The 57,671-nt window shown below is 45.2% G+C and carries 46 protein-coding genes and 1 pseudogene (2 of these 47 cut by a window edge); 18 read left to right on the forward strand and 29 right to left on the reverse strand.

From position 1 onward, the window contains the following. From L1D22_RS11610 to nirB, 3 genes are all read right to left on the reverse strand, one after another. Positions 1-379, reverse strand: the 5' portion of a protein-coding gene (locus L1D22_RS11610; RefSeq protein ID WP_239829896.1) for a NarK family nitrate/nitrite MFS transporter. It extends 1,091 nt beyond the left edge of the window; only the first 379 of its 1,470 coding nucleotides appear in the window; it begins with the start codon at positions 377-379; its stop codon lies off the left edge, out of view. A gap of 198 nt (positions 380-577) precedes the next feature. Beyond that, the gene (nirD, locus tag L1D22_RS11615) at positions 578-922 is read right to left on the reverse strand and encodes a nitrite reductase small subunit NirD (RefSeq protein ID WP_061031137.1); all 345 of its coding nucleotides are present in this window, start codon (positions 920-922) and stop codon (positions 578-580) included. Between the two features lie 128 nt (positions 923-1,050). After that, the gene (gene nirB / locus L1D22_RS11620) at positions 1,051-3,633 is read right to left on the reverse strand and encodes a nitrite reductase large subunit NirB (RefSeq protein WP_239829897.1); all 2,583 of its coding nucleotides are present in this window, start codon (positions 3,631-3,633) and stop codon (positions 1,051-1,053) included. Positions 3,634-4,135: 502 nt separating this feature from the next. Here nirB and L1D22_RS11625 point away from each other — a divergent pair. Beyond that, on the forward strand, positions 4,136-6,718 hold the full coding sequence (locus tag L1D22_RS11625; RefSeq protein WP_239829998.1) for a nitrate reductase: 2,583 nt from the start codon (positions 4,136-4,138) through the stop codon (positions 6,716-6,718). A gap of 762 nt (positions 6,719-7,480) precedes the next feature. On the opposite strand, the gene L1D22_RS11630 is transcribed toward L1D22_RS11625, so the two are convergent. After that, positions 7,481-9,502 (reverse strand): FAD-dependent oxidoreductase, encoded by a 2,022-nt coding sequence (locus tag L1D22_RS11630; RefSeq protein WP_239829898.1) that lies wholly within the window; start codon positions 9,500-9,502, stop codon positions 7,481-7,483. A gap of 154 nt (positions 9,503-9,656) precedes the next feature. Continuing rightward, the gene (locus L1D22_RS11635) at positions 9,657-10,685 is read right to left on the reverse strand and encodes an AraC family transcriptional regulator (RefSeq protein ID WP_239829899.1); all 1,029 of its coding nucleotides are present in this window, start codon (positions 10,683-10,685) and stop codon (positions 9,657-9,659) included. 237 nt (positions 10,686-10,922) lie between these two features. On the opposite strand from L1D22_RS11635, the gene L1D22_RS11640 reads away from it, so the two are divergent. From L1D22_RS11640 to L1D22_RS11655, 4 genes and pseudogenes are all read left to right on the forward strand, one after another. Beyond that, the gene (locus L1D22_RS11640; RefSeq protein WP_239829900.1) at positions 10,923-12,230 is read left to right on the forward strand and encodes an acetyl-CoA hydrolase/transferase C-terminal domain-containing protein; all 1,308 of its coding nucleotides are present in this window, start codon (positions 10,923-10,925) and stop codon (positions 12,228-12,230) included. Positions 12,231-12,239: 9 nt separating this feature from the next. After that, on the forward strand, positions 12,240-14,393 hold the full coding sequence (fadB, locus tag L1D22_RS11645) for a fatty acid oxidation complex subunit alpha FadB (RefSeq protein WP_239829901.1): 2,154 nt from the start codon (positions 12,240-12,242) through the stop codon (positions 14,391-14,393). 15 nt (positions 14,394-14,408) lie between these two features. Continuing rightward, entirely contained in the window at positions 14,409-15,569 is a 1,161-nt protein-coding gene (gene fadA / locus L1D22_RS11650; protein ID WP_239829902.1) for an acetyl-CoA C-acyltransferase FadA, read from the forward strand. Between the two features lie 230 nt (positions 15,570-15,799). Beyond that, positions 15,800-16,210, forward strand: a pseudogene (locus L1D22_RS11655) (hypothetical protein); the annotation flags it as partial. Here the strand turns inward: L1D22_RS11655 and L1D22_RS11660 are convergent. The 4 genes from L1D22_RS11660 to L1D22_RS11675 form a co-directional block, all read right to left on the reverse strand. Then, the gene (locus L1D22_RS11660) at positions 16,177-16,317 is read right to left on the reverse strand and encodes a hypothetical protein (protein WP_239829903.1); all 141 of its coding nucleotides are present in this window, start codon (positions 16,315-16,317) and stop codon (positions 16,177-16,179) included. The pseudogene L1D22_RS11655 and the gene L1D22_RS11660 sit on opposite strands and share 34 nt — an antisense overlap. 298 nt (positions 16,318-16,615) lie before the next feature. After that, complete coding sequence (locus tag L1D22_RS11665) at positions 16,616-17,611, reverse strand: linear amide C-N hydrolase (protein ID WP_239829904.1); 996 nt, start codon at positions 17,609-17,611, stop codon at positions 16,616-16,618. Positions 17,612-17,790: 179 nt separating this feature from the next. Then, positions 17,791-18,903 carry a linear amide C-N hydrolase gene (locus L1D22_RS11670; RefSeq protein WP_239829905.1) on the reverse strand — a complete coding sequence of 371 codons (1,113 nt, stop codon included), beginning with the start codon at positions 18,901-18,903 and terminating at the stop codon, positions 17,791-17,793. Positions 18,904-18,942: 39 nt separating this feature from the next. Then, a complete protein-coding gene (locus L1D22_RS11675) occupies positions 18,943-19,671 on the reverse strand; it encodes a hypothetical protein (protein WP_239829906.1) in 729 nt (242 codons plus the stop codon). 872 nt (positions 19,672-20,543) lie between these two features. On the opposite strand from L1D22_RS11675, the gene L1D22_RS11680 reads away from it, so the two are divergent. Genes L1D22_RS11680 through L1D22_RS11690 form a run of 3 tightly spaced genes read left to right on the forward strand, consistent with a single transcriptional unit; the run spans position 20,544 to position 23,546 of the window. Beyond that, positions 20,544-21,506: an HlyD family efflux transporter periplasmic adaptor subunit gene (locus L1D22_RS11680; RefSeq protein WP_239829907.1), complete on the forward strand. Its 963-nt coding sequence runs from the start codon at positions 20,544-20,546 to the stop codon at positions 21,504-21,506. Positions 21,507-21,510: 4 nt separating this feature from the next. Beyond that, the gene (locus L1D22_RS11685; protein WP_239829908.1) at positions 21,511-22,437 is read left to right on the forward strand and encodes an ABC transporter ATP-binding protein; all 927 of its coding nucleotides are present in this window, start codon (positions 21,511-21,513) and stop codon (positions 22,435-22,437) included. Further along, a complete protein-coding gene (locus L1D22_RS11690; protein WP_239829909.1) occupies positions 22,434-23,546 on the forward strand; it encodes an ABC transporter permease in 1,113 nt (370 codons plus the stop codon). Before L1D22_RS11685 ends, L1D22_RS11690 begins: the two co-directional genes overlap by 4 nt. Positions 23,547-23,831: 285 nt before the next feature. Here the strand turns inward: L1D22_RS11690 and L1D22_RS11695 are convergent, their stop codons facing one another. The 7 genes from L1D22_RS11695 to L1D22_RS11725 form a co-directional block, all read right to left on the reverse strand. After that, positions 23,832-24,833, reverse strand: a complete 1,002-nt coding sequence (locus tag L1D22_RS11695) for a substrate-binding domain-containing protein (protein WP_239829910.1) — start codon at positions 24,831-24,833, stop codon at positions 23,832-23,834. A gap of 152 nt (positions 24,834-24,985) precedes the next feature. Further along, a complete protein-coding gene (rbsK, locus tag L1D22_RS11700) occupies positions 24,986-25,912 on the reverse strand; it encodes a ribokinase (protein ID WP_239829911.1) in 927 nt (308 codons plus the stop codon). Between the two features lie 227 nt (positions 25,913-26,139). After that, a complete protein-coding gene (gene rbsB, locus L1D22_RS11705; protein WP_137026186.1) occupies positions 26,140-27,018 on the reverse strand; it encodes a ribose ABC transporter substrate-binding protein RbsB in 879 nt (292 codons plus the stop codon). A gap of 127 nt (positions 27,019-27,145) precedes the next feature. Beyond that, on the reverse strand, positions 27,146-28,138 hold the full coding sequence (gene rbsC, locus L1D22_RS11710; protein WP_009844905.1) for a ribose ABC transporter permease: 993 nt from the start codon (positions 28,136-28,138) through the stop codon (positions 27,146-27,148). Further along, complete coding sequence (rbsA, locus tag L1D22_RS11715; protein ID WP_145575226.1) at positions 28,135-29,640, reverse strand: ribose ABC transporter ATP-binding protein RbsA; 1,506 nt, start codon at positions 29,638-29,640, stop codon at positions 28,135-28,137. Before rbsA ends, rbsC begins: the two co-directional genes overlap by 4 nt. A 99-nt stretch (positions 29,641-29,739) precedes the next feature. Next, positions 29,740-30,159, reverse strand: a complete 420-nt coding sequence (gene rbsD, locus L1D22_RS11720; RefSeq protein ID WP_239829912.1) for a D-ribose pyranase — start codon at positions 30,157-30,159, stop codon at positions 29,740-29,742. A 215-nt stretch (positions 30,160-30,374) separates the two neighbouring features. Further along, the gene (locus L1D22_RS11725) at positions 30,375-31,418 is read right to left on the reverse strand and encodes an endonuclease/exonuclease/phosphatase family protein (protein ID WP_239829913.1); all 1,044 of its coding nucleotides are present in this window, start codon (positions 31,416-31,418) and stop codon (positions 30,375-30,377) included. A gap of 298 nt (positions 31,419-31,716) precedes the next feature. Here L1D22_RS11725 and L1D22_RS11730 point away from each other — a divergent pair, with 298 nt between their 5' ends. From L1D22_RS11730 to L1D22_RS11750, 5 genes are all read left to right on the forward strand, one after another. Further along, complete coding sequence (locus L1D22_RS11730; protein WP_239829914.1) at positions 31,717-33,609, forward strand: extracellular solute-binding protein; 1,893 nt, start codon at positions 31,717-31,719, stop codon at positions 33,607-33,609. A gap of 12 nt (positions 33,610-33,621) precedes the next feature. Beyond that, the gene (locus tag L1D22_RS11735) at positions 33,622-34,710 is read left to right on the forward strand and encodes a microcin C ABC transporter permease YejB (protein ID WP_239829915.1); all 1,089 of its coding nucleotides are present in this window, start codon (positions 33,622-33,624) and stop codon (positions 34,708-34,710) included. A 31-nt stretch (positions 34,711-34,741) separates the two neighbouring features. Continuing rightward, positions 34,742-35,764 carry an ABC transporter permease gene (locus tag L1D22_RS11740; protein ID WP_048608646.1) on the forward strand — a complete coding sequence of 341 codons (1,023 nt, stop codon included), beginning with the start codon at positions 34,742-34,744 and terminating at the stop codon, positions 35,762-35,764. 9 nt (positions 35,765-35,773) lie between these two features. After that, a complete protein-coding gene (gene yejF, locus L1D22_RS11745) occupies positions 35,774-37,396 on the forward strand; it encodes a microcin C ABC transporter ATP-binding protein YejF (protein WP_239829916.1) in 1,623 nt (540 codons plus the stop codon). Between the two features lie 117 nt (positions 37,397-37,513). After that, positions 37,514-38,062, forward strand: a complete 549-nt coding sequence (locus tag L1D22_RS11750) for an RNA-binding S4 domain-containing protein (RefSeq protein WP_239829917.1) — start codon at positions 37,514-37,516, stop codon at positions 38,060-38,062. A gap of 126 nt (positions 38,063-38,188) precedes the next feature. Here L1D22_RS11750 and L1D22_RS11755 read toward each other — a convergent pair whose 3' ends face one another. From L1D22_RS11755 to L1D22_RS11790, 8 genes are all read right to left on the reverse strand, one after another. Beyond that, positions 38,189-39,922 (reverse strand): sodium/solute symporter, encoded by a 1,734-nt coding sequence (locus tag L1D22_RS11755; protein ID WP_239829918.1) that lies wholly within the window; start codon positions 39,920-39,922, stop codon positions 38,189-38,191. After that, positions 39,915-40,913 carry an ester cyclase gene (locus L1D22_RS11760; RefSeq protein WP_345772808.1) on the reverse strand — a complete coding sequence of 333 codons (999 nt, stop codon included), beginning with the start codon at positions 40,911-40,913 and terminating at the stop codon, positions 39,915-39,917. Before L1D22_RS11760 ends, L1D22_RS11755 begins: the two co-directional genes overlap by 8 nt. A gap of 14 nt (positions 40,914-40,927) precedes the next feature. Continuing rightward, on the reverse strand, positions 40,928-41,902 hold the full coding sequence (locus L1D22_RS11765) for an ester cyclase (RefSeq protein WP_239829920.1): 975 nt from the start codon (positions 41,900-41,902) through the stop codon (positions 40,928-40,930). A gap of 513 nt (positions 41,903-42,415) precedes the next feature. Beyond that, on the reverse strand, positions 42,416-43,696 hold the full coding sequence (locus L1D22_RS11770) for a TRAP transporter large permease (protein ID WP_239829921.1): 1,281 nt from the start codon (positions 43,694-43,696) through the stop codon (positions 42,416-42,418). Further along, complete coding sequence (locus L1D22_RS11775; RefSeq protein ID WP_108082751.1) at positions 43,693-44,256, reverse strand: TRAP transporter small permease; 564 nt, start codon at positions 44,254-44,256, stop codon at positions 43,693-43,695. The genes L1D22_RS11770 and L1D22_RS11775 overlap by 4 nt, the downstream gene beginning before the upstream one ends. A gap of 168 nt (positions 44,257-44,424) precedes the next feature. Then, on the reverse strand, positions 44,425-45,420 hold the full coding sequence (locus L1D22_RS11780; RefSeq protein ID WP_210474046.1) for a TRAP transporter substrate-binding protein: 996 nt from the start codon (positions 45,418-45,420) through the stop codon (positions 44,425-44,427). Between the two features lie 314 nt (positions 45,421-45,734). Continuing rightward, the gene (locus tag L1D22_RS11785; protein ID WP_108082752.1) at positions 45,735-46,700 is read right to left on the reverse strand and encodes a substrate-binding domain-containing protein; all 966 of its coding nucleotides are present in this window, start codon (positions 46,698-46,700) and stop codon (positions 45,735-45,737) included. A 152-nt stretch (positions 46,701-46,852) separates the two neighbouring features. Beyond that, positions 46,853-47,602: an aldolase/citrate lyase family protein gene (locus tag L1D22_RS11790; RefSeq protein WP_239829922.1), complete on the reverse strand. Its 750-nt coding sequence runs from the start codon at positions 47,600-47,602 to the stop codon at positions 46,853-46,855. A gap of 341 nt (positions 47,603-47,943) precedes the next feature. On the opposite strand from L1D22_RS11790, the gene hisD reads away from it, so the two are divergent. Genes hisD through L1D22_RS11810 form a run of 4 tightly spaced genes read left to right on the forward strand, consistent with a single transcriptional unit; the run spans position 47,944 to position 51,707 of the window. Beyond that, complete coding sequence (gene hisD / locus L1D22_RS11795) at positions 47,944-49,236, forward strand: histidinol dehydrogenase (protein WP_061031088.1); 1,293 nt, start codon at positions 47,944-47,946, stop codon at positions 49,234-49,236. 1 nt (position 49,237) lies between these two features. Beyond that, positions 49,238-49,969: an SDR family oxidoreductase gene (locus L1D22_RS11800; RefSeq protein ID WP_239829923.1), complete on the forward strand. Its 732-nt coding sequence runs from the start codon at positions 49,238-49,240 to the stop codon at positions 49,967-49,969. 17 nt (positions 49,970-49,986) lie between these two features. Then, the gene (locus L1D22_RS11805; RefSeq protein ID WP_239829924.1) at positions 49,987-50,991 is read left to right on the forward strand and encodes a cupin domain-containing protein; all 1,005 of its coding nucleotides are present in this window, start codon (positions 49,987-49,989) and stop codon (positions 50,989-50,991) included. Further along, entirely contained in the window at positions 50,991-51,707 is a 717-nt protein-coding gene (locus tag L1D22_RS11810) for an alpha/beta hydrolase (RefSeq protein ID WP_239829925.1), read from the forward strand. Before L1D22_RS11805 ends, L1D22_RS11810 begins: the two co-directional genes overlap by 1 nt. 136 nt (positions 51,708-51,843) lie before the next feature. On the opposite strand, the gene L1D22_RS11815 is transcribed toward L1D22_RS11810, so the two are convergent. Next, positions 51,844-52,731 (reverse strand): LysR family transcriptional regulator, encoded by an 888-nt coding sequence (locus L1D22_RS11815; RefSeq protein WP_239829926.1) that lies wholly within the window; start codon positions 52,729-52,731, stop codon positions 51,844-51,846. 105 nt (positions 52,732-52,836) lie between these two features. On the opposite strand from L1D22_RS11815, the gene L1D22_RS11820 reads away from it, so the two are divergent. Further along, positions 52,837-53,799: a nitrilase family protein gene (locus tag L1D22_RS11820; protein ID WP_239829927.1), complete on the forward strand. Its 963-nt coding sequence runs from the start codon at positions 52,837-52,839 to the stop codon at positions 53,797-53,799. Between the two features lie 163 nt (positions 53,800-53,962). On the opposite strand, the gene L1D22_RS11825 is transcribed toward L1D22_RS11820, so the two are convergent. The 4 genes in view from L1D22_RS11825 to atpA are tightly spaced (at most 47 nt apart) and all read right to left on the reverse strand, a layout consistent with a single transcriptional unit that may run on beyond the window. Next, entirely contained in the window at positions 53,963-54,406 is a 444-nt protein-coding gene (locus L1D22_RS11825; protein WP_102290737.1) for a F0F1 ATP synthase subunit epsilon, read from the reverse strand. Between the two features lie 14 nt (positions 54,407-54,420). Then, a complete protein-coding gene (atpD, locus tag L1D22_RS11830; protein WP_176679823.1) occupies positions 54,421-55,806 on the reverse strand; it encodes a F0F1 ATP synthase subunit beta in 1,386 nt (461 codons plus the stop codon). Positions 55,807-55,849: 43 nt separating this feature from the next. Then, complete coding sequence (gene atpG / locus L1D22_RS11835; RefSeq protein WP_017632738.1) at positions 55,850-56,719, reverse strand: F0F1 ATP synthase subunit gamma; 870 nt, start codon at positions 56,717-56,719, stop codon at positions 55,850-55,852. A 47-nt stretch (positions 56,720-56,766) separates the two neighbouring features. Then, positions 56,767-57,671 carry the 3' portion of a F0F1 ATP synthase subunit alpha gene (atpA, locus tag L1D22_RS11840; RefSeq protein ID WP_017632739.1) on the reverse strand. 637 nt of this gene lie beyond the right edge of the window, so the window shows 905 of its 1,542 coding nt (coding positions 638-1,542); its start codon lies off the right edge, out of view — the gene reads right to left on this strand; its stop codon occupies positions 56,767-56,769.

Raw genomic sequence — 57,671 nt, forward strand, 5'->3', positions numbered from 1 at the left:
GACGAATACCAACTACGAAACCTGCACCGATGAAGCCCAGTAGGAAACGAGCGATAGCGGCTTGAATGAAAGAATCAGCCAGTGCGAACATGAAACACGGGATCGAACAGATCGCGAGTAGCAAAGAGTAAACGAGCCTTGGACCATAGCGGTCGGTGAGCATACCAATGGCGACACGCGCCGGAATGGTTAAGGCAACGTTCAAGATAAGAAGGGTTTTGATCTCTTCAGTGGTCAATCCTAGGCTGGTTTTTACCATTTGTAGCAGGGGTGCGAAGTTAAACCACACTACAAACGTGATAAAAAAGGCCATCCAGCTGAGGTGTAAGACCTTCATCTTACCTGTAAACGAAAACAGCGAAAATTTTGAGTTATCCATGTTTTAAATCCTTTAAATATGGAAAGAGTCTAGAGTTATCTAGCCGTCCACATGCCAACTCCGTAGCTTGCCTAGACTGTTAATTATAGGCGGCTAAGGCATGTTAATGGGTGAATTTGAAAGTACAACCTTTTAGTTAGGCGATAACTTGTTGTTAGTTGAACATTTGTTGCTAATTGCTAACTTGTCGTCAGATAATCAACTTGCCAACGCTTCGGGTGCCAGTACTTGAATCTGATTGCCTTGTCGGCGCACTTCAAAGCGGGTTAGGGCATGTTCAGGCTCTTCCAAACAAGCGCCAGTCTCTAGATGGTAATGCTGCTTGTAGAGCGGAGAGGCCACATAGGGTTCTCCACTTAACGAGCCGATAATGCCGCGAGACATAACGTTGGCTTTCCCCACAGGGTCGAAATTCGATAGGCCATAAAGCTTGTCGCTGCGTTTGCAGTAAAAAATGGCGACTTGATGATCAGCTACTTTGGCGCACACACCCGCATTGGGTGACAGTTCCTCTTGCGAGCAAACAGTGGTCCAGTTTTCCATGACAGTCTCCTTGTCAATTTGTTGAGTCTTTGATTTTGTTCCCATTTCCTAAAAAAGAAGGTCGTAAAGAAAGAAGGTCGCTAGCAGCATGTTGCCGAGATCGAAGGGGCTGCTAACGACCAAACTGGCTACGAGACTTCCGTAATTTCAATTTGTTCAGTGTTGTTTAAAGCTTGGTTACGTTCCGCTTCTTGGTCGGTATTGACCGAAGGTTTCGGGAAGCGTTGTTCACGCTCTTTGATGAACGAAAGGCTAGAGTCCATCTCTTCACTGTTGATGTAGTGTTGGAAGCGCTTCATCTTCACTGGGTTCTCGATAGTGGTTTTCCACTCACACTGATAGTTTTCGATATTGAGTGCGATGTCTGCTTCTAGCTCAGCAGCGACATTGAGTTTGTCTTCAATCACCACCTCTTTGAGATACTCCAAGCCACCTTCTAAGTTTTCCATCCAAACCGAAGTACGTTGCAGGCGGTCAGCGGTACGTGTGTAGAACATCAACACGCGGTCGATGTATTGAATGAGAGTTTGCTCGTCTAGGTCGGTCGCGAATAGGTCGGCGTGACGTGGGCGCATGCCGCCATTACCACAGACGTATAGGTTCCAACCTTTGTCAGTAGCGATAACGCCGATGTCTTTTGATTGCGCTTCGGCACACTCACGCGTACAGCCCGATACTGCGAATTTGATCTTGTGTGGTGAACGCAGGCCCTTGTAACGGTTCTCTAGTTTAATCGCGAGGCCAACACTGTCGTTGACACCGTAGCGACACCAAGTGCTGCCAACACAAGACTTCACCGTACGAACCGATTTACCGTAGGCGTGGCCCGTTTCAAAGCCTGCATCAATCAGTTTTTTCCAGATGGCTGGCAGTTCATTAAGTTGAGCACCAAACAAGTCGACACGCTGACCGCCAGTGATCTTGGTGTAAAGGTCGTATTCCTTTGCCACTTCACCCAGCACGATCAGTTTGTCTGGTGTAATTTCACCGCCTGCAATACGCGGAACAACTGAGTAGGTGCCATCTTTTTGCATGTTGCCAAGGTAGATGTCGTTGGTGTCTTGCAGTTCGATGTGCTCATCTTTCAGGATATAGTCGTTCCAGTAAGAGGCGAGAATAGAACCCACCGCAGGCTTACACACGGTACAACCTAAGCCTTGACCATGAGATTCAAGCAGCTCGTCGAACGTTTTGATTTTGTTGACGCGGATAATGTCGGTCAGTTCTTGGCGAGAGTAAGCAAAGTGCTCACAGATATCGTTAGAGACTTCCACACCTAGGTTGCTCAGTTCGCTGTCGAGCACTTGTTTTGCAAGGGCAGAACAACCACCACAACCAGTAGAGGCATTGGTTGTCTCTTTCAATGCAGACATGGTTGTACAACCCGCTGACACCGCTTCTTTGATATCGCCTTTGGTCACATCGAAACATGAACAGATAACCGCGCTGTCTGGTAGGGCTTCGACACCCATTGCGCTGCCTGAGTCGTCAGCAAGGTTTGGAAGAATCAGTACCGATGGATTCTCTGGCAGAGGCATATCATTTTGCTTGATTTGCAGCAGTGAACCGTACGCGTCTGCATCGCCGACTAATACGGCACCGACGATCTTTTTACCATCAGCAGAAACAATCAAACGCTTATAAACCTGTTCAATTTCATCGTTGTAGGTATAAGACTGCGCGCCTTCGGTTTTGCCGTGCACTTCACCAATACTGGCTACGTCTACACCCAGAAGCTTGAGCTTGGTGCTCATGTCGGCACCGGTAAAGCTGCTCTCATCTTCACCATTAGAAAGGATATGGCTGGCCGCCACTTTCGCCATTGAATAGCCGGGAGCCACTAAGCCAAAGATCTTGTTGTCCCATAGGGCACATTCACCAATGGCGTACACGTTGTCGATGTTGGTTTGGCAGTTGTCGTCAATCACAATGCCGCCACGTTCGCCAATGGCGATGTCAGAGCTACGAGCCAGCGCATCCTGTGGGCGAATACCTGCCGAGAATACGATCATATCGGTTTCTAGGTGTGTGCCGTCAGCAAAGTTCATGCGGTAGCGAGACGTTTCACCCRCCACAATTTCAGAGGTCGCTTTCTCGGTGTGAACTTGCACACCCAAGTCTTCAATTTTTCGTCTTAGTAGGGCACCGCCACCATCATCCAGTTGAACGGCCATAAGGCGAGGAGCAAACTCAACCACATGCGTTTCTAAACCAAGGTTCTTCACCGCGTTCGCCGCTTCTAAACCGAGCAAACCACCACCAATGACCACGCCCGATTTGCTCTGTTTACCCGATAGCTCAATCGCATCGAGATCTTCAATCGTACGGTACACATGACAGTGTTCCTGATCGTTACCCGGAATCGGAGGCACAAACGGGAATGAACCCGTTGCAAGAATCAGCTTGTCGTAGCTTTCAACGTGGCCGCTGTCGGTAATAACCGTTTGATTTGCTGTATCAAGCTCAGTGACTTGTGCGTTAATCAGATACTTAACGCCGTTTTCTTGGTAATAAGCTTCGCTTGTTAAAGCCAAATCGTCGGCTGTCTTACCGTTGAAGTAGGCCGTAAGTTGAACACGGTCGTAGGCAAGGCGCGATTCCTCACTGAAGGTAATAACTTCATATTGGTCTGAATCAGCTTGAATGATGTTGTCGATAAATTTGTGGCCAACCATGCCATTACCAACGACGACAATCTTTTGTTTGCTCATAGTAAATTCCTTTTTTTCTGGCTTCCTAGCGTTTCTAAAACTGCCCACTCTCTGGTGGATAATGTGCTGTTCTTCCAATGAACTGAAAACTGTAAATTTTGAGTTGTTGGCAAATAGGGCAGCAAGTAGGATGCCAGATAAAAATAGATATCGAGAAAAGTAAAAATAACAATTAAAATCAGTGGTTTAATTAAATGATAAACAGCTCAATTACCCCTAAAGTGGTAGATTTAAAAAAGAGAATATTTATGAAAATGAGCCTTTGTGGTGCAAAATTGATCAACATGGTGCAAAAATCTCAATATTTCGCTAGTTACATTTAATTAACATTGCTTTTTGTAAGTGATTTTATTTTAAGTCTTTGTAAATAATGGTTATTTTTCTTGTTGTGGAAAGGGGTAAATAGTGGCGTGCAAATTGCTGTAATTAAAAAGACAAAATTTCATAGCTGAGCAAGGGTCATAAACGACGCTCTGTTCGCTAGATGAGAAACATAAGAACATTGCACGAGGGAAGAGTGATGAGTTCAAACAAGGATTGGATTAAATCAACGTGTGCTTACTGTGGCGTAGGTTGTGGCATTGAAGTGAGGCCCACTTCTTCAGGGAAACTGGAAGTGCGTGGCGATAAAGACCACCCATCGAATTATGGCAAGCTGTGTACTAAGGGCGCAGCGTTGGGCGACACCGTAACGCCAATTGGCCGTTTAACTCAGCCGATGCAGCGAGTAGATAACGAACAACAGCAATTGCCTTGGGGCGAGGCTTCACAATTGGTGGCAGATAAGTTTGCCCAAGCGATTAAAGAGCATGGGCCAGATTCGGTCGCCTTCTATGTATCTGGTCAATTGCTGACTGAAGATTACTATGTCGCCAACAAACTGATGAAAGGTTTTATTGGTAGCGCCAACATCGACAGTAACTCTCGCCTTTGTATGGCATCGAGTGTGGTTGGGCATAAACGCGCGTTTGGCACCGATACCGTTCCTGTCTGTTATGAAGATTTAGAACAAGCAGAAGTCGTCGTTATCACTGGCTCAAACCTCGCTTGGTGTCACCCTGTGTTATTCCAAAGGTTAAGAGCGGCCAAACAAGCCAACCCTGCATTGAAAGTGATCGTGATTGACCCGCGTTATACCGATACTTGTGAAATTGCCGACATGCACTTGGCGTTGGAGTCAGGCTCAGATGTCGCACTGTTCAATGGTTTGCTAGCCTACTTAGATGACAACGACCATCTCGATACTGACTACATTGAACACCACACCCAAGGTTTTACCGAAGCCATTCGATCCGCAACTCATTACCGTTATACCGAGTCTGGCTGGGGAGACAAAAGTGTTCCCGACCTAACAGGGCTTACTGAGCAGCAACTTGAACAGTTCTACAAGCTGTTTGCTTCGAATGAGAAAGTGCTCACCATCTATTCCCAAGGCGTAAACCAATCCACACAAGGGTGCGACAAGGTAAACGCCATTATTAATTGCCATTTAGCGACCGGAAAAATCGGTAAGGCCGGCATGGGGCCTTTCTCTGTAACAGGCCAGCCAAACGCCATGGGTGGTCGAGAGGTGGGTGGCCTAGCCAATACCTTAGCGGCGCACTTTGAATTTGGCGATCCGCAATCACACCAAACCGTCAGTGAGTTTTGGCAAACTGACAGCTTGGCTACTCGCGCAGGCTTAAAAGCCATCGACCTATTTGATGCGATGAATGAGGGCAAGATAAAAGCTGTGTGGATCATGGCAACCAATCCAGTGGTGAGTTTGCCTGACAGCGAGAAAATCAAAACCGCATTAGAGATGTGTCCGTTTGTGGTGGTGTCGGACTGCATTGCCGATACGGAAACCACACGTTTGGCTGATGTGGTGTTGCCTGCGCAGGGGTGGAGTGAAAAGTCCGGCACTGTGACCAACTCTGAGCGTCGAATTTCACGCCAACGCCGCGTATTACCAAGCCCTGGCGAAGCCAAACCCGATTGGTGGATATTAAAAGAAGTCGCGCAAAAGATGGGATTCAAAGATCAGTTTGATTACCGCCACGAAGGCGAGATTTTCAAAGAGTATTGCGAGATGACCGCGCTTGGTAATGAAACAGGTAAAGCGCGTGATTTATGCTTAATCGGTCTTACTCAGTTAGATGAGAAAGGCTATGGCGAACTCACTCCCCAACAATGGCCAGTACTTGAATATCAACCAGAGATCATTGAACAGCGCATGTTCACCGATGGCGAGTTCTTTACTGAATCAGGCAAAGCGCAGTTTATCGCGGTTGAGCACGACAAGCCGATTGCCGATACCAGTGTCGAATTTCCACTTATCATGAACACAGGTCGAATTCGAGACCAATGGCACACCATGAGTCGCACTGGCTTAGCCGCAGGTTTAGGTGAACACACACCAGAACCCTTTGTCGCTATGCATCCAGATACGATTGCTGAGCTTGGCTTAGACGAGTTTGGGCTAGATGCTTTCAATCACGCCACAATTAATCCAGTGGTAAAAGTGCGCAGTGCACAAGGGGAGTGCCAAGCCCGCTTAGTGGTAACCAAAGAGATGCGCCGGGAACAAGTATTCATGCCTATCCACTGGAATGCCCCAACCGCCAAAGACAGCAAGCCGTGTGACCTGATTTTGCCTCATACCGATGCGGCATCAGGCCAACCAGAGTTTAAACACACACCTGTTGTCGTAGAGCCGTGTGGTTATCGCAGTGAAGCCGCATTGGTCAGCGACAAAGTGATGGATTGCGGTGGTTTTGATTACTGGGTACGCCAAAGAGTGGAGGGCGGTTTTCTGTATCGCATTTCATCATCTAAGAACCCAATGGAGTTGGTGATTCAACTTGCCAACACACTCGATGCTTTACCAGAACCCAACGCAGAGGCGATTAAATCACTCCATTACCACGGCAATAAATCATTCAAGAACTATGGTTCTGCCAAGCTGGATCAATTTGGCGTAAAGCAAGCCTTTGTGGTGAACAGTAAGCTCGACCATCAAAGCATCGACTGGCTAGTGGAATGCCTAACCCGAGAAGCCGATGAAGAGTTCGAAGTCGAGTTTTTGAGTACCATGGCAAAGTAGCTGATTACCTCTAACCGATTAATACCTTAAGCTAAGCGCCGACAATTACGTCGGCGTTTTTGTTGTGCGCCGAGCATGGTGTCAACCTAAGAGGTGAAAGTCCTCTACGTGCCTTGTCGAGCGGGAAGCGTTAGCCTATGCAAGGGTGTTCATCGTGAGGTGGAATCTGAAGGAAGCAAATGGCAAAACATAGCTTTGACGAACAGAAATCTGATATTAGGCATAATCAACTTGGGTAACCTAGCAACAGATAGAATAGCCCAAAGTCTCGAACAGAAGTGTGATTATGTAAATCAGGCAGAGCTATGGGAAAGGGTGGCATCTTACCTCGGGAGATCTTATCAATTGTCTTCGTGACTAGGCTAGCAGTGATGCTAGACGAAGATTGATAAGAAGTCAGCAGAGGGCATAGTACTTACGTTGTAGGGAAGGCCTGAACCAAGGTTTTAGATAAACGGTTAACAAATTCTCAGTGTGTGCGGAGTCTCAGTAAAGAGTAGAAACCCTACAGCTACGTTAGGAATAGGTGGAGAAGTCGGAAACGGATCTGCGACTAACGAAGAGAGACAAGACACAATGGCGTTGAAGTTAGACAGTTGATCTAGGCCAACAGATGTTTGGTATACCTTGGAACCGCCGTATGCGACCCACGCTTGTAGGGTGGTGTGAGAGGACGGAGGCCGTGAGGCCTCCTCCTACTCGATTGTTGTGCCTTCGGAACAACAAATGACTCTCTATTAAGACTAAAGAAAACTCACATAATTACAATGTACGTCCAACTTCAAAGCCGTCCCAGATTGCAGTCATGATCGTTCTCGCTTTTTGGCTATCACCGATATTGAATACTTCTTCAACATCTAGCTGATTGGCGAGTTCTTCATGCAAGTGGTCTTCAGCTTTGTATCCAAGTGCCAGTACAACGTGATCAGATAACATTTCGACACTGTTGTTCTCAATATTTAGACATACACCGTTATCAGTGATTCTTTCTAATCGGGTTGAAGTCAAAACGTTAACTTGTTCTTTGACGAGAAGCTCTTTTAACATTTGATAGTTAGCGAAGCAGGTTCCGTGAGGGCCGCCAATGATATCGTCAGACGCTTCAACTAAAGTGACCGCTTTGCCTTGTTGTGCCATCCACAAAGCCGCTTCTGCGCCAACTAAGCCAGCACCAACCACACAGACCTTATCGCCAGTTATACGCTCAGGGTTCATCAACATATCTTCGGCTACTAGAACATGCGCTTTATCTCTCCCTTCCAACCAGTTCGGCTGAGTAGGGCGTGAACCTGTAGCGAAAATAACACTGTCTGGCTTTTCATTTTCTATCGATGCTTTGTCCGCTGCCGTGTTGAGTTTGACGTCTACATTGTGTCGAGTCATTTCACCGCTGAACCACTCAATCAAGGTTTTATCATCATGCTTGAATGGAGGTTGGCTTCCTGGGATTACATTGCCACCGAGCTCGCTACCTTTCTCGAAAAGGACAACGTTATGACCGCGTTCTGAAGCAATTCTTGCAGCTTCCATTCCTGCGACACCACCACCAACAACGACAACCTTTTTGGTCTTGTGAGTTGGCAATAATCTGAACTCTTCTTCTCGTCCACAGCTTGGGTTAACAGCGCAAGATAGGTTGCCCACTTCTGCCATACGGCCAAGACAGCCAAGGTGACAAGACAAGCAAGGACGAACTTCTTCGAAGCGACCTCTGCGGATTTTGTTGACTGTATCAGAGTCTGCAAGTAGCGGCCTACCCAGTGACACGCCATCACAAATGCCATTTTGAACTGCATGCGAAGCGAGGTCTGGATTTTCCATGCGACCAGCCATCAAGACAGGAATATCGACCACTTCTGAAACGGCTTTGCAGTATGGTTTGTACATGCCTGGTTGGAAGTAGTTTGGCGGGTGATTCCAATACCATGAGTCATAGGTACCAGCATCAACATTGAGTGCATCGAATCCTGCACTTTGCAGGTATTCAGCGGCTCTAAGGCCTTCTTCCATATCTCTACCCACCTCTTCCGCTCGCTCACCCGGAAGAATACCTTGGCCAAAACCTTTCATATTTCCTTTGACTGAGTAACGTAGTGATACAGGGAAGTCTTTGCCACAAACGGCTTTGATGCCTTCTACAATCTCTACGGCAAAGCGATAGCGGTTTTCAAAGCTTCCACCGTATTGGTCGGTGCGTTGGTTGAAGAATTCCATGGTGAATTGGTCGAGCAAGTAGCCCTCATGAACCGCATGTATCTCAACACCGTCAAAGCCTGCTTTTTGAGCAATGGCAGCGGACTCAACAAACTTAGAGATAAAGTATTTTACTTCTTCAGTCGTCAGTTCGCGGTGAGTAATTTCAGGGTTGAAGCGGTTTGGTGCTTCAGAAGGTGCGATGGATTTATCTTCAGGTGTGAAGCCTGGAATACAAGAACGTCCCCAGCCAGCGGTGAGCTGAGCAAATATCTTCGTACCGTAAGTATGAACTCGCTCGGTCATCTCTTTTGCGCTACGGATATAAGCCGTTGGGTGGTTTGTTGGGCATGGAAGTGAAGGCATAGGGAATTGTTCAAGCTCATTCTCTACCATTTGCACACCGGTAATGATCAGGCCAACACCGCCGCGAGCGCGAGCGACATAATATTCAATGCCACGACTGTTATACGCACCATCACCATCGACACAACCTAATGTGCCCATAGGAGCCATTGAATACCGATTTTTTAACTTTAATGAGCCGATCTGCATCGGCTCAAAAAGCACGGAGTGCTCTTGTTTAAACATAATTTAATCTCCAATAATTGAATGCATTTGGTTTTAACCAAAGCAAGAACTGGGGATATTAAAGCAAGCGAATTATGTTATAACTTTGCATTTTAGGACAAAGATTTTGCCTAATGTGCCATCGAATATATTGTTGATTTAGATCAGCCTTTGATTAAGCGATGGTTTGATTTCGCCTTAATTTTATTGGGCTTAACCCTGTCCATCTCTTAAATGCCCGAGAGAAAGTACTCAAATCCGCAAAACCTAGCTGGTAGGCAATTTCGGTCATGCTTATGTGTTGGTCTTCTAACAGGTGAAGTGCTTTCTCTAACTTATACTTTTCTACGACACCTCGATAACTGGTATTCAGTTCGGAAAGCCTTCTATTCAAAGTCCTGATGTTCATATTGAGTGACTGAGCAAGGCTCTCACCAGAGATACTTTCCAAGCTTTGGGTCTGATTAAGAACATTATAGATTTGCAGGATTAAGTCGCCTCTTTTCAAGGATTCAGCGTCTTTTCGTAATAGGTTCAATACAGAAAAATAAACCCCTTCATCATAACTGTCTAATGGTTTATGTAGGTGCTTTTTATCAATTGAGATCTTTCTTATTGGGTGTCCCGCGGTAACTTTTGCTCCGGTTAATTGTTCAAGTTGCTCAGTCTTCTCTGCGCAAAAGTTATGCTCAATCAGTTTTACGTTGATGTCAATGTCTTCAAAGTTGATCACATGCTTGAGTATAAAAATGAAGGTGGCGATCAGCATGGTTATACCAAGGTAGGTGACATGGCTCTCTTGATTGTAGGGCTCATTATCGAGTATCCATAGTTCCGCATTTCCTTGTTTGCTTTCGCGATATTGAAGACGGATAGGTGACGCTACTACGATTGAGAATTCGGCTGCGGTTTTTAGCAATGTCTCGATATCGGGTGCTGTCCATAACACCAAAGAATAACTGCCAAACGTTAACGGAGTGACATGCTTCGCAGCCCTTACTGGAACGAGCTCATCGTCAGTACATTCACACAACTTTACCAGTTCTTCTCTAAGATCATGAAAGTGTAATCGTCCTTCCGAATTTTTACGTTTTGACAGAATAGGTTGGCTTTCGACGTTAAGTTCTTTTGCGGCTAATGCCAGAAGCGATTGCCAACCTGAATGAACCGACAGTGAGTTATGAAATTGTTGTTCTAATGCCATTTTATGACCTTATAAACCGGAGATGTGATCAAAAACGCAAAGTGATTAATTGTCCGGAATAGTGAATTTCTTGTCCTAAGGTGCAAAGTTAAAGTGTGGGGAAATTGTATTATGAATAACGTGAAAAGGACATTTACCTACACCCTACGTTCATGCATAGCATACAATTTTTGGTCTTAATGGAAAAGTAATCTTCAAAATTTAGTCTGTTATGCAAAATATAATGAGAACTACATAATGAATAATTGGAAAGAAGTCCATGGTGAAAAACTAGTCTCTTTAGAGTCTGCAGTAGGCAAACTCGTATCAGGTGACAAGATCTGGGCAGGCGGTTTGTTGTCCATTCCTGTTGTATTTCTTAAGGAGCTGGATAAGCACCTAAATCTGTTCAACGGTTGTGAAATCTATACGGGATTGATGACGACTCCCTTCGAATTTTTGAAGCCTCAATATCGAGATAACTTCAAGCATATCAGTCTTTTTATGGGGCCAATTGAAAGAAAGCTGCAAAGCACAGGCAACGTAGAAGTGACGAACTTTCATTTCTCGAATTTTGAAAGTATTTTTGAAAAACTGCAGCCGAATACGGTTGTTGTTGAAGTAACCCCACCGAATGAAGAAGGTTTTGTTAGTTTGGGTGCGTGTGGCGGCGTAGCAACGAAGGTTGCACTGAAATATGCTTCTAAAGTGATTTTTGTTGTCAATGAACAGCAACCTTTTATAGGGAATCAAGATAATATCGTTCATGTTGACCGCGCTAACGTACTGGTTGAAGGTCATCACAGTATTGCAATGCCTAAAGCTGGTTTACCTTCAGAGCTTGAGACCGAAATTGCAAAACACGTTAGCCCATACATCAAGGATGGAATGACAGTGCAAATTGGCATTGGAACCATCTCAAATGCGATGGGTATGGCGCTTCGTGACCGTAAAGATCTAGGTGTTCACACAGAAATGTTTACAGAATCTCTGATGGAGATGTGTAAAGCCGGCGCAGTGACTGGTACCAAAAAGAACCACATACCAAACAAAATCGTCGCGGCATTCGCGGCTGGCCCGCAAGAGGTCATCGACTTTGTGCACAACAATGCAGACATAGAGATGGGCTCTATGAGTGAAGTTGTTAACCCATATGAAGTTGCTAAGAACGATAATTTTGCTTCAATCAATACGTGTTTGATGGTTGACCTTGGTGGTCAAGTTGCGTCTGAAGGGGCGGGTTTTAGCCAGATTTCAGGGTCTGGTGGCCAGTTAGATTTCGTACGAGCAGCGAACATGGCGAAAAATGGCGTCAGCATCTTAGCCTTGGCAGCAACGCGTGAAGGTAAAGATGGCTTAGAGTCGAATATTCGTTTGTCATTGCCAGTGGGAACACCGATTACCACGCCTCGTAACGATGTACATATTGTGGCGACGGAATACGGCTCGGCAAACCTGCGTGGTATGACAGTCTCTGAACGCGTGCATGCATTAGCGAATATCGCGCACCCAGATTTCCGAGAGTCGTTACTGGCGGAAGCAAAACAACATGGCTTAGTGAAGTAGGAGGTAATTATGTTTACAGGACAATTTTTCAAACTCGCATTTATCGAAGATTCTAACCGTATAGTTGAATTGGTTTTCAACGCAGAAACTGATTCGGTTAACACACTCACTAAATCAGCTCTAATTGAACTTGAAAGCTGTGTCGAACAACTTGAAAACAGTGATGCTGCCGGTCTGATCATCCGTTCAGGCAAAGCGTTATTTAGCGCGGGTGCGGATGTAAAAGCCTTTCGCTCTCTGTTTAGTGATGGTGATGCGGCCATTACCGATTATTTATCATGGGCGCACTCCATCTATAACCGAATCGAAGATCTAAAACTTCCCAAAGTAGCCATCGTTAATGGTGTAGCTGCTGGCGGTGGAGTAGAGCTTTCACTGCTTGCAGAGTATCGTCTTGCGACGACCGATCTGAAAATGAGCCTGCCTGAAGTTAAGCTCGGCATTATGCCAGCATGGGGTGGTGTGACTCGATTACCGCGCATCATAGGTGTGGATACAGCGCTGCAATGGCTAACTATGGGTAAAACCTTTAAGGCGCAACAAGCATTAGAGCATCACGTTGTTGATGGTGTGATCGATGCATGCAAGACAGATCCAGTTGAAAGCGCGTTAACTATGCTTGAATCGTGCATCTCTGGTGACTTTGATTGGCAGCAGCGTTATGCAGAAAAACAAGCGCCACTGACTCTGAATGACGCGGAACTGGCGATGTCGATTAATGTCGCTAAAGGTATGGTCGCGAAAGCCGCTGGCTCGCATTATCCTGCACCGGGCATTATTCTGAACACGATTTCTCAAAGCGCTCGTTGCTCTCGCGATGAAGCCTTAAAGCTTGAGCAAGTGGGAATCATTGAATGTGTCGCAAGTGGTGTAGCAGACGCTTTAGTGAATGTTTTCCTTAGCGACATGGCAGTAAAGTCGACAGCAAAAAAACACGCTAAAGGCGGTAAGAAAACCGAAGAAGTGGGTGTCGTCGGCGCGGGCATTATGGGCGGCGGCATCGCTTATGTCACTGCGGATAAAAAGCTGGATGTGGTACTCAAAGACATCAATAAACAGGGTTTAGCGTTAGGGCTAAATGAAGCCAATCAACTGCTTTCTAAGCAAGTAACTCGTGGCCGTAAGACCCCTGAAGCGATGGGTGAAGTGCTCAATCGTATCGTACCGACTTTACACAATGCGGCCTTAGACAGCTGTGATTTAGTGATAGAAGCGGTCGTTGAGAATCCAATCGTTAAAGAAAAGGTGTTAGCTGAGCTTGAACAGGTGGCACCAAATGCAATGATTGCATCGAACACATCTACTTTAATGATCAGTGGTTTAGCGCACTCATTAAAGAACCCAGAGAACTTCTGTGGTATTCACTTCTTTAACCCGGTGCATCGCATGCCGTTGGTTGAAGTGATTAAAGGTGAGCAAACGTCACCGGAAACCATTGCAACCGCAGTCAACTACGTCCTAGCACTTGGCAAAACGCCTATCGTGGTGAACGACTGTGCTGGTTTCTTGGTTAATCGCTGCCTGACGCCTTATTTCTTGGCTTTCAATCAATTGTTGGTTGCGGGCGGTGATATTGCTCAAATCGATAAAGTGATGAGCAAAGGGTTTGGTTGGCCAATGGGGCCAGCGCATCTGCTTGATGTGATTGGACTAGATACCGCGGATCACTGTATTGATGTGATGAGTGAAGCCTTCCCGATGCGTTTAGCCAAGCCTGAAGCTAACCTGATCTCGGAATCTGTTGCTAAAGGGCGTTTAGGCCAAAAAACCAAAGAGGGTTTCTATCTGTATAAAGCGGATCGTAAAGGTCGCTTAAAGCCAGAAAGCCATTCAGAAACCACTGCGCTTATTGAAAGCCTTTGCGATGCACCAACCTCAATGGAGCCTCAAGACATCACACTACGAATGATGTTACCGATGATGTATGAAGCGATTCGCTGTTTGGATGACGGTATTATTTCTTCAGCGGCCGAGGGTGATATTGCGTTTATTTACGGCACTGGGTTCCCGGCATTCCGTGGCGGAATCTTCTACTACATGGATAGCATGGGTCTAGATAAGCTGCTAGAGATTGCCCAACAATATGAAGACTTAGGCTCTTTATATGCTATACCTCAAGGTCTTCGTGACCGTGTTGAACTGAACCGTAATTTTTACGCATAACCTGGAGCAAAAAATATGAAAAACGTAGTGATTGTAGATGCGATTCGAACTCCAATGGGGCGTTCAAAAAATGGTGTATTTCGACATGTTCGAGCCGATGATCTTTCGTCTCACTTAATGAGTGCAATGCTGAAGCGTCAGCCAAAGGTTGAATCTGCTCTGATTGATGATGTGATCTGGGGGTGTGTGCAGCAACAAGAAGAGCAGGGCGTGAACCTTGCGAAGGTTGCAGCACTTCAAGCAGGGCTGTCTGAAGAAGTGCCTGCAACAACGGTCAACCGTTTGTGTGGATCTTCGATGGATGCTTTGCACATGGCCACGCGCTCGATCAAAGCGGGTGATGCCGATGTTGTCCTTGTTGGTGGTGTTGAACACATGGGGCATGTCCCAATGACAAAAGGCATTAACCTAAACCCATATAACCGCAATATGGCACAAGCTTCTGCAATGATGGGTCTAACGGCCGAAGCATTAGGTCAACTGCATAAGGTATCACGCCAAGAGCAAGACGAGCTGGGTGCTCGTTCACACCGACTCGCGCACGAAGCGACACTTGAAGGTCGCTTTGATAACGAGATTGTCCCAACTATGGGTCATGATGAAAGCGGTGCGCCAATCTTGGTCAAGCATGATGAGGTGATTCGTCCTGAAACCACCGTTGAGTCTTTGTCTAAGCTTCGCCCTGCGTTTGATCCTCGAGGAACGGTAACGGCAGGTACGTCTTCGGCCTTGTCTGACGGCGCATCTTGTTTGCTGGTGATGAGTGAAGATAAAGCTCTTGAACTCGGCATTAAACCGAGAGCTAAGGTTATCTCGTCTGCCTCTGCGGGAGTGCCAGCCGCGCTTATGGGTTATGGACCCGTACCTGCAACTAAAAAAGCGTTAGCAAAGACTGATCTAACGATAGCTGATATCGATTTTGCTGAAGTGAATGAAGCCTTTGCAGCACAAGCTATTCCATGCTTAAAAGATCTGGGTTTATGGGAGCAGCGTGAAGATAAAGTGAACCTGCACGGTGGCGCTATCTCACTGGGTCATCCATTGGGATGTTCGGGTGCTCGAATTGTCGGAAGCCTTATAAATATCATGGAGCAACGTGGCGGCAAGTACGGGCTCGCGACTATGTGTATTGGTATGGGGCAAGGTATTGCGACGATTATAGAAAGAGTGGAGTGAGCTACATAATAGTTCGAGCTGAGCTCCCCATCTAGGTGGCCAAGATAATAAATTAGGATAATGATTCAAGCCTTCAACCTGTATTGAAGGCTTTTTTGTGCGAGATTTTGACCATTCAAACAAATATTACAGTAACAGCGTAAACCTTACCCTTAGGGGGAGGGCGTGCAGCCATTATGAGACTGTTTACCTGAAAAGCTCTTAGAAGCGATAGTGGGTAGAAGTGATGATGGGTTGATTAGCATAAGTAGAGGCACGCTTAGCCTATCATCAGTGTTGATGGGAAATACTAAAAGGTGCGAAAGCGAACAAACAAGATGCCCCTTAATATGGTCTCGATATTCGAGGTTGGCTAAGGTTTGACTCTCACACCAAACCTGTGAAGGTATGAAGCTAACTGCGATAAGAAACCTGTGAGATGCTTTAGATATAAAAAGATGTTTGTTTACGGCTGCTGCTGTGCATTGTCAGGTTGAAACTCTGGATAAAGTGGTTGATAACGGCCTGAATCTGGCTTGTTGCAGACGTTTTGTTCAGAACTGGTTTAGGAAATCCGAAGGGAACTTGTCGGCACCAGGAAGATGAATAAAGCTGAATGGGATAAAGATTACAGAGCATCAGTCCTGTTTATATCAGCGTAACAAAGTGCATTCGCCCCTTCCGTTAGGGGAATAGGCTTAATGTTGCCTGAGTTCACTTTCGGTTGACGAGTAAGTTCCAGCGATGGTGGCGAGTTTAGTGTCAGCATACCACTGCTCTGCTAAGGTGTTGTAATTTCGCGCTGTGTTATCGAGCTATATAAAGTAGATAGAATAAGGTAGAAAGGAATTATGCCAGCAAGTTATCGCTGGCATTTGTGTTAATGTGTTGTCGATGTATTGCAGAACATGAACATTACAGAAAAGGACAACATGCTCTAATTCTTAATACTATGATTTAATTAATTATCGCGTTGTTCTCAAGATATTTAATCATCAATTTCTCTAACCAATCAGCTGATTTCAACTTGCAGAAGCTTATCTCTGATTAATAGAGCATTTGTATCATTAATACTGAGCCATCACCGACTTATCAAGCGGGATGCGGAACTGTTTACCCATCATCTCATAAACATTAAATTGTACCGTGTTCCAATTATCATTGAAATTGTATTCAAACACGGTATCACCCGTTTCTATGCTTTGCGTCATTGTCCATTCTGTTGCATAACCACTCATGCCTGCACCGTTACCAAAGTCAAGGTATGGCGCATCAGCAGGCACTCTAAATGGGACAGTAGAAAGCTTCATCATTGCATTATGTACACTGGTTGGCTTGCTAAGCTTGCTGCTAAAGTAACTTGCATGCAGGTAACGACTCTGCGCATTACCATTGCCAATGGAGCCGTAATCTGTATCGCGATCAGCATCTTCCCATGAAGCAGAAAGTTCTTTTCGTTTCGCGATCTGTTCTTTTTGTGATGGATCGTTGGTCATTACCATCGCATCTTCACCGCGATAAGTGCTGATTTTCCCTTCATCCATCTCCACGACCAAGCGATCGCCACTCTTATCTGTAACAGACCAATGCAAATTCATCTCCATTGGCATGCCTTCGAGCGTTAATCGACCAAAATCAAGTGTTGGCAGCGCTTTAACAACTTCTTCAACAGAGGCATAATTAGTCAGTAGGTATTCACCAAAAGAAAATTGCGTAATTTGAGAGGTGTTTGTAACCGGTTCCATTGACATTCTAGGGTAGAACAAAGTGTTAACTTGTAGACCTTCACTATTCATTCCATCGCCAACAAGCTCACCATAAGCAAAAATAGCAACAACGTCGTATTTTACTTCGTACTTATCACCGATGCCATTCCCTTGGATAGCACGCATATCACCTTTATTAATATTACCTAATACTGGATGAGTAGATTCAACCCAATCCATCGTACGTGTTGTTACCGTCCCGAAGTGCGTATTCCAAGCAACTGAAGTACAGGCATCAGCAACCCCAGTAAGTGAAGTAGCAAGTAATACAGCGAGCGTAAGTGTTTTAATTTTCATTATTCATTCCTATTTGTATATTAGTAACAAATTGATTTTAAGTGCAAAATAATAATATGGTGAACTACGTAAGAGAGGAGCTAATCATCACCTAAAAAAATTTCACAAACAGAAGCCGAATGTCTTCTGTATTCATGGATAAGCCACTACAGTGACTTATCCATGCGTTTTATTGCTAACTACTTAATTTCAACAGGCTCTGCTTTAAATTCTGTTGGAATATCAAAGAATGAAACTTTACCAGTTGTAAAATCGATATTGTCTAATTCTACTTTTACATACTCAGGGCTCTGGTATGACTTAACGTACATCACCTTATTTTCTAAATCACTTGCCACTGTCCAAGCCACAGTTTGTGAGTAATCCTTTCCATCAGTATGACGATATTTTTTGTAACCGTTCGGGATTTCAAACGTATTCATAATGCTAATGGCAGCATGAATACCCTCTTTAGCGCTATCGAAACGAGGCATTTCTTGGCTGAAACGAGCAGCACGAACGAATCGGTTCGCAGCAGTTGGTTCACCATCAAGCGACTGCACGTTACCAACATCAAGACCGCCCGCTTTTATTTCTTCACTGTTCTGTAGAGGCGCTTGCTCTTGTGGAAGATTTGTATAACGTTTTAAGTTTTCTTGGTGCCATTCAAAACGTGGGTTATTTGTAAGCGTACCTAATGGGTTATCGTGAACTTTTAATTCACCATTAATGTATTCAATCACAACTGAATTGCCATCAGCATCATTGATATTGTAGTGAATAGTTGGCGAGAAATTCCAATCATCAGCGTGTGGCACAACTTTCGCATCAACAACATTAATATTTTTCAGCAGTTCAACCGCTTCTTCAACATTTTTTGCTTGTGATAGTATATAGGTTGCGATCTGCCAACCGCCAATTGACTCAGCTGCTTCAGCTGCTTCATACTCACTAAACTTTGCTGGTCCATACGGCATGAAGAAAAACATACCTGTCTGCAAACCATGCTCATTCAAGCCTTCAGCGACGACATCCGATTCATCACCCAGCGCAACGGTTGTTACCATGCCGTAGTTCGCTTTCCAGGTTTTACCGTTAGCGCCATCTGGCGTGTAGCCTTGGAATTCATGCCCACGTGGGTAGACTTTCCAAGACCAATCGATCATTTCATCGCTGAACTCCATTGTGCGGGCTGCAACGACATCGCCGTTATCTGCGACCAAACGAATGCCCGTGCATGCGTCCGCCACAGCTGACGCTAAGAGTGAAGTAGCAAGGATTGATGCTGCAAGTTTTTTTATTTTAAACTTCATTTTTATACCTTAGGATTAGGATTAGGATTAGGATTAGGATTAAAAGTAGAACTTAACAAAGCCCCAAACAGCGTTATCATCTGTTTCTATTTTCTGCGATGTACTTTCCATTGTGTTTTGGATATTTTCGTACTTAAAGGTCATCCAAACTGATTTACTATCATTAATAGGTGCGCCAAATTGAATAGTATTTTTCTGGTTTGTAAAATCAGCATCGCCATTTAACTTCATGTATTCAGGGAAGTACTGAACATACATACCGTTTGATGCAGCATATGAAAAGTAAATACCGCCCATGTAACCATTGTTAGAGTCATCATTAATTCCCATCATGCTTTGGAAATCATCTGAATACACACCTTGCACGTAACCCGCACGTGCATAAATGTCAAAGCCTTGAAGGCCTGTTTTAAATACAGTAGCCGCACCAATATTGGCTGTAGTGAACAAACTGTTATCAATAATATCTAGTGAGCCAGCCCAGCGTGGTGTGATACTGTTATCAACATTGAGAACATGGTAATACTGAAAACGGCTGTCAGAATATTCCCCTTCTTGGTCGACTGTCGCTTCTAGTGTACCCATTAACGCGGTGCCACTCTCCAATATGTGGGAGACTGAACCCATTAATTTTGCATCACCTTTATTTGAGCCACCAATAGACAACTGTGTAAAAGTTTTTGTTAGATCTGATGGATCTAATTCTTCAGCGAATACTACAGAGTGAGAGCTGGCAATTAACGTAGCTGCTAAAATGGTATGTTTCATTTAATCCTCGAATTTCACGTAGGGTTACTTGGTAAATTGTTTCGGCAGTAGTATTAAACAATACAAAAATATTTTTTTTGATGTTGCTCTATAAAATACGGCATGTCTTAAATGGTCAAACGTTTGTCCTAAAATGCACAGTAATGTCTAACCATAGACTGAATTTTAGGCATTAATCCCAGATTAAATGCCGTCTAACGTAATGTTTTAATTGAATTTGTTATGATAGGTTTTTTGTGTATATGTTTAATATATGATTTGCAGCCCATTCGAGTTCATAAGAACTTGAGCGTGGGTAAAGTGCGGGTGAGTCAGAAGGAATATCGGCGACACCACTCAGCAGCTTTTTAATCACTTGCACCTTAGGAAGGAAGAACTTCGAGTTTGATGAGTTGATCCAGATCGACGCTGGGTGAGAGTATCTCTTTGGCTAATATTTTGACGCCCAAGAATGAATGTTCCAGCGGTTCTCAAATCGGTATTCGATAAAATCTCTAAATATCTCATCGGGATGTTTTCTCTGCTGCTCAATGTTTTGTAAGTCTTCTAGCTTTATGCATCTGTCGATGCTCGGCAATCTACACCTATCTATATAAATTATCGCGAGATTTAAAGTAATCGCTGATCGATGCCACATCTACGTTTTCCTTGCTCGCGACCGCTTTACTTTTTGGTATTGGCAAAATCTTGAATCGTAATTAACTTGCCCGTTATGGTTAAAATTCGCTGACGGGTAGCTTCACTATCCCCCTTGATACTGAGTTGGGCTTAAGCGTGGGTTGGAACCTTAAAATATTGTTTATCCTGTTGTTTAGTTTAAATTGGATTTAAACTAAGAGTTCAAAATAAAGGTGGCTTAATAGGGGGCTGTAATGGTCAGTAAATCTCGTGTTTCTCACTACTGTGCGCTGATACTTTCCTTCATTGCTATCACAGGGTGTAGTCCTGACTCGTCTTTACAAGCTTCCGGTATTCTCGAACGAGAGCGGGTTTCTCTGACCGCCACTGCCAACGAAATCATTCAAGAATTACCGGTAGCAGAAGGTGAGAGGGTCGCGAAAGGCGATGTGCTGGTAGTGTTTTCAAATGATAAGAATCAAGCGCAAGTAAAACAAATGCTATCGCAACGCGACAAGGCTCAAGCTGACTTAGACAAACTGCTCGATGGTGAACGTATTGAAGATATCGATCTTGCCAAAGCCAACGTTGTGAATGCGCGTGTAAAACTGGCGGATGCGGAAAAGAATTTTGAACGTGTTTCGGCCATGACCAATCAGAAGCTCGCACCCATATCCAGCAAAGATACTGCGCAAGCTGAGCGAGATTCGGCACGCTCGTCACTTGAAGCGGCGCAGCAAAGTTTGAAAAAAATGACCCAAGGATCTCGTCAAGAGGACATTGATGGGGCTAGAGCGAACCTTGCAGCAGCGAATGCACAATTAGAGTTGCAACAAGTTCAGTTAGATGAGCTAACCGTTATTGCGACACGAGACGGTGTGTTAGATTCGTTGCCTTATAATCAAGGCGAGCGCGTTCCGATGAATGCGGTGGTGGCCATTATACAATCTAATCAAGTCCCTTACGCTCGAGTGTATATCCCTGAACCTTTTCGTGCCAAATTCTCTGTCGGAAGCCTAGCAACAGTGCACATTGATGGGGTAGAAAACCCAGTAACCGGTCAGGTGCGTTGGATTTCCGTTGACCCCGCTTTTACCCCTTATACCAGTATGAGTGAGGATGATCGCTCACGATTTGTCTATTTAGCTGAAATTGATCTACCGGAGTCTACTAAGCGATATGCCGCCGGTATTCCGGTGCAAGTCGATATGGAGTAATCGTATGTCCCAATTAGCGATAAAGGCACACCATGTGACTAAAAAATTCGGTGATTTTACGGCTATTGATGATATCTCGCTGGAAGTCGAGAAGGGCAACATATATGGCTTCTTAGGCCCAAACGGTTGTGGGAAATCAACCATGATCCGAACCTTAACCGGCTTGTTGACTCCGACGGCCGGAGAGATAGAGGTTTTGGAGCACAGTATCCCCAAAGATGCCGAAAAACTGCGTTTAAAAATTGGTTATATGACCCAAAAATTTTCACTTTATGAAGATCTGACTGTTGAAGAAAATTTAGTGTTCATGGGCAACGTATTTGGCATGGATCGAGCTAAGCTCAAGCAGCGTTGCCAAGCGCAGTTGTCAACCTATGGGTTAGACAGATTACGTCGACAGCTAGTAAGAGGCATGAGTGGAGGTCAGAAGCAGCGTCTTTCCTTGGCTGCTGCTACTATAAATCAACCCGAGTTACTGTTTTTAGATGAGCCGACCTCAGCCGTTGACCCCGAAAACCGTCGTGACTTTTGGGAAAAACTGTTTGATCTATCAGACATGGGTACCACGATATTGGTGACGACTCACTATATGGATGAAGCTGAACGCTGTCATCGCCTGGCCATTATGGAGTCGGGTCAACTCAGAGCTGATGGTACGCCGAAAGCGCTGATGAGCCAAATGGGCGTTAACATTGTTGAACTCAAAGCTGATAATTTGCGTCATCTAAAAAGCCAACTGTTGCAGTGCGCGGAAATACGCTCTGCGGCGCAGCTTGGTATTCGCTTGCGGGTACTTGTTTATCAGCAAATTGGTGATCCGATTGCGTGGCTTCGTGGACAGTTTACTGAGCTACAACATGCGGAAATGGATTTAGTCCGACCGACATTGGAAGACGTATTTGTTAGCGTCACCGGGGAGGGACGTCAATGAATACCTTGTTTCGAATAAAAGCGATTGTGTTTAAAGAAGTCAAACAACTGTCACGTGATCGCCTCACCTTTGGCATGATTGTGATGATCCCGCTCATTCAATTGCTGCTTTTTGGTTATGCGATTAACACTGACATTCGCAACATCAATGTTGGCATTGTCGATCAAAGCCAAAGTCAGATGGGGCGATTAGTGACGGAGTCGGTACGCGCCTCACAAGTGGTCAATTTCAAACAAAGTTATTTGACGGCCGAAGAAGCGCAATATGCGATTCAGGCTGGAGAAATACGTGCCGCGTTGATACTTCCTAAAGATATCAACCAGCGCTTCGAACAGGGGAGGGAGCTAGGTCAATGGTTGGTTGACGGTTCTGATAGTACGGTGAGCGCCACTATACTCAGCCTACTTAATATGCCTTTTACCCCCTACGACAAACTGGCGAATCATCAAGTAAAAAGTGATAGTTCAAGTAAAACCTTTGAAGCAACCGTTTTTTACAACCCTAGCCGGAAATCCGCAGTGAATATTGTGCCGGGTCTGCTGGGGGTAATACTAAGCATGACCATGGTGCTGTTTACCAGCATCGCCATTGTTAGAGAGAGGGAGCAAGGTAATCTAGAGTTGCTTATAACCACGCCTGTTACACCGATGGAGTTAATGATTGCAAAAATTATTCCCTATATCTTTGTTGGTCTTATTCAAGTGGTGATTGTATTAGGGTTAGGTCACATACTGTTTAAGGTGCCAATAAACGGGTCATTAATGCAAATATTTTTGGGGAGTTTACTTTTTATTGCGGCCAGTTTGACCCTAGGCTTGGTCATTTCGACCATTGCGAAAACGCAATTGCAGTCCATGCAATTGACGATGTTTATCTTGTTACCGTCTATTTTGTTATCTGGCTTCATGTTTCCTTACGAGGGGATGCCAATTGCAGCACAATGGATCTCCGAAGCCTTGCCCGCCACTCATTATATTCGAATTATACGAGGTGTCGTGGTTCGTGGTGCGGAATTGACCGACATGCAATACGATGCAATTTGGTTAGCGGTGTTTACTGTGATTGGTATTATTTTTTCCGCTACTCGATTTAAAAAATCACTCGATTAACTTATGGCAATTGGCTAATAAATTTACCAATTAATGAGTTGTGATCTGTTTTATCAAGCTATTCCGACTCATAAGCAATGAGCATGCGTTGAATTAGAATTCGATTGTTAGGTGTGGGTGTATTATGTGGGCGGGCAAGCTAGAGTAAGGGGAAAGGTGCTTTCATTATGCTTGTTTTCAAGCAGTCTGCATTATAGCGAAATGTTATAGGGTCGAAAAGGGCAAGGTTATTTAACCTTGCCCTTTGTTACTTTTAACTGTTGATTAGAGCTGTAAGGAAGCGCTTTAAATGGCTTTTACGCTGCGTCGTTCAACTAATGTTGGCTCCAACTCAACCACCTGCGGGTAAGCGTCTGGCGTTTGTAATCTGCTCAAAAGCGTATCGACTGCCGCTTTGCCTAAACGGTGTTTTGGCTGGTGGACAGTGCTTAGCGCTGGTGTCATGTATTTCGACAGGTGGATGTCATCGTAGCCAATAATAGATAGGTCGTTGGGAATCGAAGTACCATCTTGAGCCGCTGCATGAATCACGCCCATGGCCATCATGTCATTACTCACAAACAGTGCACTAGGCATTCCACCACGTGCTTTCAGTGTTTGGTAAGAATCAAAACCGCCATCGCATTCGAAGTTAGATTCTACAATCCAGTTTGGGTTGATCTCTAAATTCGCTTCTTCCATCGCTTGCTTGAAACCTTGGTAACGAGACGAGGCTTGATTGCGATGAAGCGGGCCAGTGATACAACCAATCTGAGAGTGGCCGTTATCTATCAAGTGCTTGGTCGCCATGTAGCCGCCTTGATGCGAGTTGTCTTGGATCTTATCGCTCGCAAACAACATTGGGCCCCAGTCCATAACCACAACAGGCAGTTCTGGGTAACGTTCAAACACATCGATATGCTCGCCTTCAAGGGTAGAACACATCAGCATCAAGCCATCGACACGCTTTTGCAGCAAAGTATCGATGGATGATTTCATGCGTTCGCTGTCACCCTCGGTGTTGCACAAAATCAGGTTGTAGCCTTTTTCGTAGCAACGACGTTCTACGCCTTTCACTACTTCTCCAAAGAATGGGTTAGTAGAGGTGGTCACCAGCATTCCAAGGGTTTTGGTTTGCTTCATTTTCAAGCTACGAGCCAATGCAGACGGCGCGTAGTTCAATTCTTTAGCCGCATTGTTAACACGCTCAGCTATCTCTTCACTGACAAAACGTGACTTGTTGATCACATGGCTCACGGTAGAAGTCGAAACCTTGGCGAGCCGAGCGATGTCTTTCATTGTTGCCATAAAAAATCCTTGTGGGAGTCACTTGCCACGTTGCGCGATATTCTGCCCGAAAACAGGGGCTTATGCTTGTTATTTGTTGTTACCGAATTTGAAGGCTTACATCCGTTAACTACGGTTTAGCTCAGGAGTTAAGCCTTCAAGTAGGTATCAAGCTAAGCAGATAATTGCTCTGCTAAAAACGCATCCGTTTCAGCTCGGCTTGGAATAGAGGTCTGAGCGCCAAAGCGAGTCACTGAAATTGCCGCCGCAGCGTGAGCGAACTTAATCGCGCGTTCTAATGGCATATCTTCAAGTAAGCCTGTCACTAATGCGCCGTTGAAGGTATCACCCGCAGCGGTTGTGTCTGTTGCTTCAACTCGGAAGCCTGCGATTAACTCACCTTCACCGTTTTTACTTACCCATACCCCCTTTGCGCCAAGAGTGATCATTACCGTCTCGATGCCTTTAGCGTGCAGAGCCAAAGCCGCCTGATGAGCAGATGCGCTGTCGGTTACGGTAACACCTGTCAGCACTTCTGCTTCGGTTTCGTTTGGTGTGATCACATCAACACACGCTAGTAAGGTATCTGATAGTGGGCGAGCAGGGGCAGGGTTTAGAATTACGCGAGTTGCGCTCTCTTTTGCCGTTTTTGCTGCGTATTCAATGCCTTCAATCGGGGTTTCAAGTTGAGTCAGCAGGTATTTAGCACCACGAATCTTCTCTAGATGTGGTTCGATTTGATCGCAAGTCAGTTTGTCATTAGCTTCTGCAGAAAGACAAATGCTGTTTTCGCCCGTTGCGGACACTTGGATCATCGCGATGCCAGTTGGAGTGTTGTCTGCAACGATAACACCGTCGATGTTGATGCCGTCTTTAGCGAAATCTTGACGAATGTTGATACCAAATGGGTCGTCACCGACACAGGCGATAAAGCCGATATCTGCGTTTAATCGCGCAGCAGCGACCGCTTGGTTTGCACCTTTACCGCCAGGGATGACCTGATAGTTACCGCCAATCAAGGTTTCACCCGGACGAGGGAACGAAGGAACTTGCAGTACGTGGTCAGCGTTAACGCTACCTAAAACAATCAGTTGAGTCATGATACGAGCCTTATGATATATCGTATTTGAAAATGCATGGGTCTTTCTCATTACGTTAATTCTCGTTACGTAATTTGCTCGCCTTGTTAGCGGCTTATGAGAAACAGCGATGCACTGTCGGTTTTTGCTTTTTGTTTTGAGTCAGTGAGCTAATGAGTTAAGCAAAGCAGGGGATAGGGGACCCCTGCTTTATATCGCGTTACCGAGTAACAATTACCTAGTAACGATTACTTAGCGATGATTTTTAGAGGTACTGGTACGTACTCGTCTACCGTTTCGCCTTTCAGTACTTTGTCTGCCATTTCGATACCTAGAGAACCGATTAGGTCAGGTTGTTGTGCAACTGTAGCGCCAAGTAGGCCACGGTTAACTGCTGCGATGCCGTCTTCTGTGCCATCAAAGCCAACGATCATCACTTCTTTACCTGAAGCTTGAACTGCGCGAAGTGCACCTAGTGCCATTTCGTCGTTCTGAGCGAATACTGCTTGTACATCTGGGTTAGCTGCAAGCAAGTTTTCCATTACGTTCAGACCTTTAGTACGGTCGAAATCAGCAGGTTGGCTTGCAAGAAGTTCAAGGTCGCTGCCGTTTACTGCGTTCATGAAGCCTTCACCACGTTCACGAGCTGCAGAAGTACCAGCAATACCTTCAAGCTGGATTACTTTCGCTTTTTCGCCTACTTTTTCCATGATGAAGTGACCAGCCATTTCACCACCGATTACGTTATCAGAAGCGATGTGGCTCACTACGTCACCACGGCTTGCGCCACGGTCTAGTGTAAGTACTGGGATGTTTGAGCGGTTAGCCATGCGAATCGCGTTAGACACAGCATCTGAATCTGTTGGGTTGATCAGGATAGCCTTAACACCACGAATGGTTAGATCTTCAATGTTCGACAGCTCTTTGCTTGGGTCGTTTTGAGAATCCAGAACGATAAGCTTGTAGCCTAGCTCTTCAGCTTTCGCTTCTGCGCCATCTTTCATGGTTACAAAGAATGGGTTGTTCAATGTAGACAGAACGATTGCCATTGTATCTTGCGCCTGTGCAGACACAGATACTGTTGTAGAAAGAAGAGCAGCAGAAATAAGAGTCGCTAATTTTTTCATGGTGTAAGTCCTTTGTGTAGGGTGAGCTAGGAGGTGAGTCCTAGCTCGTTGTTACATTATTTATAGATTCTAATATTTAAAGGTAAAACAGGGTGTTACTTGTATTAACCTAGAGTGTGAATAGGTTTTATTTGTTTTTGTTGTCGACCAATACTGCCAGAAGAATAACCACTGCTTTTGCAATCATCTGGTAGTAAGAAGATACGTCTAACAGGTTTAGGGCGTTGTTTAGGAATCCGATAATCAGTGCACCAATCAATGTGCCCATGATGCGACCACGACCGCCGGCTAAGCTGGTGCCACCAAGAACCACGGCTGCGATAGCGTCTAGCTCATAACCCATACCTGCGGTTGGCTGAGCGGATGACAAACGCGATGCCACGATGATGCCTGCCACTGCTGCGAGCAGACCACAGATTGCGTAAACGCCGATTTTTACTTTGTCTACGTCGATGCCTGATAGGCGAGTTGCTGATTCGTTGCCACCCAGTGCGTAAACGTAACGACCAAAGCGTGTGTGGTTAAGTAGGTACCATACCGCTGCGAATACCACGACCATGATCCATACTGGAACAGGGATGCCCATTGCGTAGCCTGTACCGAACCAAGCGAATGCGTCTGCTGTGTCGGTGAAGCCAGTTGAGATAGGACGACCATCTGTGTAAACCATGGTTACGCCGCGTAAAAGAGTCATGGTTACAAGCGTTGCGATGAAGGCTTGAACCTTACCCTTGGCGATAATCACGCCACTGATTGCACCCAATGCCGCACCTGCTACTAGAGCGGTTGGCACTGCGATCATCACTGGGATTTCCATACCAATCATGCTGGCTGCGAATGCACCACAAAGCGCCAGTACAGAACCAACACTCAAGTCGATACCCGCGGTTAGGATAACCAACGTCATACCTACAGCGATGATTGCGTTAACCGAGGTTTGGCGCAGAATGTTTAGGATGTTGTCGACAGTAAAGAAGTTCGGGTTTAAGAAAGAAACGACAACAATCAGGAAGATCAAAGCAATCAATGACTTTTGATCAATCAGCCACTCTTTGCTGATTAACGGTTTCTTCTTTGGCGCTTCAGTTTCAGTTGTTTTGCTCATGGTTTTAGTACTCATGCTGCGTCCTCGTTGATCTTTTTACCGACCGCACACGCCAGTAATAATTCTTGGTTTGCTTCTTTAGCATCAAATTCACCGCTTACACGGCCTTCATGCATCACCATGATGCGGTCACTCATTCCTAACACTTCTGGCATTTCAGATGAGACCAAAATAATGCTCATGCCGTCGGCTTTAAATTTATTAATGAGTTGGTAAATTTCTTTCTTAGCACCGACATCGACACCACGCGTCGGCTCGTCGAGAATCAGTACTTTTGGTTTGGTCATCAAACCTTTAGCGATAGCTACTTTCTGTTGGTTACCACCAGAAAGGTTGCCGATGATCTGCTCGCGAGTCGGGGTTTTGATGTTGAATAACTTGATGAAGTCATCCACTGCGATCACTTCGTCTTTGTGTTGGATTTGGCCGCTCTTAGTCAGTAGATCCAGTGAACAAAGAGACATGTTCTCTTTCACTGAAAGCCCAAGCACTAAGCCATCGCCTTTACGGTCTTCAGAGATGTAAGCAATGCCATTAGCAAGGCCATCTTTCGGACTTACCGGGTTGATGGTTTTGTTTTCTAGGTTGATGACGCCGCGTTCACTTGGAAGGGCACCGTAAATCACTTTCATCAGTTCGGTACGACCAGCGCCCATCAGGCCAGATACACCAAGGATTTCGCCACGCTTTAGAGTAAAGCTCACGTCATGAACGCCAGAGCCAGTCAAGCCAATCACTTCTAGGCAGGTTTCGCCAAAGCCTGAGTGGATTCTTGGGTATTGCTCATCCAGTTTACGACCAACCATCATTTCGATTAGACCATCTTCATCGGTATCTTTTACTTCACATTGACCAATGAATTTACCGTCACGCAGCACTGTGATGTCATCACAAATCTCGAAGATCTCTTTCAAACGGTGAGAGATGTAAACAATGCCGCAGCCTTCATCACGCAGTTCGTTAATCACCTTAAACAGAGACTCAGTTTCAGTATCGGTTAGCGCATCCGTCGGCTCATCCATGATGATGACTTTAGATTCAAACGATAGAGCTTTCGCGATCTCTACCATTTGTTGCTCACCAAGGCTTAGCTGACCTAAAGGTGTTTTCGAGCTGTGTTTTACGTTCAGGCGCTTAAGTAGCTTGTCTGCTTCTTGGTACATCTCGTTCCACAAGATACGACCCATGGTGCCCGTGATTTCACGACCTAAGAAGATGTTCTCGGCGATGGTTAACTCAGGGATTAGGTTCAATTCTTGGTGAATGATACTAATCCCTGCTTGTTGAGAATCACGCGGCCCTTTGAATGCAGCAGGCTTTCCTTGGTAGGCGATAGTACCGCCATCCAAATGATAGATACCTGTCAGCACTTTCATGAGTGTTGATTTACCTGCACCGTTCTCACCCATTAACGCCATTACGCGCCCTGGGTAAACGTTGAGGCTTGCCTTATCCAGGGCTTTCACACCAGGGAAGGCTTTCTCAATTGAGCTAAGTTCTAAAATGGCTTGAGTCATGTCGGTTCCTTTACTCGGGGCCAGTTGTATTTGATTATTCTGTATATGTATGGTTCTGGTTCAGTGATGACACTGAGCTGTCGTCGCGTTTTGCTTAAGTTAAAACGTTACGCCAGCTTGGAAAATAACATTTGCGTAAGGCGTGCATTCGCCAGTACGAATCACAGCGCGGCTATCATGTGTACGCTGCTTAAACTCTTCATGAGTGATGTAAGTAATCGAAAGTGATTTACCACAACGTGCTTCTTCCGTTTTGATTTGATCAATTAGCGCTGCGTGATGTTCTGGACTTACTTTCGCGAATTCTTCTGCAATCACAACGCCTTCGATTTGAGACTCATCAAGCATGGTCTTCACTGTTTGGGTGAAGCTCGGCACACCGTGAGTCAAAGCAAGATCAATACGAGTTACATGATCCGGAATCGGCAAGCCTGCGTCACAAATCGTGATTTCATCTGTGTGGCCAAGAGTCGCCACTAGGTAAGAGAGTTCAGAGTTTATTAGAGTACTTTTTTTCATATCACGACCTATCGAAAAATAACGTTTGGTGGGTTGAGAACAACTCAAGAAAAAGCCATCGAAACGTTTCGATAGTGATAATAGTGTCTGATTTATCATTTGCACTATTCACTTTCTTAGAATGTGATGACGATCATCGAAACGTTTCGATGGGGTGTTTTTTGGTGATCTCAGTCACGAGTTATTTGCAGGGTGAATGTGTTAATTTGGTGATTTTATACTTCACGAATATGCGCGGTAACAGAGACTACGGCATGATCAGTACTGAATTGGTCGTGTTCGAAGCTTGGGTTAATAAGATGATGATCTAACACTGTGTAGCTCGAGATGTCCATCAAGCTTGATGAGTTCTGACAGTCAAACTCGTTCGACATCAATATGTAATCCAGCACAGAACCAGAAGCACCGTAGTAGTGGGTTGGTTTACGTTGTTCGAGCAAGTCTTCTTCATGCAGCTGATGATAGAGATCCCAACTGTCTCTTAATCGGAAGTGCGATAACCAATGTCTGCTCGCTTCATCTCGATTCAATGAATAGCTGAGTAGCCCTTTGAACTCATCGTTGAATAGGGGCTTGTTAAAGTCGCCCATCAACACAACTGGTTGATCGGTTTGGTAGCGTTGATTGGTGATGTATTGATGCAGCATTTGAGCTTCCAGTCCACGTTGGACACTCGATAGCCACGATCCTAGTTGTTCCTGATGAAGCTTAACTAAGGTGTCGCTTTGTGGTTTGTTATCTGCTGATCTGTCACTGGATTCTTGCGGTTCAGTTTTGGGTTCGGTTGGGCGTTGAGATTTGAAGTGCACAACATAACAGTCGGTCGCGCCTAAGTGAGGCAGAGTAATCGTCGCGTGAACAGGTGTTCGGTTGAATGAGAATTTGTCGCCAAGGTTGAAGGCTGAAAGTAGCTCTAAATCCGGTGTCACAGGCTGTACTTTTTCAATCGGGTAGCGAGAGGCGATACCCACGACAGGCGAGGTATATAGGTAATCATCTTCAACATGCGGGCAATCGACAACCGCAAAGTACGGATAACCCAGATCATTCATTAACTGCTCTAAAGATTTAGGGCTAAATATCTCTTGGAAGCCGATCACATCACAATCTAATGAACCAATCGCTTCAGCTATCCAGCCTTGTTTCTTTTGCCACTCCTCGAAGCTGTAGATGTTCTCAAAATCATAATAAGCATTCGGTGGTTCGAGGTAGTTCAAAAGATTGAACGTTGAGAATGTTATTTGGTTTGGTTTATTCAAAGTGTCATTCCATTTAGACCTAAGCTGCAAGGATACTCCAGTAAAAGTATAGTTTGTTGATTATTTAGATCCTAAATTTCACTTTAGAAGTGAACCAAAGCAATCAAAGCTAACTGCATCCAATAACTTCTAGCGGCGACGAGTTAATTGTAAATAAACGGTAAGAGATAGAGTGCTGATGGTTTTATTAGTTATTACATGATGTTAGATTTGAACCTATACTTGATTTAACGGCATGCATTCAAAGCCGATTAATCAAGTTGAATATCGAATTCATAACATTTGAAGGGAGAGTCAAATGGGAACAGTTTTCCGAAGCAAAGCCTCGCAGCGCACTCAGTTTTTCAGGTCTAATTTGAAGTCATGTGCAGTCATGCTGCCGCTTATTGCTCTATATCCCTCCGTTACACACGCTTATGATACCGAAACACCTGCCGTCACCGTAATTGAAACCACTCAACTGGTCGGTTTTGGTGAAGCGAAATATCCAGTCGATTTTACTCACTTTGATTACGTTAATCCCGATGCGCCAAAACTAGGTAAAGTAACCTATGGCAGCATTGGCACCTACGATAGCTTTAATCGATTCGGTTCTCGCGGCGTTGCTGCAAGTTACACGGGTGAGATTTACGATACCTTGATGTTTTCTCCGAGCGACGAGATTGATGCGTATTATCCGTTGATCGCCTCAAAGGTTCGCTACGCCAGTGATTTCACTTGGATGGAAATCGATATCAACCCCAAAGCTAAGTTTAATGATGGCGAGCCTATTACGGCTCATGATGTGGCATTCACCTTCAATAAGTTTTCAACTGAGGGTGTGCCTCAATATCGTGTCTATTATAAAGAAATTAAGTCAGTCACCGCGGTTTCTGATTTAGTGGTTCGTATTGAGATGGAGAAGCCAAATCGCGAGAAGTTGTTTAGCTTTGCCCAAAGCACTCGCGTATTGCCAGAGCATTATTGGAAAGATAAGAAGCTGTCTGAACCTTTAAGTGAGCCGCCGGTAGGCAGTGGCCCCTATAAGATCATCAGCTATAAATCGGGTCAAAGTGTCACTTACGGTTTAGATGAAAATTACTGGGCAGCCGACCTGCCTGTTAACGTCGGTCGTAATAACTTCAAGGAAGTGCAATACGATTACTACCGTGACGACACAGTAATGCTAGAAGCCTTCAAAGCAGGGGAGTTCGATCTTCGAACAGAAAACTCAGCTAAGTTCTGGGCCAACTCTTACACAGGCGCAAACTTCGACAAAGGCTATATCATCAAAGAAGAGATCAACCATGAGAAGCCAGAAACGACTCAAGGTTTTGTCTTTAACATTCAATCTCCTGTGTTCTCAGATCCAAAGGTTCGTGAAGCGTTAACCTACGCGATGGACTTTGAGTGGATGAATAAGAACATGTTCTATGGACAGTACAAGCGCACTCGCAGTTACTTTCAAAACACCGACTATGAAGCGAAAGGCTTGCCAAGCGAAGCTGAAGTTGAGTTACTGTCTCAATACAAAGATCAAATTCCACCACGAGTGTTTACCGAAGAGTTCCAACCACCAGTCACGGATGGTAGCGGTCGTATTCGTAGCCAAATGCGTACAGCTTTCAAACTATTGAAGGAAGCGGGTTGGGTGCTGAAAGACAAAGTCATGACCAATGAAAAGACCGGCAAGCCGCTGTCATTTGAGTTGTTGATTTACAGCCCAACCACGGAGCGTATTGCAACGCCTGTTCAGAAGAACTTGAAGCGCATGGGTATCGAGATGAAGATCCGTACCATCGATACGACTCAGTACATCAAGCGTCTTCGTGACCGAGATTTCGACATGGTGTCTTCGTCATTTTCTGCAAACCCTTATCCTAGCCCGAACTTAATGATTGTTTGGAACTCTAACTACATTGATTCTACTTACAATACTGCAGGTGTGATGGATCCAGTGGTTGACGCGTTAACAGAACAAATCGCGAGCAATCAACAGAATCCAGAAAAGCTTCTGACTTTAGGTCGCTCATTAGACCGAGTATTACAGTGGAATTTCTACAACATCCCTCAATGGCACGTTGGTGAATATCGCGTGGCAATGTGGGACAAGTTTGAGCGTCCAGATGTATTACCTAAATATGACTTAGGTATCGATACATGGTGGATTTCAGAAGAGAAGGCGGCATTGCTTCCTGAAAAACGTCGCTAGGAGTTAGTTAGCATGGCCGCGTATATATTTCGGCGTTTACTGTTGGTGATCCCCACACTGTGGGCGATCATCACCATCAACTTTTTTATTATTCAGATCGCCCCTGGTGGCCCAGTAGAACAAGCTGTTGCCCAATTAGAAGGGCACAATTCTGGCATCATGGAGCGTTTTTCTGGTGGCGGGCAAGAAGTTGATTTAAGCGAAAGTGATCAAGCACCTGCCAGTGGTTATAAAGGCTCACGCGGGCTTGATCCTGAAGTGGTTGAAGAGATCAAAAAGCAGTTTGGTTTTGATAAACCGATTCACGTTCGCTATTTTGATATGTTGAAAAATTACGCGACCTTTAACTTTGGTGAAAGCCTGTTTAAGGGCGGTAACGTGATTGATTTAATCATCGAGCGTTTACCTGTCTCCATCTCCTTGGGGTTGTGGAGTACGTTAATCATCTATGTGATTTCGATACCTCTGGGCATCATGAAGGCGATACACCACGGTTCTCGCTTCGATATTTGGTCGAGTGCGGTGGTGATTGTCGGCTACGCGGTGCCGGGCTTCCTGTTTGCGATCATCCTGATTATTTTGTTCGCGAGTGGTAACTACTTCAGTTGGTTCCCATTGCGTGGATTAGTATCGAGTAACTTCGACCAGCTCAACTGGTATCAGCAAATTGGCGACTATTTCTGGCACTTAGCGTTGCCTATTTTTGCGATGGTCATTGGCGGCTTTGCCACACTCAGCATGCTAACCAAAAACTCTTTCCTTGATGAAATCAATAAGCAATATGTAGTGACTGCGAGAGCGAAAGGCTTGGACGAGAGCAGTATTCTCTACAAGCACGTTTTCCGTAACGCCATGCTGATCATTATTGCGGGTTTCCCAAGCGCATTTATTAGTATTTTCTTCACGGGTTCTATGTTGATCGAAGTGATGTTTTCACTCGAAGGCATTGGTCTGCTTGGTTTTGAATCGACCATTCAACGTGACTATCCCGTGGTGTTCAGCTCTCTCTATATCATGACCTTGCTTGGCTTGGTGCTGAGCATTATCTCCGACCTGACTTATACCTGGGTTGATCCTCGAATTGATTTTGAAGCGCGTTAATGGCGAACGAATAACAAGGTATTGATAATAAATGTTTAACAACCCTTTAGCTGAAGCTCGTTGGTTACGTTTTAAAGCAAACAAGCGTGGTTTTATCTCCCTTTGGATATTTACCATCTTGTTTGGATTGAGTCTGTTCGCTGAAATCATTGCCAACGATAAGCCACTCTTGGTTTCTTATGATAATCAGTGGTTTGTACCTGTTATCAATGAATACGCCGAGACGGAATTTGGTGGCGAATTTGAAACCGAAGCCGACTACAAAGATCCGTATGTTATTGAACTCATTGAAGACAGCGGTTACATCGTGTGGCCAATCATTCCGTTTAGCTACGACACGATAAACTTCGATATTTCAGGTGCTGTGCCATCGGAACCCGATTCGGTGAACTGGCTAGGAACCGATGATAAAGGGCGAGATGTATTAGCTCGTATCATTTATGGCTTCCGTATTTCCGTTCTATTTGGTTTTATTCTGACGATTGTATCGAGCGTGATCGGTGTCGTCGTTGGGGCGACGCAAGGTTACTACGGTGGTTGGGTTGATCTGTTCGGACAGCGCTTTATTGAAGTCTGGTCTGGTATGCCGACCCTGTTCTTATTGATTATTTTGTCGAGCTTTATTGAGCCGAATTTCTGGTGGTTGCTTGGGATTATGGTGCTGTTCAGTTGGATGAGTTTAGTCGGCATCGTGCGAGCGGAATTTTTACGCTGTCGAAACTTTGATTACGTGCGTGCCGCGCAAGCCATGGGGGTTGATGACAAACGCATTATGCTTCGTCACATGCTGCCCAACGCGATGGTTGCATCTTTAACCATGATGCCGTTTATTCTTTCTGGCTCAGTGACCACATTAACCTCATTAGACTTCTTGGGCTTTGGTCTTCCTGCGGGTTCGCCTTCGTTAGGTGAACTGTTGGCGCAAGGTAAAGCAAACTTACAAGCGCCTTGGCTCGGTATCTCTGCTTTCGTCGTGCTTTCACTGATGCTTACGTTACTTGTCTTCGTTGGTGAAGCGGTACGTGATGCCTTCGACCCACATCAACAGAAGTAAGGATAGGTTATGACTTCAAATACAACGCCTGCTTCTCCAGTTTTGACCATAGATAAACTGTCTGTAGGTTTCGGGCGCAAAAACTCGATAGAACAAGTGACACAAGATGTCTCTTTAGAAATATACAAAGGCGAAACGCTCGCGCTGGTAGGTGAGAGTGGTTCCGGTAAATCGGTTACGGCTAACTCGATTTTAAAGCTGTTACCGAAAGGCTCGTCTCATTACTTAAATGGTAAGATCAATTTCTCTGGCACCGATATTCTGAGTTGTTCAGAAAGACAGCTACGTGGGATTCGTGGTGGTCGTATCGGAATGATCTTCCAAGAGCCTATGGTTTCGCTGAATCCGCTTCATCGAATTGGCAAACAGCTTGTTGAAACCCTCGCGATTCACCGAGGTATGCGAACAAACAAAGCGCAAGCCTTGGCGATAGAGTGGCTTTCAAAGGTGGGTATTCGCTACCCTGAGCAAAAGATTTCAGCATACCCACATGAGTTATCTGGTGGTGAACGTCAGCGTGTGATGATTGCGATGGCACTTATCAATGAGCCAGAGTTACTGATCGCTGATGAGCCGACAACTGCACTAGATGTATCGGTACAAGCGCAGATCCTTGATCTTCTAAAAGATCTGCAACAAGAGCTCGGCATGGCGATGCTGTTTATCACCCATGATTTAAGTATCGTTCGTAAAATTGCCGATAGAGTCGCGGTAATGAAAGACGGTCGTCTTGTTGAAAGCAACGACTGCAAAACTCTGTTTAACGCGCCTGCTCACCCCTACACTCAAAAGCTCATCAATTCCGACCCAAAAGGTTTACCTGTTCCCGTATCACCAGAAAGCAAACCTCTGCTTGATGTAAACCAACTGCGTGTTTGGTTCCCGATTACTGGCGGTCTGTTCAAGCGAACCATTTCGCATGTTAAAGCCGTCACCGATATGGAGTTCACCCTGAAGAAAGGGCATTCCATCGGCCTAGTCGGTGAGAGTGGTTCGGGTAAATCAACAACCGGTATGGCGATTTTGAAGCTGGTGGAGAGTGAAGGCTCGATCACTTATTCGAGCGAACAACTTCAAGGCTTAAACCGCCAACAGATGCTACCGTTTCGAAGTCGTATGCAAGTTGTCTTTCAAGACCCTTTCTCTGCATTAAACCCAAGAATGTCGGTCGCGCAAGTGATTGGTGAAGGTTTGTTAGTGCATCAACAATTGGACGAGAGCGAACTCGACCAACGCATCTGTGACGTAATGAAAGAAGTCGACCTAGACCCTGAAACTCGTCACCGTTACCCCAACGAATTTTCTGGCGGACAAAGGCAGCGTATCGCGATAGCGCGAGCTCTTATTCTGAAGCCAGAGTTTATCTTACTCGATGAACCAACGTCTTCGTTAGACAGAACCGTTCAAGCGCAAGTGTTGGATCTACTGAAGTCACTCCAAGAAAAGTATGACCTGACGTATCTTTTCATCAGCCATGACCTGAATGTCGTGAAATCCCTATGCCATTACACCATCGTGATGAAAGCGGGAGAGGTGATAGAGAAGGGCGACACTGAGACTTTGTTTGGTAATCCGCAGCATGAATACACTAAACAGTTGGTGAGCCTATCGAATGTTGGTGGGGCTTTATAACGCAGAGAGTTTATTTAAAACAAATGGACTCTGGTTGAATTCAACATGGTCATTTGCTTGTTTTACTATTACACTGCGCCCAATATTTCAGAAGTACATATTTAGGTAGAGGTCACCATGGACCAAGAACATTACGAAGACGCTGATTATGAAGGTTACGAGCACGGTGAAGAAGGCGAAGAGATTGAAATCGAAGCCATTGGTATCGATGTTTCTTCTCAGCCAATTGAGCTCTACAAAGTGTTTAAGATTGCTAACCTAGTAAGCGGTGGCGGTGAAGCTAAGCACATTATTTCGGAAGGCTACGTAGCGGTAAATGGTGAGCTAGAAACGCGTAAGCGCCGCAAGATGTACGATGGTGACTTTTTCGAATTCAACCAAGAATACTATGTAGTGGTGTGCGATCAGCCAGTACAAGAAGAATCAGAAAAGCCGAAAAAGAAAGAAGCGCCTAAACAAAATAACAAGGCGAAGAAAGGCCAATCTAAAAAGGGTTCAAGCAAGAAAGAATCACAGCGAAGCACTGCAGATATGCTAAGCGCTAAAGCTGAACCTAAGAAACAGAAAAAAGAGAAGAAGAAAGAAAACAAACCGAAAAAGAAAGCGGACACGCCTAAGCCAACACGTGATGATAAAAGTGGCCGTAACTCTATCGAATTCTTCTAAACTACAGCTTTAAAACGATTCTTCGATAGCTTCGCTACATGTATTGTTAGCGTTTGCTAGATACCAAAAGGCTCACTGTGATAGTGAGCCTTTTTTTGTTGTAGCTAGCTTAATTTGAGGATAACTCTAACAGGTTTGTTCTGCTTCATTTGACGTCTTAGATTGCTTGAATGAGTAAATCATATAACCGATGATACTTGCCGCAACAATAACCGAGCAGATTCGGATAAAGTTAATCAACATTGGTGCGTTCTCAATGAACTCGTTAATCCCCCAAAGTAGAACGAGTGAGAATACAAACATCACGAGTAGTCCCCAACAAGGCGCATCTACTTTACCTGGTACAACATACCAACCACCTTCTTTGATCGGCTTGTTCAAGCGTGCATACTCTGCTTGCTGACCTTTGACTGTATAAAGGTGCATTTCTGTCTGTTTGCCTGTTAGCAGCAAGCTTGCAGCGTAGGCGACAATCGCATTGACGAAAACACCGATGACACAGTACCAAGGCCAAGCAATATCAGTCGCAACCGCAACATACCAAATCGCCACGAAGCTTGCTGCGACACCAATTAATAGTCCCTTTTCTGTAATATGTTTGGAGTAGAAACCAAGTACGAACATACAGAAGTTTGCACCTACAAAATAGGAACCCGCTTTACTTAATATTTCTAAAACTGAGCCTGTACTGGTTGCAAACATGAAGGCTGGGATGATGATACATAGCGCCCACATAACCGTGAAGAAACGCGATGCTTTGAGGTAATGTTCCTCTGACTCGTTTTTCTTGTAAAAGCGTTTATAGAAGTCAGTAACAGAGACGGTAGCCATAGAGTTAAAAGCGGAATCTAGACTAGACATGCTTGCTGCAAGAATAGCGGCCGCGATTATTCCCATCAGCCCTGGCATACCATATTCGCTGGCATAGTGCAGGATGATGGTGTTGCCATTTTCGAACTCTTTGCCATCGTAATAAGCGTTGAATAACACGCCTAACAGAATGAATACGAAGTAGATGAAGAAAGCAACGTAACCCATCATTAGCATCGCTTTTTTAGCATCACCCATGTTTTTAGCCGCCATACAGCGTTGAACCATCATTTGGTTACCGCCATAAACAGTGGTGTGGAACATTGTCATTGCGATAACGCCAGCCCATACGGTGGTAACTTGGCTTAAATCTAAATTCGTTTGTAACGCATTCGTCATGCCTTGTGACTTGAGATCTTGCATCACTTCGGTCATGGGTTGTGGCATGCCATTCCAGACGGCTTCAATGATGATAAATGCTCCAAGAAACAGAATGACTGCTTGGATTACATCTGTCCAAATAACGGCGGCAATTCCCCCCATTACGGTATAAATCAGTGCGATAACAGTGACAATGACGATGCAGTAAGTCACATCGATACCAGTAATGAACTCGAGGATTAGTGAGGTTGCATACAAGACTGCAGCTGAGCTTATCGCCTGTTTAATTAAGAAGATCAAAGACAGAGTGATACGTGAGGCTTTACCAAAGCGTCGTTCTTGATATTCATAAATCGAAGTTAGACCGTTGTTGTAGAAAAACGGCATAAACACCGCAACGATAAAGAAAATCACTAACGGGTAGTTTAGGTGGATAGCTATTACCGACAAGCCTTCTTTGTAAGACCAAGCTGGTCCTCCTAAGAAAGACATAGCACTGACATAGGTACACACAACAGAAATACCGATGGCCCACCATGGAATATTTTTATCGCCTAATGCAAATTGGTTAGCGGAAGTGACACGTCTACCAACGAGTGCACCCATAACTAAAGTCAGGACGATATAGGTACCAAGAATTGTCCAGTTTAAAGCTCCAAACTCATACATGCTCACGTCCTTTTAATTGTTCATCCATTTGCTCAAACAGATCGTAACCAAGCTGTTTTAATATGTGTGCTATATCGATAGCGACCCAGTTTTCCTTGAGTAACTCTCCTTCGCGTCGCCAGATATCCATAACACGAAGTTCGATGTGCTTGCCTGTAGGTGCTAAACCTAACCAGCCACTGCTACCAGTATGTGTACCGTGCATGTGTGGCCAACCACCTGTGGATACGTAGTCATTTTTGGACAAAATGTTGAGCTCTATATCGACACTTCGATCAGGGAAGGCAAATACAAATGGTCCTTGATGGTGGTCTCGGAAACCTTGAATTCCACGTGTCGTACCGATCCCAGCAGGTCCATACCACATAAAATCGTTATGCCAGTAGTTTTCCAAATCCATTGAATCAAGGCGCTTACCATCAAATCGACCCAAGCAAGCCAACATGTCTAGGACTAGCTTTTGGCTTTTCTGACTCTTTTCAGCTGCGATGCTACCTGTCTGTATCCCGTCTTGAGTCGCAGGGGCAGGGACTAATCCAGCATGACCTAGGCTTTTGCGTAACGGATTAACGTCAGCTTGGTTCATTGCATCAATAAAATCAGGGATTAGATAGGATTCAATAATTTGACCATCTTGGATGCAAACCATTTCGGTGTAGCGCAAGTAGAGCGTTTTTCCCGTTGCTGGAATACCAAATAACGGTTGTGTAAATGTGCCGACGAAATAACCCGTAGAGTTTACCCAAGTGCGGCCTTCGTATTCACCTTGCATAACGATTGATGGACGTCGTTCAACATCAGGCAGCGAGTTTACTAGCGGCAATAGGAATGCTTGCTCGGTTGCCTTGACACCAGAGACGTCATTAATCGGATGAGCGACACACCATTTAACATCAGCATTTAGCATCTCGTGGACTACTTGAGTACGTTCTGATGAGTGAGCGTTAAAATACGTTTTGTAGAAATTCTCAATCAAGCTGTTCAAAATAATACTTCCTTATATAGTTAACCGATTTGGATTAAAATCTGTTTCCAGACCGCACTTTCATCAAGTAGCGTAAACTCTCTACGTAGACCCCAAGGTCCAAACTCTGCATGGCTGATCCCCATGATGTAAACGTCTTTTCCTGTAGGCTTTCCGAACATGCCGTAGCCTTCATGCTTACCTTGTAGCGACCAACGAATAGCCGCACGTGGTGACATCATTTCGTCATTGCGACCAATACGATGGTGAATTTTGAATTCTGCGTTCGGAAATGAAGAGCGCAGTGACATCCAAAACTGGTCGATCTCATTATGAGAGAGCGCAGTTTGACCACCCGTGTATTCGCCGATACAAGCTCGGTCATATTCTTTTGGGATTACTGAGAACTCAGCGCTCATTACACGGCGCAGTATGTCTTCATAGCGCTGACCGTATTCATTGTCGTTACCTACGCCAAGGTAAGGGCCTTGTGTGTCGACTTGGGGAGTGAAAGGGAAGGGGCATTGCTCAACGCCACCTTCCATTTCGATTTGTTGACGGGCGTACTTTTCTGACGTCATACCCAGTTGGTTTGCAATCGCAGCGATGTCTCGGATCATCCACTCGTCATTGATTTGGTTATTGATGGCATGGCAGTCAGCGATAATTCGAAACTTAAGTGTTTTGTTCGTTGCTTTACCAAATACACCATCATTAGTGTGAGTGGCTGTTGAAATGATTCGATGTGATGAAAGCATGCCTTGTTCAGGAGTCCCTGACCAAATAACGTCTTCACCCAATAAGGTACGGTTCGGGAACTCGGCTAGTGTGCCCATGGTCGCGCTGATGACCTTTTCGTTTCCCTTGGTGATGGAGAGTGGTGTACGGACGATAATGTCAGGTGAGTAATAGTTATGTAGGGTACTCAGACCTCGATCTTCCCAAATTTCTTTAGTGATACCTAATATGTAGTCTGGAAAATCTTGCCATTTAGAATCAAAGCCAACCATAGCCATTAATCACCTCCTGATGCGTCATAAAATTAGTTATTGGATTGTTTTTGGTTACGTATCCAATATTGCCTTTTGTTATCGACGTGTCAATGAGGTGTTTTGTATATGTTTCTTTATTGTGGGTTTGATCTGTTTTTTAACAACTCTTAAAATGCGGTTCTCTGTAAGATAATTGAGTGATGGTTCAGTATTTTTCGAGTGTATATGAACAAGATGATTAGGTTTGAATGTAGTGGAAGTTCGCGTAAATAATTGTATTTATAGGTATTTCAGGTGGTTTGGGGAGGTGGGTATTAAATCGGAGAATGCTCTGTGACGATTTGTTATATCGAAGTCATGATGAGAGAAAATTTAGAGTAATGATTCTTATACGATGGGGTTTTACTCAGGTTGTTAATTTTTTGTTTGTATTTGTTTGGTTGAAAATGGATTCGCATGCAACGATAACTTTGGGGATGGTTGGATTGAAAAAGCCACTCAAAGATGAATATCGAGTGGCTTTGTTCACGGAAACGCTTAAGACAATAATTTTGGAAGATACAATGATATCGCTGGCACAAAGGTAATGATCATCAAAGCGACGAGCATGGCACCAATCCAGCCTAGAATCTCTCGAGATAAGGATTCAATCGGCACATTACCTACTTGGCTGGCCATAAATAAGTTGGCGCCGAGTGGGGGAGTAACAAACCCGATGGCTAGGTTCACTATCATCACGATTCCGAAGTGAATTGGGTCCATTCCTAATGCGGTCACGATAGGCAGCAGGATTGGAGTCAAGATAACAATGGCCGCTAATGTCTCCATGAATGTACCGACGATTAGTAGTAATGCGGTGATACATAGCAAGATGAGCAGCTTGTTTTCCGTAATAGAGAGGATGAACTGTGCGATTTCAGTTGGTAGACGCTCAAGCGTTAGGATTCGACCAAAGGTAACTGAAGCGCCTACAATCACAAGTACTGCACCTACCAATAACGAAGATTCTAAAATGATCTTCACGACCTTTTTGTAATCCAGCTCTTTATAAACAAACATGCCGAAAAACAAGCCGTATAACACACCAATCGCCGCTGATTCAGTTGGCGTGAATACACCAGAGTAGATGCCACCAAGAATGATTACGGGTAATAGCATTGCCCAAATCGCTTCTTTAAGCGCTGCCAGTCTCTCAGGCCATGTTGCTTTCTTATCGTTACCTTTGTAGCCGCGGATTTTAGATACGATCAAACAGTAACCGATAAGGACGAGTCCGACGACAACCCCAGGGAGAATACCTGCCATGAACATTTTCGTTACGGACACTTCGGCAGTAATGGCATACACGATCATTACAACAGACGGTGGAATAATTACACCGATACCGCCGGATGAGGCAATCAATGCACCAGCAAAGCTTCGGTCGTAGCCTTTTTTTACCATAGACGGAATCATGGTTAAGCCAATAGCCGCAACGGTTGCTGAACCTGTACCAGAGATGGAGGCAAAGAACATACACGCAACGATAGCTACAATCCCCAAGCCACCGGTGAAGTGACCAAAGAAGACTTCAGCAACATGCAAAAGACGTTTTGATATACCGCCTTGGCTCATTAGGTTACCGGCCAATGTGAAGAGTACTACCGCCAATAGTGGGAAAGAGTCTAGACCTGTCACCAAGCCCTGAACTAAAAATTCGATATTTAAGAAGGGTAGGCTCAAGATTGCCAGCATGCTGGCACTTGCGAGTGCGATACCTACGGGAACGCCAATAAGAAGCAGTAATCCGAAACTACCAAATAACAAAGCAGAGGTCATAAGCTTAGCTCCAACAAGCGGTTAGAAGTGCGGTGTTTTGCTTTCAAGTGACGGTAACGGTGTTGCGTTAGTCGAACCGACTTTGGTGAGTAAGCAATAATTGAAATGCGCTTATTGATGCTAACGACAAGGCGAATGGCACTGAGCACGGCACAAACAAGTACAGAGGCATATAAGCATGCAATCGGGATTTCCATTGCTGGAGCGATTTGGCCCAGTTTCAGGCTTCGACCAATCACTTTGAAACCAAACCAGGCAACGGTACAGCTGAAGGCTAAGTAGATAAGGTCTGAAAGAATTAAACTGTAGTGGGTTAGATTACCCGGTAGTTTGTCGATGAATAGGCGAATGCGAATATGTCGATCATCACGAATACAGTAGCTGATGCTTAAGTACATCGCCCAAACGAAAAGGTAGCGGGCAAGTTCTTCTGCCCAAGCAATTGAAGCGTCGAATAGGCGCAATGCTATCTGTAAACAGAGTAGCGCGGTCATCAACGAGATAGAAAGTACGATCAGTGTTGGTTCGAAGTATCGGTCGAACAGGCGAAACCATTTCATACGTAACTCCAAAGAGTGTTGAAAAGGGCATTGAATGCCAATGAATGAACAGCATCTCAGGCTTTAAAGCGGTGTGTCTGTAAAGCAATAAAGCTGCTTTAAAACGAAGCCTCAAAGCCTGAGTCAATAACGGGCACCCATGAAGGGCTAGCAATCGTGATCAGTGAATTAGAGTTGCTCTATTTCTGTGATCACACTGTCGAATAGCGCTTCACCGGTTTTACTGCGCAGTTCTTGGTAAACCGCTGCATTCATCTTCTCTTTCATCTGAGCACGAACGTCAGTAGGTACGACGTTTACTGTCATGCCTTTCGCTTCAAGCTCTTTGATGACTTCTTGATTCTGTTTCGCTGCAAGATCACGCTGTACCGCGATGGTTTCTTGGCTTACTTCGTTGATAAGTGCCTGTTGATCACTCGGTAGAGAGTCCCAGAACTCTTTATTCATGAATAGCACATAGTTAGTGTAAATATGGTTGGTTAACGATAGGTACTCTTGTGCTTCATAAAAACGCTCAGCGTAAATAGAGTAAACCGCGCTTTCTTGTGAATTGATTAAGCCTTGTTGTAACGAAGTGAAGATCTCACCCCAAGAAAGCGGTGTCGGTGCCGTACCTACCGATTTCCAAGCACTGATTTGTGTTGGGTTAGACGCTGAACGAATCTTTAAGCTGTTCAAATCTTCAATGCTGTTAATCGGTTGCTTGTTATTGGTGATGCTGCGGAAGCCAACTTCCATGAAACCTAAGCCATGAAAGCCTTTTGACTCCATTGAATTAAGAAGTGGTTTGCCGATCTTGTCGCTGTCCAATGCTTTGTGTGCTTGCGCTTCATCTTCAAATAGGTAGAAAACATCAAGTACGTTGAACTCAGGTACGTAAGGTGACAGCAACACCGATGCACCAAAGGTCATCTGTAAGTTGCCTTGCTGGACAAGTTCGGTGGTTTCACGAACATCACCGAGCTGTCGAGCTGGGTAGATCTCCACTTCAAGTTCGCCATTAGAGCGAGCTTCAAGTTCTTTTTCAAAGTGAAGCATCGCTTTATGTACGGGTGAAGTTTCTTGGCTATCGTGAGCAAGACGAATGACATTGCTTGCAAACGTATTCATGCTAGATAGGGTTAAGCCGAGGGCAGTTATCGAGGTAAAGATTGCGCGTTTCATTGTTCTTCCTTTTTCATCACATGACTTTTTATGTGCATTCATTAGAGTCATGTTGGTCAGTGGGTTTTTATTCCGCACTTCATATCCTTATTTTTGCATACGAATCCAAAATATAAACACACAACTAACAAGTCAATAACAAATCCATAAAAGTGATAAAGAAGTTAATTCGAATAGACGAAATTTTAGGCGAGGTCACAGAAAGAAGGCCTAACATGATATTAGGGCTTCTACTCTAAACTGAATGACGTTTTGTTGATGGGAAAAGCAGCGGATTTAATAAGTTGGAGATGGGACCAAGTTAGCCAAACCTTTTATGAACTTAGTGATGTACTGCCTCGTTCCACTATAATTCCGGGTTCCAATAGGTAAGCCCCTTTGGCATCGGTATTTTCATTGATACGTTGCATCAAATCTCCCACAGCACTCTGTACTATCTTGTCTACTGGTTGTGCAATAGTCGTAAGATCGTAACTCGGCCATGCGGCCATTGGGATATCATCCACGCCCATGACGGCAAAGTCTTTCGGGATATGGCAACCAAGTTTTCGCAGGCCGTCCATGACACCCATAGCAAGGATATCATTGGCACAGAACACGGCGTCAGGTTTTGATGTGTGTTCCATCAGCTCTTTCGCTGCCTCTAATCCAGCCTCAAAACTGTATTTTGCATTGATGAAGATAGGGGAAGCTGCTTCACGTGTTTTTACGGTTTCAGAGAAGCCTAACCAACGCTTGTCACTGGTCATGGAACCTGCGTCACCACTGACATAAGCCAGCTGTTTGTAGCCTTTATCAAGTAAATAATCTGCTGCTTGCGTGCCAGCTTGCTGGTTGTCTAGGCCAGCGCTGTTCGCATTGACACCTTCGGTATATCGGTTGATGAGGCTTAAGTGAACACCAAACTTTTCACATTGTGCAAACGCACGAGAGGTCAGGCGGCTGGTGGCGATGATCAAGCCATCAACCTGATATTCAATTGCACGTGAAATGGCGAGATCCAAGTCGTCTTTGTCGATAGGGCAAAGGACAACTTGACCGCCGCGCTTTTGAATTTCCATCGCGAGTGCTCGAGATTGCAAGTCGTACATTGGGTTTGATTCGCTATCAAGTGCGATAGCCACTAACCCTGAACGGTTGGAAATAAGACTGCGGGCGATCGCATTTGGCGTGTAGCCAAGCTTGGTCGCCGCATCCATAACCATTTTACGCTTCTTCTCACTAATGCTCGCTGTCGGACTGAATGCCCGAGAAACAGTAGACTGAGAAACGCCAAGCATTTTGGCAACATCAATAGAGGTAACTTTCGCTTTTATGGTGAATCTCCTTATATCGCGATAAATCCAAGCGCTACCTTGATTAGGTCAACAGACTCTAATGAGCAAGGTTTGATAATTACAATACGTGTAACATTTGAAATCACAAAGAAAAATTATGATTTCATGACGGCTTGCTCATTTCGAAAGCCATCAATGATCATTTTGTGTTCAGAACCGACGCAAAAGAAGTTAACGCCGAGCTCTTTCCAGTGACGAGCCGCTTGAGCATTCGCGACAAACATACCAACGGGCTTGTTAACCTGTTGAGCTGCTTTGATTATTTTTATACTCGCTTCTCGCACGCATTCATCATTCACACTTTCAGCTCCGTAAGACACGGCTAAGTCTACTTGGCCAATGAACAGGGCATCGATGCCGTCCACTTTTGCGATTGATTCAGCATTTACCACACCTTCTGGATCTTCAATTTGCGCGATCACTACCGTGTTGTTCTGGCTGTCTTTCAAGTGACGTGCCATTGGTTTGGTTGCGTATTTTGCTGCGCGGCTTGAGCCTGCATAGCCTCGGCCACCTTCACCATAATGGGACATTTTCACCAGTTTTTCTGCTTGCTCGGCGCTGCATACGTGAGGGATCTGGATTCCTGTCGCACCGCAATCTAACGCATTCAAAATGGTCGACGGCTGGCTATCTTGAACTCGAACCACGCAAGGGAGTTGATTAGCGCGCGCAGCAAGAATACAGCTATCCAGTGTCGATCTATCAAAAGGGGCGTGTTCCGCGTCTAGCACAATGAAAGGGAGTTCTGCCAACGCCAGCACTTCAATGATGTGTGGGTGAGGGGTTTTAACAAAAGTCCCAAGTAGCTCGGTGTTGTTCAGTGTGTTCTTAAAGTTATCCATTACTTTTTGTTCTCCATTACTTTTCGTTCACTTTTGCAAAGGTATGCAAAACTTAACATGTGTTGTTGTAAAAAAAGAGTAAAAACAATGTGATCAATGCAACATAAATTGATTGTATTTTGATTCAACAGGTATCGTATCTGGCCGTTTTTAAATGAATTTTATCGTTAAAACAATAAGTTGCATTTAATTTTTTAAGTCGAGAAATGAATTTGCCAAGTGTTAAAAAAATGCTTATGTTTATTTTGCATTCGTATCCAAAAGCATACAAAACAAAAAATAAACTCTGTTAAAACTACACATAAGCAAACACTAGGCATACGCCACAAGGAGAATTAAGCATGGCTCGCATTCTAAAACACGGCATCACTGAAGAAGCATCAGCATCAAACAACGCGCAAGTACGTCAAACGGTTGAGAACATTCTTTCTGACATCGAAAAGAAAGGTGACAGTGCAGTACGTGAGCTTTCAGAAAAATTTGATAACTGGTCTCCGGAGCAGTTTCGCTTAACAGATGACCAAATTCAGGCATGTGTGGACGCATTGGACGAATCGACTAAGCACGATATTGAATTTGCACAAACACAAGTTCGCAACTTCGCTCAGATCCAACGTGACTCAATGCATGATGTAGAAGTAGAAACCATGCCAGGTGTTGTACTAGGCCACAAAAACGTGCCAGTAAACAGTGTTGGTTGTTACATCCCAGGTGGTAAGTACCCATTGGTTGCATCAGCGCACATGAGTGTTCTTACTGCAAAAGTGGCTGGCGTGAAGCGTGTTATTGCTTGTGCTCCTCCTTTTAACGGTCAACCAAATGTGGCAATTGTAGCGGCAATGGCGATGGCGGGTGCGGATGAGATTTATTGTTTTGGTGGCGTACAAGCGGTGGGTGCAATGGCGCTTGGTACAGAAACGATTGCTCCAGTAGATATGATCGTTGGCCCGGGTAACGCATTTGTTGCAGAGGCAAAACGTCAGCTGTTTGGTCGTGTTGGTATCGATTTGTTTGCTGGCCCAACAGAAACGCTAGTGATTGCTGATGAAGAGGGATGTGATCCTGAATTAGCCGCAGCGGACTTACTTGGTCAAGCTGAGCACGGTTACAACTCTCCAGCGGTACTGCTAACCAATAGCGAAACTTTTGCAGAAGAGACAGTAAAAGAAATTGAGCGTCAGCTAACGATTCTTCCTACTGCTGAAGTAGCTGGCAAGGCTTGGGAAAACTACGGTCAGGTTATTGTATGTGATAGCTACGAGGAGATGGTTGAAGTAGCTGATGATATTGCGTCAGAACACGTTCAAGTGATGACAAAAGATCCTAAGTACTTCCTAGATAACATGACTAACTACGGCGCGTTGTTCTTAGGTCGTGAGACAAATGTTTCTTACGGTGACAAATGTATCGGTACTAACCATACACTGCCAACAAACAAAGCAGCACGCTACACCGGTGGTCTGTGGGTTGGTAAATTCATTAAAACATGTACTTACCAGCGCGTAACTGAAGCGGCTTCGCTAAAAGTCGGTGAGTACTGTTCACGTCTATGTGCACTAGAAGGTTTCGCTGGTCACAAAGAGCAAGCAGACATCCGCGTTCGTCGCTACAAAGAAAAATCGGTAGAGGCATAACATGACCAAACTTGCCTTAGTTACAGGCGGCAGTGGCGGCATCGGTGCCGCCATATGTCACAAATTAGCGCAATCTGGCTATCGCGTTGTATTTACCTACAACAGCAATGAGGTTGCAGCTCAACAGATCTTGGACAGCTTGGAAGGTTCAGGCCATGCCATGTATCAACTGAATGTTGAAGATAGCTCTGCGATTGGCGCATTAGCAGACCAAGTTAAAGAGTCATCGGATTCATTAGACTTGCTAGTGAACTGTGCAGGCATGACAAAGTTTGTCGCGCACAATGATTTAGCGTCTCTGAATGATGAGTTGATAGACAAGATCTTCCGCGTCAATGTTCGAGCTCCATTTGCGATGGTTCGCGCGTTTGAGCCATTACTTCGCAGCGTTAAGGGTTGCGTAGTGAACATCACTTCGATTGCAGCACAAACCGCAATGGGTAGTAACGTGGCGTACTGTGCGAGTAAGTCGGCGGTTGAAAACATGACACGTTCATTAGGACGTGCTTTGTCTCCAGATATCCGAGTGCTCGCTGTAGCACCTGGCTTAGTGGATACCGAATTTGTTAAAGGGTTAGATGATGAATGGCGCAATGCACAAGAGCAGTCGACGCCGCTTAAACGATTAGCGAGTGACGAAGAGGTTGCCAACGCCGTTTATGCAGCCGCAGAGCTACTGACATTTTCAACCGGAACTACCATCGCCGTCGATGGTGGAAGACCGCTAGGTTAGGTAATAAGGAATTTAGAATGACCCTACAAAATAAAATAAATAACAATCTCGTTCGTTACATGGAGCTTATCCCCGGAACGAGTGCTTTCATTGATGCACGTACGCCGGGAAGCGATCTAAAAGACAACTTCTGCATTATTGGTGCTGGTGTGGCTGAAAGTAGCCGTCAACATGTTCATATCCGTGAAACTGCTGGCTTTAACATTGGTGCTGCTGGTCAGCCTCCTGGTATCAAGAACTCTTTGCACTCTCACCATACTGCTGAGCTATTCGTGGTCTTCAAAGGTCAGTTTAGATTCTATTGGGGTAACGAGGGTGAACACGAAGCTGTATTGTCGCACGGTGATGTTATCTCGATTCCTACGAACCTATTCCGAGGTTTTGAAGTTGTAGGGCGTGATTACGGCTTTATGTACTCTGTGTTAGGTGGCGATAACTCCGGTGGTGGCGTGGTTTGGCACCCGAGTGTGATTACAGACAGCCAAGGTTACGGTTTATACCTAAAAGCTGACGGCACGCTGGTTGATACGATTGACGGTGATGCAGTGCCTAGTGAGTCTGAATTGATGCCACTGTTATCGGAAGAAGAGCTGAGCAAGTTCGATACGTACACGGCTGAGCAGATGATGCCTTTCGTTGCATTGAAAAAGGATTACCGCGAAATCTCAGGTGATTTTGACAAGCCTGGCGTTAAACAGTTTGCATTAACGGGTCACCCATCTGCGAGCTATGATTTCCAAGTTAAAAGCGTGGATGATGTAAGTATCATGGCGTACGAGTTAACTGAAGGAGCGAGCATCCCTGTTCACCAACGTGACGAAAAGCAGGTGTTGATTAACTTCGAGGGCGACACATTATTAAACATCGTTCAAGACGGTGAGCAAGCGCAAGTCGTTCTGACCACTGGCGACGTATTTAGTGTACCCACAGGCGCATCGTACAGCCTTGAGAACCTAAGAGGCACCAGCTTCACCTACGTGGTGCTGGGTTCTGACCAACCACAAACACTGCAGGACAATTAATGATGAAACCAGAAGTACCACTGCTATGGTTACCTGGTTTGTTATGTGATGAAGCGTTGTTTCAAGACGTCAATAAAGAGCTGCCCGATTGGGTGGCTCCTTTTACTTGTGACTTGGGAGCCGACACATCCATGCAAGCCTTGGCAAGTAAAGTGCTAGATAACGCTCCGGAAAGTTTCGTGCTTGGTGGTTTATCTATGGGCGGCATCCTTGCGTTTGAAGTCTTTCGACAGGCGCCACAACGCGTGAAAGGCTTGATCTTAATGGACACCAATTCTGCAGATGAAAAGCCGGAAGTGTCGGAGAAAAGAAACGCCTTGGTTGATAAAGCAAAAGCAGGGGAGTTTGAGTCAATAACGCCTGATATCTTGATGCCAGTGCTTATCCATCCGAACCAGCTAGCGAATCAAGAGTTGACTCAAAGAATCACGCAAATGGCGAACAATGTTGGTGTTGAAAGGTTTGAGGCTCACGCTCAAGCTTTGGCGACTCGTCCTGATGCAAGACCACTACTGGCCGCCATTCAGGTGCCTACATTGATCATTACTGGCAAAGATGACCTGCTATGTCCAATCGATAATCACCTGCTAATGGCAAAACACATCAAGCAGGTATCGCTTCACGTCATTCCTGATTGCGGACACTTATCGACAATGGAGCAGCCTAAGATCGTTGCGCAGCATATTCGTAATTGGTTTGAGACCAGTCAGCTGTAATTTTTAATAGTGATCTGCCGAAGTCGCTTTTCATGTCGAGTATGCAATATAAAGTGCAGTGCGCTTTATATTGCCCTTGTCACTGCACTAGTACTGCACTTGCCACTTTACTTCAGCATTAAAAGCCATTGCTAATCTATAAGCTGCTTTCTACCTGTTTCGCCACAAATTCTACGAACCTATCTCTGAGTGGATTCTCACTCTCTCCATTCCATATCAATCCGACAGGCCAAGTGGTGTGCTTGCCTTGTAACGCAATGAACTCAACCTTGGTGTTGCTAATGTACTGTGCGCTGCTTGGTACTATGGTGAAGCCGATATTGGCCGATACTAATGCTAGCAGGGTAAGAATGTCGTCGGCTTCTTGTGTCTTGGATAGGTCGATATTATTGGCGATGCAATATTGCTGGATTTGTTTGTCTAGTCCGGGTCCACGATGCTGAGCCAATTTTAGATAAGGCCACTTCGCTAACTCAGAGATAATCTGATCTTTATTTGCCGCTTGCTTGAGAAGATCTTTGTGTACCGCAATCACAAGGGAGTCATCGAAAAGCGTTAGGCTATTTAGATCTGACGAATCTGGGATTCGATTGAAGCTGATATCGAGATCATGGCTCAACAGCTCGTCTGTTTGCCGCTTTGAGGGAGTGTCATTTAAGGTGATGTGAACGTCTGGGTACTGTTGTTTGTAAGCCGCAATTAGCTTGGGCGCTTCATGGTATGTAGACACGCCAAAGCCAATGTTCAAATGCCCTTGAGTTCCATTTACTACTGAGCCTGAAAGCTGCTCAAACGCTTGCATTGAATGAACCAAACGTTGGGCTTCAGGTAGTAAGGTTTTGCCTGCATGTGTCAGCTCTGCGCCGTTCCTTCCACGAGAAAACAGACTCGCTCCAATATTGGATTCAAGTCGCTGAATCTTTTTGGTGAGTGCCGATTGAGTAATGTAAAGCTGCTCTGATGCCACACGGTAATTGCCCGACTTAGACAACTGACAAAACGCCTTCAGCAAATCAAATTCCATTCCAAATACTCATTGAACTGTGAATATCTTTCATTATATGGAATTGATTCGATTTTTTATACTGAGTTCATACCAAATCAGTAAAGCGGAATTTGAGGACGAATAATGAAAAGAGACATCAAAGTAGCGTCGGTTCAATTCAACCACCATGCAGGCGACAAGGCGCATAACTTGTCGGTGATTGAGCAATACGTTCAACAAGCTGCGGAGAGCGACGTGGAGATCATTAGCTTCCCAGAGGTGTGCATCACAGGGTATTGGCATGTGTCTGAATTATCACGAGGCGAGATAGAAGCTCTCGCAGAACCAGTCCCGAGCGGCGAATCTACTCAAAAGATCGCTTCGTTGGCAACGCAATTTGGAATGAGTGTTGGTGCGGGCTTGATAGAGCAGGGGACTGATGGTGAGTTATACAACACGTATGTCTTCGCGATGCCCAATGGCGAGGTACGAAAGCACCGCAAACTTCACACCTTCGTTAGCCCGCACATGAGTAGCGGTGACCAATACACAGTGTTCGATACACCTCATGGCTGCAAAGTGGGAATCTTGATTTGCTGGGACAACAACTTGGTTGAGAATGTGCGAATCACGGCGTTGAAAGGTGCCGATATACTGATTGCGCCACATCAGACGGGCGGTTGTCAGTCTCGTAGCCCAAATGCCATGAAACGAATCGACCCAGAGTTATGGTTTAACCGAGATGAAAACCCGGAAGCGATTCGCGCTGAAATGCAGGGCAAGAACGGCCGTGAATGGCTAATGCGTTGGTTGCCTGCAAGAGCACACGATAACGGCATGTTTGTGGTGTTCAGCAATGGCGTTGGTGTGGACATGGATGAGGTCAGAACTGGCAACGCGATGATTTTGAGCCCTTATGGGGAAATCATCACCGAGACGGACAGCGTTGATGACGATATGGTGATTGCGAATTTGAAAGCGCAAGAGCTAGAGATGTGTACCGGAAGGCGTTGGATTCGTGGTCGTAAACCGGAGTTATATCATTCGCTCACACAACCGCTAGGTCATGAATTGGGCCCGCACCAAGCGCGTTTTGCAGAGAAGTAATGTTGTAAGCTCTGGCGAAAAGGGTGTGTTAGGAGTGGTTGAAAGGGTGGGGAAGTTGAAAGAGAAGTGAGGGTTCCTGATGTAGTCTACCCACTTAAACTGTTTTTAAGTGGGTAGACTATTTACACATCAAACACTAAGCACTAAGCACTAAGCTCTATTCTCAGTGACGAGTGCGAGAAGACGTCAGTTCTGATGCACGAAGCTGAGCGACGGCTTTCGCCAGTTCCAACTGAGCTTGTGCAAAGTTGATGTCGACATTGCCCTTGTTGATGTTCTCTAGGGCAGCGTATTTCGCTTCTTCTGCTCGAGCACGGTCAATATCTTTACCATGCAAGGCCGTATCGGCTAAAACCGTTACTACATCTGGTTGCACTTCGACCATACCACCAGAGATGTACAGCACTTGCTCCTCGGCTTTAAGGTCGGTAACGAACACAGACACGCCCGGTTTTATCTTACTCAGAAGAGGGGAGTGACCGGGGCGAATCCCCAGCTCACCGTCTGCTCCAGAAATAGCTAGGGCATGTGCCGGCCCTGAAAACAGTGTACCTTCCGCACTTACAATATTAAGTTGAAATGTATTGTCTGTAACTCCAATAGCCATGATGCACCTACCTTTTAGAGTGATTTCGCTTTGTTAAGCACTTCGTCGATAGAGCCACAGTACAAGAATGCTTGCTCTGGGATGTCGTCATACTCGCCGTTTAGCAGACCTTTAAAGCCTCGTAGCGTTTCGCTTAGCGGTACAAACACACCTTTCTGACCAGTAAATACTTCTGCTACGTGGTAAGGTTGAGTTAAGAAACGTTCAATCTTACGAGCGCGAGATACAATCTGCTTATCTTCCGTTGAAAGCTCATCCATACCAAGAATCGCGATGATGTCTTTAAGCTCTTTGTAACGTTGCAGCGTGGTTTGAACCGTTTGTGCAATGTCGTAGTGCTCTTGACCAACCACGAGAGGATCCAGTTGACGAGATGTCGAATCTAACGGGTCAATCGCAGGATATAGACCCAATGCAGCGATGTTACGAGACAGTACAACGGTCGCATCTAAGTGAGCAAACGTTGTTGCTGGCGATGGATCCGTCAAGTCATCCGCTGGTACGTATACCGCTTGAATAGACGTGATAGAACCTTGTCGGGTTGATGTGATACGTTCTTGCAGAACCCCCATCTCTTCGGCAAGCGTTGGTTGGTAACCTACTGCTGACGGCATACGACCTAACAGTGCTGATACTTCTGTTCCCGCGAGTGTGTAACGGTAGATGTTATCAATGAACAACAGTACGTCACGACCTTCATCACGGAAGCGTTCAGCCATAGTAAGACCTGTCAGCGCAACACGAAGACGGTTTCCTGGTGGCTCGTTCATTTGGCCGTAAACCATGGCAACTTTGTCTAGTACGCCAGCTTCTTTCATCTCGTAGTAGAAATCGTTACCTTCACGAGTACGTTCACCAACACCAGTAAATACAGAAAGACCAGAGTGAGCTTTAGCGATGTTGTTGATAAGCTCCATCATGTTGACGGTTTTACCTACACCCGCACCACCGAACAGACCGATTTTACCACCCTTAGCGAACGGACAAATAAGGTCGATAACCTTAACACCTGTCTCTAGAAGTTCAGTGCTGTTGGCTTGCTCTTCATAAGAGGGCGCTTCACGGTGAATTTCGTAGCTCTCTTTCTGGCCGATCTCACCACACTCATCGATAGGTTGACCGAGCACGTTCATGATACGGCCTAGAGTCTCTTCACCCACAGGAACGGTGATTGGAGAGCCTGTATTTTCAACGGTTAGACCGCGGCGTAAGCCATCAGATGTACCCATTGCAATACAACGAACGATGTTGCCACCAAGTTGTTGCTGAACTTCCAATACTAGCGAGCTTGCTTCGTCGCTGGTTACTTTCAATGCATCATAAACGCGAGGGCTGTTGCCGCCGCTGAATTCGACGTCAACTACCGCGCCGATTACTTTTACTATTTTTCCAACACTCATCTCTAAATCCTCAAATTCTGTTCTGACCCACTCTCTGCTGCCCTTAGACAGCTTGAGCGCCTGAGACTATTTCACTCAGTTCTTGGGTAATGGCAGCCTGTCTCGCTTTGTTGTACACCAACTGCAAATCATCAATCAGTTGGCCTGCGTTATCGGTCGCCGCTTTCATGGCTACCATTCGGGCTGCTTGCTCACAGGCAATGCTCTCTACGATGCCTTGGTACACTTGCGATTCAATGTATCGATGTAACAGCTCAGAGAGGATGTCTCTTGGCGCTTGTTCATAGATGTAGTCCCAACGACGCGCTTTTCTTGCTTCACCATCAGCCTCGGTGTCAGAAGGGTGGGGTAGCAACTGCAAAGCCGTTGGTGCTTGAACCATGGTGTTCACGAACTGGTTATAAACGAGAAATAAACTGTCGATCTTTTCTTCGTCGTAATGCTCCAGCATCGCATTTACTGTGCCTAAGATGTCTTCTAATTTAGGCGCGTCACCAAGGCCTGACGTTTGCGCGATAACATTGCCGCTGCGTTGGAAAAACGAGATAGCTTTCGAACCAATTAGGGTGGTTTCTACCTCAACCCCCTTGGCCTGCCATTGTTCCATTTCTTCCAACACTTTCTTGAACAGGTTTGAGTTCAAGCCACCACATAAGCCTCTGTCAGACGAAATAATGATGTAAGCAACGCGTTTTGGTTCACGCTGTTGAAGATAGGGGTGCTGGTATTCCAGTGACCCCGATGCGACGTGAGAGATAACTTTGCGCATGTTCTCGGCATAGGGACGCGTTAACGTCATGTTGTCCTGAACCTTACGCATCTTACTTGCCGCAACCATCTCCATTGCACTGGTGATTTTCTGAGTGTTACTAACACTGCCTATCTTGGTGCGAATTTCTTTAGTATTTGCCATTATCTGCTCCTAATTTGTTTTGATTTCCAGCCAACAAACCGGAGCGTTTACCAAGCTTTCAACGCTACAAAGTCACCAAGCAGTTTTGCAAGTGCACGGTCGATCTCATCGTTGTAGTCACCGTTCGCATTGATGGTGTCGAACAACTCTGGGTTCTGAGCTTGTGCGTAAGCAATTAACTCTTCTTCGAAACGCGCCACTTTGTGCAACTCAACGTCAGCCAAATAGCCTTTTTCTGCTGCGTAGATAACCGTAGCTTGCTCAGCGACAGACATCGGAGAGTATTGTTTTTGCTTCATCAGTTCAGTTACACGCTCACCATGGTCAAGCTGTTTACGAGTCATCTCATCTAGGTCAGAAGAGAACTGAGCAAACGCAGCTAGCTCACGGTATTGAGCCAATGAAGTACGGATACCACCTGACAACTTCTTGATGATCTTGCATTGTGCTGCACCACCCACACGAGATACCGAGATACCTGGGTCAACAGCAGGACGTAAGCCTGAGTTGAATAGTTGGGTTTGAAGGAAAACCTGACCATCGGTGATTGAGATTACGTTGGTTGGTACAAACGCAGACACGTCACCCGCTTGAGTTTCAATGATAGGCAGCGCGGTTAAAGAGCCTGTTTGGCCTTTCACTTCACCGTTAGTGAACTTCTCTACATACTCTGCGTTCACTCGTGCTGCACGTTCTAGAAGGCGTGAGTGAAGGTAAAATACATCGCCAGGGAAGGCTTCACGACCCGGTGGGCGTTTCAGTAGCAATGAGATTTGACGGTAAGCAACCGCTTGTTTTGATAGGTCATCGTAAATGATCAGTGCGTCTTCGCCGCGGTCACGGAAGTATTCACCCATGGTGCAACCGGCATAAGGGGCTAGGTATTGAAGCGCGGCAGACTCTGAAGCTGATGCCACAACAACGATGGTATTTTTAAGTGCGTCGTGGTCTT

This window comes from Vibrio sp. Isolate34, from assembly GCF_022397915.1.
Taxonomy (GTDB): Bacteria; Pseudomonadota; Gammaproteobacteria; order Enterobacterales; family Vibrionaceae; genus Vibrio.

What these genes read in the sequence shown, in the direction of transcription:
- rbsA (WP_145575226.1), bottom strand. Translation starts at nt 29,640, where the DNA reads ATGACTCAAGCCATTTTAGAACTTAGCTCAATTGAGAAAGCCTTCCCT.
- nirD (WP_061031137.1), bottom strand. Translation starts at nt 922, where the DNA reads ATGGAAAACTGGACCACTGTTTGCTCGCAAGAGGAACTGTCACCCAAT.
- L1D22_RS11640 (WP_239829900.1), top strand. Translation starts at nt 10,923, where the DNA reads ATGAATAATTGGAAAGAAGTCCATGGTGAAAAACTAGTCTCTTTAGAG.
- L1D22_RS11690 (WP_239829909.1), top strand. Translation starts at nt 22,434, where the DNA reads ATGAATACCTTGTTTCGAATAAAAGCGATTGTGTTTAAAGAAGTCAAA.
- yejF (WP_239829916.1), top strand. Translation starts at nt 35,774, where the DNA reads ATGACTTCAAATACAACGCCTGCTTCTCCAGTTTTGACCATAGATAAA.
- L1D22_RS11735 (WP_239829915.1), top strand. Translation starts at nt 33,622, where the DNA reads ATGGCCGCGTATATATTTCGGCGTTTACTGTTGGTGATCCCCACACTG.
- L1D22_RS11680 (WP_239829907.1), top strand. Translation starts at nt 20,544, where the DNA reads ATGGTCAGTAAATCTCGTGTTTCTCACTACTGTGCGCTGATACTTTCC.
- L1D22_RS11740 (WP_048608646.1), top strand. Translation starts at nt 34,742, where the DNA reads ATGTTTAACAACCCTTTAGCTGAAGCTCGTTGGTTACGTTTTAAAGCA.
- atpG (WP_017632738.1), bottom strand. Translation starts at nt 56,719, where the DNA reads ATGGCAAATACTAAAGAAATTCGCACCAAGATAGGCAGTGTTAGTAAC.
- L1D22_RS11630 (WP_239829898.1), bottom strand. Translation starts at nt 9,502, where the DNA reads ATGTTTAAACAAGAGCACTCCGTGCTTTTTGAGCCGATGCAGATCGGC.
- rbsD (WP_239829912.1), bottom strand. Translation starts at nt 30,159, where the DNA reads ATGAAAAAAAGTACTCTAATAAACTCTGAACTCTCTTACCTAGTGGCG.
- L1D22_RS11815 (WP_239829926.1), bottom strand. Translation starts at nt 52,731, where the DNA reads ATGGAATTTGATTTGCTGAAGGCGTTTTGTCAGTTGTCTAAGTCGGGC.
- fadB (WP_239829901.1), top strand. Translation starts at nt 12,240, where the DNA reads ATGTTTACAGGACAATTTTTCAAACTCGCATTTATCGAAGATTCTAAC.
- L1D22_RS11635 (WP_239829899.1), bottom strand. Translation starts at nt 10,685, where the DNA reads ATGGCATTAGAACAACAATTTCATAACTCACTGTCGGTTCATTCAGGT.
- L1D22_RS11765 (WP_239829920.1), bottom strand. Translation starts at nt 41,902, where the DNA reads ATGGCTATGGTTGGCTTTGATTCTAAATGGCAAGATTTTCCAGACTAC.
- L1D22_RS11695 (WP_239829910.1), bottom strand. Translation starts at nt 24,833, where the DNA reads ATGGCAACAATGAAAGACATCGCTCGGCTCGCCAAGGTTTCGACTTCT.
- atpD (WP_176679823.1), bottom strand. Translation starts at nt 55,806, where the DNA reads ATGAGTGTTGGAAAAATAGTAAAAGTAATCGGCGCGGTAGTTGACGTC.
- rbsB (WP_137026186.1), bottom strand. Translation starts at nt 27,018, where the DNA reads ATGAAAAAATTAGCGACTCTTATTTCTGCTGCTCTTCTTTCTACAACA.
- L1D22_RS11685 (WP_239829908.1), top strand. Translation starts at nt 21,511, where the DNA reads ATGTCCCAATTAGCGATAAAGGCACACCATGTGACTAAAAAATTCGGT.
- L1D22_RS11825 (WP_102290737.1), bottom strand. Translation starts at nt 54,406, where the DNA reads ATGGCTATTGGAGTTACAGACAATACATTTCAACTTAATATTGTAAGT.
- hisD (WP_061031088.1), top strand. Translation starts at nt 47,944, where the DNA reads ATGGCTCGCATTCTAAAACACGGCATCACTGAAGAAGCATCAGCATCA.
- L1D22_RS11780 (WP_210474046.1), bottom strand. Translation starts at nt 45,420, where the DNA reads ATGAAACGCGCAATCTTTACCTCGATAACTGCCCTCGGCTTAACCCTA.
- rbsC (WP_009844905.1), bottom strand. Translation starts at nt 28,138, where the DNA reads ATGAGTACTAAAACCATGAGCAAAACAACTGAAACTGAAGCGCCAAAG.
- L1D22_RS11800 (WP_239829923.1), top strand. Translation starts at nt 49,238, where the DNA reads ATGACCAAACTTGCCTTAGTTACAGGCGGCAGTGGCGGCATCGGTGCC.
- L1D22_RS11660 (WP_239829903.1), bottom strand. Translation starts at nt 16,317, where the DNA reads ATGCTGACACTAAACTCGCCACCATCGCTGGAACTTACTCGTCAACCG.
- L1D22_RS11750 (WP_239829917.1), top strand. Translation starts at nt 37,514, where the DNA reads ATGGACCAAGAACATTACGAAGACGCTGATTATGAAGGTTACGAGCAC.
- L1D22_RS11665 (WP_239829904.1), bottom strand. Translation starts at nt 17,611, where the DNA reads ATGAAAATTAAAACACTTACGCTCGCTGTATTACTTGCTACTTCACTT.
- L1D22_RS11790 (WP_239829922.1), bottom strand. Translation starts at nt 47,602, where the DNA reads ATGGATAACTTTAAGAACACACTGAACAACACCGAGCTACTTGGGACT.
- rbsK (WP_239829911.1), bottom strand. Translation starts at nt 25,912, where the DNA reads ATGACTCAACTGATTGTTTTAGGTAGCGTTAACGCTGACCACGTACTG.
- L1D22_RS11730 (WP_239829914.1), top strand. Translation starts at nt 31,717, where the DNA reads ATGGGAACAGTTTTCCGAAGCAAAGCCTCGCAGCGCACTCAGTTTTTC.
- fadA (WP_239829902.1), top strand. Translation starts at nt 14,409, where the DNA reads ATGAAAAACGTAGTGATTGTAGATGCGATTCGAACTCCAATGGGGCGT.
- L1D22_RS11810 (WP_239829925.1), top strand. Translation starts at nt 50,991, where the DNA reads ATGATGAAACCAGAAGTACCACTGCTATGGTTACCTGGTTTGTTATGT.
- L1D22_RS11770 (WP_239829921.1), bottom strand. Translation starts at nt 43,696, where the DNA reads ATGACCTCTGCTTTGTTATTTGGTAGTTTCGGATTACTGCTTCTTATT.
- L1D22_RS11755 (WP_239829918.1), bottom strand. Translation starts at nt 39,922, where the DNA reads ATGTATGAGTTTGGAGCTTTAAACTGGACAATTCTTGGTACCTATATC.
- L1D22_RS11785 (WP_108082752.1), bottom strand. Translation starts at nt 46,700, where the DNA reads ATGCTTGGCGTTTCTCAGTCTACTGTTTCTCGGGCATTCAGTCCGACA.
- L1D22_RS11805 (WP_239829924.1), top strand. Translation starts at nt 49,987, where the DNA reads ATGACCCTACAAAATAAAATAAATAACAATCTCGTTCGTTACATGGAG.
- L1D22_RS11820 (WP_239829927.1), top strand. Translation starts at nt 52,837, where the DNA reads ATGAAAAGAGACATCAAAGTAGCGTCGGTTCAATTCAACCACCATGCA.
- L1D22_RS11670 (WP_239829905.1), bottom strand. Translation starts at nt 18,903, where the DNA reads ATGAAGTTTAAAATAAAAAAACTTGCAGCATCAATCCTTGCTACTTCA.
- L1D22_RS11675 (WP_239829906.1), bottom strand. Translation starts at nt 19,671, where the DNA reads ATGAAACATACCATTTTAGCAGCTACGTTAATTGCCAGCTCTCACTCT.
- L1D22_RS11775 (WP_108082751.1), bottom strand. Translation starts at nt 44,256, where the DNA reads ATGAAATGGTTTCGCCTGTTCGACCGATACTTCGAACCAACACTGATC.